This is a genomic window from Nesterenkonia aethiopica, assembly GCF_039534665.1.
Classification (GTDB): Bacteria; Actinomycetota; Actinomycetes; order Actinomycetales; family Micrococcaceae; genus Nesterenkonia; species Nesterenkonia aethiopica.
In genome coordinates this window covers 56,315-112,027 of the sequence record NZ_BAAAVT010000010.1, presented here as the reverse complement: position 1 = coordinate 112,027, position 55,713 = coordinate 56,315, and the positions used below count along the sequence as shown (strand labels likewise).

Genomic DNA, 55,713 nt, shown 5'->3' with positions numbered 1-55,713 from the left:
CGGCACCGATCGGTGGGCATGGCTGCGTCGCCCGGCGATGCAGCGGACCCTGACCTGGTCCCGCCATGAGCTGGACAAACGGGGAGTGCTGCTGATCTTCGTGGGTCGCTTCATCCCGGGCGCGCGGGTGGCGATCAATTTCGTGGCCGGGTCCACTCGGTACTCCAAGCGACGGTTCCTGCTGATCGACGCGGTCGCCTCCCTCGTCTGGGCGAGTTGGCTCATCGTGCTGGGTGCAGTGGGCACCGAGCTGCTGGGCAGCCAGCTGCTGGCGATGCTGGTGGGCATCGGGGTGGCGGTGCTGCTGGGTCTGCTCTGCGACCGTCTCTTCCGCCTGCTGTCCGTCTGGCTCGATCGCAAGGGTGTGCACATCGACCCGGAGGGCTACCAGGACACCGGTGTCATCGAGGTGGAGCGGCCGATCCGGCTGCGGCGGCACCATCGGGAGCACGACGAGGGCTGACTGTGGCCCCGACATGAGAGAGACAACCAGCCCACGCGCCGCCCCTGCGGAGGTCAGCGTGCCTGTTCGCAGGCCCCGGGCGCTGGAACACAGGATCACCACAGTGTCAGGGCCGGGAGAGATGAAGCTCGCCAGGACGAGGGAGAGGAAGACGGGCCAGTGGACGTCCATCGGCGTTCAGTCTCCGTGCGGTGCGTCGATTCCCGGCCCATCCTATGGCCGATAGGCTGGTGCCATGACTGCGACTTCCTCGCCAGAGACCACCGGTTCCACCGATTCCCTTCTCGAGCAGATCCGCTCGCTGCCCAAGGTCAGCCTCCATGATCACCTCGACGGCGGTCTGCGTCCGGCCACGCTCATCGAGCTCGCCCGCGAGGCCGGCGTCGAGCTGCCCACCGAGGACCCCGAGGCGCTGGCCCGCCGGTTCCGGGAGAACGCCGACTCCGGGTCCCTGGAGCGCTACCTGGAGGCTTTCGGGCTCACCACGGCGGTCATGCAGACTGCGCAGAACCTGCGCCGCGTGGCCCGCGAATACGTGGAGGATCTCGCAGCGGACGGTGTGGTCTACGCCGAGGTCCGCTGGGCCCCGGAGCAGCACCAGCAGCAGGGGCTGAGTCTGGATGAGGCCGTCGAGGCCGTCCAGGCGGGGCTGGAGGAGGGCATGGCCGCCCTCGAGGATGAGGACCGGATCGTGGTGGTCGGCCAGTTGATCTCTGCGATGCGTCAGTCCGACCGTGCCGACGAAGCCGTGGAACTGGCCAAGCGCCACCGTGACCGCGGTGTGGTCGGCTTCGACATCGCTGGGCCCGAGCACGGCTTCCCGCCGTCCCGGTTCGCTCCGGCGTTCACCGCGTTGGCCGAGGCGATGATCCCGGCCACCGTCCACGCCGGGGAGGCCGACGGCGTCGAGTCCATCCGTGACGCGCTCGTCTCCGGGCGCGCCCAGCGTCTGGGCCACGGGGTGCGGATCGCCGAGGACGTCTCGATCTCTGAGGAGCCGGTGACCTCCGACGACGGCGGCGACGCCTACGAGGTCATCCTCGGCGACGTCGCCCGCTGGGTCCGCGACCGGCAGGTGCACCTGGAGGTCAGTCCCACCTCCAACCTGCAGACCGGCGCCATCGCCCCCTTCGCCTCGGACGGGACCGCGACGATCACCGACCACCCGTTCGACATGCTCTACCAGCTGGGCTTCAACGTCGGGGTCAACACGGACAACCGCCTGGTCTCCGGGGTGACCCTCTCCGGCGAGCTGGCTCTGCTGGCCGAAGCCTTCGGGTACGAGCTCGCCGAACTCGCCGACTTCCAGATCAACGCTCTGGAGTCCTCCTTCCTCGGACAGGAGGAGCGGGAGGCGCTCTCGGCGCTGATCCTCGAGGCCTGGCAGTGACCACGGCCCACCAGCCGTCCGCCCAGCCGCCGTCGGACCCCGTGCGGCGGCTGGAGTGGGTGGTGGCCCAGCTGCGCCTCCACTGTCCGTGGACGCAGCGGCTGAGCCATGGCTCCCTCGTGGAGTACCTGGTGGAGGAGGCCTACGAGACGGTCGAGGAGATCGAGGCCGGAGGCGTGGGCGAATCCCTGCGTCAGGAGCTGGGCGACCTGCTCTTCCAGATCGTGCTGCACGCCCAGCTGGCCGCCGAACGCTCCAGCTTCGACCTCGACGGCGTGGCCGAGGCGATCACCGCCAAACTGGTGCGCCGCAGCCCGCATGTCTTCACCTCTGATGGGCAGCTCGACGTCGACGCCCAGGCCTCCCTGGATCAGATCGAACGCGCCTGGACCCGCATCAAAGCAGAGGAGAAGGCCGAGGAGAAGGCTGTCGAGGAGGTGACGGCCGGGCAGAACGGAGCCGACGGTGACGCCGAGCTCGCCGCCGTCGTCGGCTCCCTGCCGGCCCATCTTCCCGCCCTGGCCCGGGCCGCCAAGCTCATCGACCGGCTGGACCGCACCGTCTCGGCCGACCCCGAGGCAGGCGACGACGTCGGCGCCAGACCCGCCTCCTCAGCCCACGATCCGCTCGCCGCGGCTGACGAGGACGCCTTAGGTGAACTACTCTTCTCGGTGGTGGAGAGAGCACGTTCTCGGGGTCAGGACCCCGAACGCGCGCTGCGTCGCCACCTCAGCACGCTGGCGCAAGGGCGCGTCGGCCCCGGACTGTCCAGATAACCGAAAAGGAGCCGACTACCCATGTCACTCATCGCCAGTGTGTACGGCCGCGAGATCCTCGACTCACGCGGAAACCCGACCGTCGAGGTCGACGTGCTTCTCGACGACGGCAGCTTCGGCCAGGCCGCCGTCCCCTCCGGCGCCTCCACCGGAGCTTTCGAAGCCGTGGAGCGCCGTGACGGCGACAAGGGCCGGTACCTGGGCAAGGGCGTCTCCGGCGCCGTGTCCGCGGTCAACGACGTCATCGCCCCCGCCCTGGAGGGCCAGGACGCCACCGAGCAGCGCCTGATCGACCAGATCCTGCTGGACCTCGACGGCACCGACAACAAGAACAGTCTCGGCGCCAACGCGATCCTCGGCGTCTCCCTGGCCGTGGCCAAGGCCGCCGCCGACGCCTCAGACCTGCCCCTGTACAAGTACCTCGGCGGGCCGAACGCCCACCTGCTGCCGGTGCCGATGATGAACATCCTCAACGGCGGCTCCCACGCGGACTCCAACGTGGACATCCAGGAGTTCATGATCGCTCCCATCGGTGCGGCCACCTTCTCCGAGGCGCTGCGCTCCGGCGTCGAGGTCTACCACGCACTGAAGGGCCTGCTGAAGGAGAAGGGCCTGAACACCGGCCTGGGTGACGAGGGCGGCTTCGCCCCGGACCTGCCGTCGAACCGCGACGCGCTGGACCTGATCACCGAGGCCATCAAGCGCGCCGGCTACACCCCGGGCACGGATGTGGCGCTGGCCCTCGACGTCGCCGCCACCGAGTTCTACTCCGAGGGCGCCTACACCTTCGAGGGCGAGCAGAAGACCCCCGAGCAGATGAGCGCCTACTACTCCGAGCTGGTGGACGCCTACCCGCTGGTCTCCATCGAGGACCCGCTGGACGAGGACGACTGGGCCGGTTGGAAGACCCTGACCGAGACCATCGGCGACAAGGTCCAGCTGGTGGGCGACGACCTCTTCGTCACCAACCCGGACCGTCTGGCCAAGGGCATCGACGCTGACACTGCCAACTCGCTGCTGGTGAAGGTCAACCAGATCGGCTCGCTGACCGAGACCCTGGACGCCATCTCCCTGGCGCAGCGCAGCCGCTACACCACGATGGTCTCCCACCGTTCCGGCGAGACCGAGGACACTACGATCGCGGACATCGCCGTGGCCACCAACGCCGGGCAGATCAAGACCGGCGCCCCGGCCCGCTCCGAGCGTGTGGCGAAGTACAACCAGCTGCTGCGCATCGAGGAGGAGCTCGGCGACGCCGCCGCATACGCTGGCGCGAGCGCCTTCCCGCGTTTCCGCAGCTGACTCTGGTCGGCCCATCCTGATCAGCGCGACCTGAGCACCGTCTGAGGGGCCGCACCCGGAGCATCGTTCCGATGCCCCGGGTGCGGCCCCTCTGCGTGTCCGCCGCCGTCGACGAGCCGTCGGCGACTACCCTGGGACTTCGACGGCGCGCAGGGCGTCGCCCCAGCTGAGACACCGGTGGCACACGGAAGGCGGTGACCATGGCCAGGCATGCCAGACGCAGCGACTCCGACGCCGGCCGCAGCGCCCGCGTCGCTTCCGCCGAAGCCCGCCGGCTCGCCGAGCGCGAGCAGGTCTCCGGAGAGATCCGGATGCCGGCCGACCTCGCCGCCCGCCGTGCGCGCCGAGTGAGCCCGCCGAAGCAGCGCCGCCCCTCCGGGGAGCGCACGGCCGTCAGCGCCCGCTCGCTGGTCCCGGAGCGGACCCTCTCCGGCCGGCTGATCGTGATGACCCTGGTCGCCCTGGTGGTGGTCTCCTTCCTGGTGCCCACTGTGCGCACCTATCTCCAGCAGCGTTCCGAGCTGGCCGAGCTGGAGGCAGGAATCGCCGAGGAGCAGCAGCGTCAGGACGCGCTCGAATCCGAGATCAGCCGCTGGGACGACCCCGAGTACGTGCGTCAGCAGGCGCGCGAACGCATCAACCTGGCGATGCCGGGGGAGCGTCAGTACCACGTGATCGGCGACCTCACCGGGGAGGACGACACTCCGGAGAACCAGGAGGACAGCGAGGTCCGTACCGACCTCCCCTGGGCTGAGGCGCTGTGGGATTCTCTGGTCCGGTCTGCCGTAGATTAGTCTCGACGGTGGAGGTCCGTTCCTGCCGAGGACCCGCCCATGAGCACCAGGAGAGCCCGCGAGACGATGAGCCAGCCCCGCAGCGCCACCCCCACCCAGGATGATCTGGACACGCTCAGCCTGCAGCTGGGCAGACCGGTGCGCGACGTCGTCGAGATCCCGGCCCGCTGCCGCTGCGGCAGCCCGCTGGTGGCCGCCACCGCGCCGCGACTCTCCAACGGGATCCCCTTCCCGACGACGTTCTATCTCACGCATCCCACCCTCACCCAGGCCGTGTCCCGGCTGGAGGCTGCCGGCGTGATGGCGGAGATGACGGAGCGCCTGGGCCAGGACGAGGAGCTTGCCGCCGCCCACCGGGCCGCCCATGAGAACTACCTGGCCGAGCGTGAACGCATCCGGCTGGCCGCCGGTGTGGATCCCGTCTGGGAGATCGACGGGATCACCGCCGGGGGCATGCCCGACCGCGTGAAGTGCCTGCATGTGCTCGTCGGCCACGCGCTGGCCGTGGGTCCCGGCATCACCCCGCTGGGCGACGAGACCCTGGACCGCATCGCCGAGGACTGGACGCCGGAGGTCTGCACCTGTGCTGCCGCATGGGACCATGACGCCGAGATCCCGACCCGTGACCTCAGCCGACACGTGCGGCGACTGAAGGAGGAGCAGCAATGAGAGTGGCCGCCATCGACTGCGGGACCAATTCGATCCGCCTGCTGATCGCCGATGTGGAGAGCGCGGGGGAGCCGCGCGGACCCCAGAACGTCCCGGAGGGGCAGGAGCCGTGGGGGACCGAGACCGGTGAGCACAGCGCGGTCGCCCAGATGCATCGTTCGCGGCTCACGGATGTCGTCCGGCAGATGACCGTGGTCCGTCTGGGCGAGGGCGTGGACGAGACCGGAGAGTTCTCCCCGGCCGCGCTGGAGCGCACGTTCGCCGCGGTGGACAGCTACGCAGCCCTGATCCGTCGGCACAAGGTGGAGGCGGTCCGCTTCGTGGCCACCTCCGCGACCCGAGACGTGGCGAACCGCGACGCGTTCATCGCAGGCATCAAGGACCGCCTCGGCGTGGAGCCGGAGGTCATCCGCGGCAGCGAGGAGGCCGGGCTCTCCTTCGTGGGTGCGGCCTCCCTGCTGGACTGGGACCCCGAGCGGAAGGTCCTCGTGGTGGACCTCGGCGGAGGATCCACCGAGTTCGTCCTGGGCACCTCGAAGGGCATGGAGCACGCCATCTCCACGGACATGGGGTGCGTCCGATTCACCGAGCGGCATATGCGCACCGACCCGCCGGCAGAGACCGAGACCTCCATGGCGAGCTTCGAGACGCTCTCCTTCCTGGAGGACGTCAGCCAGGTCATGCCGCTGCACGAGACCGACGTCGTCATCGGCGTCGCCGGCACGGTGACCACGGTGACCGCCCACGCCTTGGACCTCGAGGACTACGATCCGGATCTCATCCACGGCGCCGAGGTGGGGTTGGACCGCATCCACCAGTCGGTGGACCAGCTGGTGCACGCGCCCCGGGACCAGCGGGCCCACATGCCGTTCATGCACCCCGGCCGGGTGGACGTCATCGGCGCCGGTGCGCTGATCTGGGGCACCATCCTGGACTACATCAATAAGGTCACGAAGGGGCGGGTGACTACCGCCGTCGCGTCGGAGCATGACATTCTGGACGGCATCGCCCTGTCGCTCGCCACCGGCGCCGCGCAGGAGGCGACCGGCCGGGGCTGAGCCCTGCCCGCATGAGTACGCATCACGAGCGCCCCCAGCATCACGAGCACCCCAGCAGGGAACGGAACAGAAGGAAGACCATGACTGACGCTGCCCCGGAGACGAGGGACGCGGCCCGGCAGGGCTCGCCCCACGGAGGACGGCGTGGCCGTCACGGGCGGCGTCGTGCGGCCGGGCCGGGAATGCTGGCCGCCGCCGCGCTGCTGCTGGCCCCCGCTGTCACCGTCGGCGGGGTGGTCACGGCTCCTGCCGCCGATGCTGATGCCTGGCGGGACGCGCAGTTCTGGCTCGAGGACTATGGCGTCACCGAGGCCTGGGAGACCGCTCGAGGCGAGGGCGTGACCATCGCGATCCTCGACACCGGCGTCGACGCCGACCACCCCACCTTGGAGGGCGCCGTCGTCGACGGCACCGACGTCTCCGGAGGTGGTGACGGCTCTGGGGGGCCGGTGGAGCAGTTCTCCACCGAACACGGCACCATGGTGGCCTCCCTGGCGGCCGGGCGTGGCTACGAGCCCACCGGAGACGAGCTCGACGAGCTCCCTGAGCCGGAGGACTACGAGGAGTTCACCGACGAGGACTGGGAGCAGTTCTGGGACGACCTCCTCGACGAGCTCGAGGGTGCGGAGAACCGAGGTCTCTCGCAGGGTGCCGGAGTGCTGAGCTCTGACGTCCTTCTGACGGGCGAGGGCCGTGAGCCGCTGGACCTCACCGCCTCGGCGATCCTGCCCGCCTCGACCACCGAGGACGACGAGGACGCTGACGAGGACGACGCCGACGAAGACGAGGACGACGCCGACGAGGACGACGCCGACGATGCTGACGAAGACGCCGAGGACGAAGACGCCGAGGAGGACGCGGCCGGCGTGATCGGCGTCGCCCCCGAGGCGGACGTGCTGAGCGTGTCCATGGCGTTGGAGATGCCGAACTCCTACGGCCCGGACCTGGAGGACCAGGTGGTCGAGGCCGTGGACTGGGCCGTGGACAACGGGGCGGACATCATCAACATGTCCTTCGGCCTGCCTAACGAGCAGGAGTGGCCCGAGTCCTGGGACGAGGCCTTTCTGAAGGCTGCGGAGAACGACGTGCTGGTCGTCGCCGCGGCGGGCAACCGAGTCTCCGGCAGCTGGAGCGTCGGCGCCCCGGCGACGATCCCCGGCGTGCTGACCGTCGCAGGCGTCAACGAGGATCGGGAGATCAGCGAGGACGCCTCCGCCCAGGGCATCGCGGTGGACATCGCCGCCCCTTCGGAACCGCTGGTCGGGGCGGTCCCGGACGGGCTCAACACCCAGTGGATGGGCACCTCCGGCGCGGCGCCGATCGTCGCGGGAGCGGCGGCACTGGTGTGGTCCGCGCATCCTGACCTCTCCGCCGAGGAGGTCAAACACCGGCTGCTGAGCACCGCCGACGGAGTCGGCGACGGCAACGGTGTGGACCCCGAGTTCGGACAGGGCATCCTCAACGTGGCGCAGGCCGTGGCCAGCGATGACGTCCCGGAGTTCGACCCGTCGGCCTACGAGACCCTCGAGGAGTGGATCCGTGTCCATCGCCGCGGAGAGTCCGACAACACTGAGCACGCCGACGTCCCCAGCGACGCCGGCGTCTCACCCGGCCCTGAGGGCGACCCCCGGGACCGGCCTCAGGCCTCCGACGCCAGGGGCACCCAGGACTGGGCGGGACCGGTGGTGGTCGGGGTCGCCGCGCTGCTGGTGATCGCGGTGGTCAGCGTGGCAGCAGTGCACCTGACGTCCCGGCGTCGGCGCTCCTGAGTCGATCTGCCGGGGAACGTTCGGTGAGGGGAACAGGCGTCCGGCGTCATACCCGCGCCCCCCCCACCGTGCCTGGCAGTAGACTGCACTGAAGGAAGGACACGCAGCGTGGCGGTGGTCCGCACCGAAGACCGGTGAGGGGCCGCCGCTGTTGCTGTGTGCAGTTCACGTACCCCTCAGCACCAGCGCTAGGATGGCATCCATGGCAATCTCGCAGAAGCTCTCAGAGAAACCGCGCATTCTGATCGTCGGCGGTGGATATGTCGGCCTCACCGTCGCCCAGAAGCTCCAGAAGAAGGTCAAGGCCGAGGGCGGCGTCGTCACCCTGGTCGACCCGCTTCCCTACATGACCTATCAGCCGTTCCTCCCTGAGGTGGTCGGCGGGCACATCGAGGCTCGGCACGCGATCGTCTCCCACCGCAGCCACCTGCGGGACACGGAGGTCATCACCGGCAAGGTCACGGAGGTGGACCACGCGGAGCGCACCGCCAGCGTGGAGCTGGAGGACGGGGAGAGCGTCGAGATCCCGTACCAGGACATCATCATGGCGGCGGGCGCGACCACTCGCACCTTCCCGATCGAGGGTCTGGCCGAGCAGGGCATCGGTCTGAAGACCATCGAGGAGGCCCTGACGCTGCGCAACCAGATCCTGGAGCGCATCGAGGCCGCCTCCACCATGACCGATGAGAAGGCCAAGTCCCGGGCGCTGACCTTCACCGTGGTCGGCGGCGGCTTCGCCGGCATCGAGTGCATCGCGGAGATGGAGGACATCATCCGCGCCGCCGTCTCGGCCAACCCGCGCCTGAGTCAGTCCGACGTGCGCATCGTGCTCGTCGAGGCCATGGGCCGCATCATGCCGGAGGTCTCCGAGGACCAGGCCGTCGGCGTGGTCGAGCACCTGCGCGGCCGCGGCATCGAGGTGCTGCTGAACACGTCGCTGGGCTCCGCCGTCGACGGCGAGCTGCAGCTGATCAACATGGCGGACAAGTCCGAGGCCGACCGCTTCGAGGCCGACACCCTGGTCTGGACCGCCGGTGTGGCCGCCAATGCCGTGGCGCGCCGCTCCAGCTTCCCGATCGACGAGCGCGGCCGCATCACCGCCTCTGCCACGCTGCAGATCGTCGACGAGGAGGGCAGCCCGATCGAGGGTGCCTGGACCGCCGGCGACGTCGCTGCCGTGCCGGACCTCACCGGCGCCGGGCCGGGCGGCTTCTGCGTCCCCAATGCTCAGCATGCGCTGCGGCAGTCCAAGCAGTTGGTCAAGAACCTCGTGGCCGCCCGCTTCGGGGAGGGGAAGGTCAGCGAGTACAAGCACGACTCCCTCGGCGCTGTGGCCGGACTGGGCCTGTTCAAGGGTGTGGGCAACCCGATGGGCGTCAAGCTCAAGGGCTTCCCGGCCTGGCTGGCCCACCGCGGATACCACGGCATGGCGATCCCCACCGTGGAGCGCAAGGTGCGTGTGGCCAGCAACTGGCTCAACGAGTTCGTCTTCGGTCGGGACATCACCCCGCTGCGCGACCTGGAGACCCCGCGCCGCCAGTTCGAGGAGGCCGCGACCCCGGCTAAGAAGAAGGCCGACGCCTGAGACGTTCGACTCCTGCGACCTGCCGGCCGGGCCCGAGCGCCTGACCGGCAGGGACGGCGGGAACTGCAGAGATGACGACGGCGAGCCTCTGCCGGAGACCTAAGATGGTCTTGGCGGCGGGCTCGCCGTCGTCGTGTCTGCGCCCCCATAGCCCAATCGGCAGAGGCAGCTGACTTAAAATCAGCACAGTCTGGGTTCGAATCCCAGTGGGGGCACCGAAGGTCGCTGAACGCGTGGGCGGTCCTCGACGGAAGCGCCGAACCCTCGACCTGGTACTACGACTGTAGTAACTTCTTGGCATGGTGGGACGTGTCGTCATCGTCGGAGCAGGTATCTCGGGCTTGGCTGTGGGCAGAGCTCTCCTCGCTGCGGGATGGCAGGTGGAGCTCCGCGAGAGGGCGCCTGGTCTGCCCGGGGTCGGCACTGCGTTGGGAATGTGGCCCGAGGCTCTGGCCGCCCTGGACGCCTTGGGAGTGGGCGACCGTGTGCGTCATGCAGGAGTCACGCAGCATGGGGCGGCGTTCCTCCGCCCGGACGGAATCGAGTTCGCCGCCGTCAGAACCCGGGCATCGGCTGTCCTCCTCTCACGCCCAGCTCTGCATCGGTCCCTGTGGGAGGGGAAGCTCGAGGATGCCGTTCGCTGGGGGGAACCGCTGGAGGACCTGGCGGAGCTCACTGAGGCCGACGTGTCCGATGCGGACCTGGTGGTCGGTGCTGACGGCATCAACAGTCGGCTGCGGTCTGTGGTCGCGGGGCAGGAGGTCCGCCCTCGAGAGCTGCGCGTCACCGCATTCAGAGGCACGGTCCCTGGCCCCGTGGAGACTACCTGCGAGACCTGGGGGCCGGGGCGTCTCTTCGGGGTCACCCCGCAGGAGTCCGGCATGGTCAACTGGTTCGCCGCGGTTCGGGATGACCTCCTGGATGAGGGCGCAGGACTCCCCGACGACGAGCTCTTGAGCACGCTGTTCGGAGACTGGCACCCCGGGGTGCGGGATGTCGTGGCGCGCGCCGGATCTGTCGGAATCGACCGGCGCCGGATCTTCGATCTGCCGCCGTTGCGGAGCTGGCACCGCGGCAGGGTCGTCATCCTCGGCGATGCGGCACATGCGATGGCTCCGAACATCGGCCGGGGCGCCTGCGAAGCGATCATCGACGCCGTCGTGCTGGCTGAGGCGCTGAGTGCCTCGACGACGGTCGAGGCAGGGCTGCAGGAGTTCGACAGGCGGCGACGACGAGCGGCACAGCGAGTCGTCCGTGCCTCCCGGCTGCTCAGCCGGGTGGCGACGGCGCGGTGCCTGCCGGAGACCCGGCGCCGGGCTCTGCGAATCGCGGCGGGCCTCGCCTCCTCAATCCCTCGAGAGGGGGAACGCAGTGGGCACCCGTGATCGAGCCATGGAGGCGGCCGTGGAGCTGGTGGGGTCTCACGGGCTGCGGGCGCTGACCCATCGGCGGATCGATGCGGCCGCAGGTCTGCCGCAGGGCTCCACCTCGAACCACTTCAGGACCCGCGCGCAGCTCCTCCAAGGTGTGGTGGAGCACCTGGCGGCCATGGAGCAGAAGGCCTTCGATGCGAAGGAGCGCCCCCAGAGCATCGACGGGCTCGTCGACGCTCTCTGCGCCTTCATCGACCTCGCAACAGGTGCTCAGCGGACCCTGACGGCGGCACGACTCGCCCTCTTCGTCGAGGCTATCCACGATCACCAGGTGCGAGAGGTCCTCGCACGGGGTCGGGAGCACATGGAGGAGTGGGCGGCGGAGACAGTGCAGAGCGTCGGCCTGCCTGAGCCCGTGATCACGGCCCGGCGGGTCATGGGGCAGGTCGAGGGGATCATCCTTCACCGCCTGGCCCTGGGAGGGGAGCGCCTGTCCGCGGAGACGGAGGCCTCCTTGCGGGCCTGCCTGGGCTCCGAAGGCTGAACCTCTGCGCGTCAGTCGGTCGTCGCGCTCGGCGCAGGCCCTGTGGACTCGCGCAGCACCACATGGTTCGGCACCGGTGCATCGGCGGGAGGCTCCTCCCCGCGGACCAGGGCGATGAGCCGTTGCATGGCCAGACGGCCCCGCCCCTCGCGGTCCACCGCCACGGTGGACAACGACGGCGTCGAGTAGCGTCCCAGGTCGATGTCGTCCCAACCGATGATGCTGAGGTCCTCCGGGACCCGCCACTCACGCTCGTGCGCCGCGCGGAGGGCGCCGAGGGCCACGAAGTCGTTGGCCGCGATCACTGCCGTCACGCCGCTGTCGGCCTCCAAGGACTGCAGGGCCTGGTAGCCGGTGTGGGCGGACCAGTCGCCGCCGGTGACGCCGTGGGACTCGAGCCCGCGTTCGGCGAGGGTCTCCTCATAGACCTGGCGGCGGGCGCGGGCGGAAGCCCATTCCTCGGGGCCCTGGATGTGCAGGAAACGTCGATGGCCCTGATCGGCGAGGGTGGCGATGATCTCGCGCAGGGCACTGGCGTCGGCCAAGGTGCCCAGGCCGCGGAGCTTGTCGTCGAACTGCTCGACGATGGTCAGGGCCCCGGACGCGGCGGTCTTCCCCTGCTCCTGCAGCTCCGGCAGTCCGGCCAGGGAGAGCACACCCTCCACCCGTCCGGAGCCCATCAGCTCGCGGGCCCGTCGGCTGCGTTCTTCCGCGGGGCCTTCCACCACGGCGATCTCCATGAAGTACCCGGCCTCGTGGGCCGCCTCGGCGGCGGCGGCGAGCATGGGCGTGGGCATCTGGGTCACCGGAGCGGGCAGCAGGGCGGTGAGGACCCCGGTCTGCCGGGTCCGCATGGACCGTGCGATCATGTTGGGCCGGTAGTCCAGCTCCCTGATGGCGGCCTCGACCCGGGCGATGGTGTCGGCGCGGAAGGGTCCCATGTCGCGCAGATAGCGGGATACCGTCTGGTGGGAGACGCCGGCCCGGCGGGCGACCTCGTGGATCGTCGCGGCGCGGGTGGGCCGCGCCTCGGGTGTGGGCTCTGACGCCACGTGGTCACCTCTTCTGAGCTGGCTGTCCGTCGCGGACCGGACGTGCTGCCGGGCCATGGGGCCATCGCATCACGGATGCGGTCCGCTGCTCCATCCTGCCACCGCCCTGCGGCCGCGGCCAGCGGACTGAGTGCGCGGCACCTGCTCCGCAGGCGTGTGACGTGGACGACATTCTGGTGTTGACAGCCTACCCGCGGACTCCCTAATCTTGTGGTCAACGTCATAAAGTGATCGATCACAGTAGCCGGTGATCGCCACTGTCACGGATCGACGTCACCGTGAGCCATCCCCATCCCGCGAGGAGCACATCCATGACCGCCGCATCCCCCCGCGTCCGCGCCGCCGTCGTCGGCGCCGGAGGCATCGCCACCGTGGCGCACCTGCCCACCTTGAAGGCCCATGAGGACCGCGTGGAGGTGGTGGCCATCGCCGACGTCGACGCCGACCGTCTCGGCGCTGTGGCCGAGGAGTGGGCCATCCCGGGCCGCTACAGCGACGTCGACACCATGCTCGCCGCGGAACGTCCCGACCTGCTGGTGCTGTGCACCCCACCGGTGGCGCACAAAGACGGCGTCATCAAGGGTCTGAAGGCCGGCGCGTGGGTGTGGTGCGAGAAGCCCCCGGTGCTCACCCTGGCCGAATACGACGAGGTGGCGGCCCACGAGGGCGAGAACGGGCCCTTCGCCTCCTACGTCTTCCAGCACCGCTTCGGCTCCGGAGCCCAGCAGCTCAAACAGCAGGTCCGGGACCACACCCTCGGGCGCCCGCTGGTCGCGGTCTGCCACACCCTCTGGTACCGCACCCACGGTTACTACGAGGTGCCGTGGCGCGGGAGATGGGCCACCGAGGGCGGCGGTCCGGCCATGGGACACGGCATCCACCAGATGGACCTGCTCTTTGAGATCCTCGGCGACTGGACCGAGGTCACGGCTGTCGCGGACGCGTTGGACCGAGACGTCGAGACCGAGGACGTCTCCCTGGCCACAGTGCGCTTCGCCAACGGTGCCATGGCCTCCGTGGTGAACTCCGTGCTTTCCCCCCGGGAGGTCTCCTACCTGCGCTTCGACTTCCAGGACGCGACCGTGGAGGTGGAGCATCTCTACGGGTATGACAACAGCTCCTGGACCTGGACCCCGGCGCCCCACCGTGCTGAGGACGGCTCGGCGGCTGGTTGGACGCCGCAGGAGAACGTCCCTTCCTCGCACAAGCAGCAGCTCTCCGAGCTGCTGGATGCGATGGCCGCGGGAGTGCGCCCCCGTGCCTCGGGCGACGACGGACGCCGAGTCCTGGAGTTCATCGCCGCCCTCTACGAATCGTCGGAGACGGGCCGCACCGTCCGGCGGGCGGAGATGAAGCCCGAGGGCACCTACTACACCGGCATGCACGACCCCTCGTTCGTCTACGGCAGCGCGGAGAACACCGCCGCCAGCAAGGAGACCGTCCAGTGACCAGCACCGCCGTGACCACAGGCTTCGACGTCCGCGTCGAGCAGGACGCCATCGCCGTCGACGCCGCGGACACCGAGATCCTGCGCTACGTCATCCACCCGGACTCGCCGAAGGAGGAGGCCCCGAAGCCGTACCTGTTCCCGCTGCGCTTCACCGACGGCGCCGAGGCCGCGGTGCGCCGCCCCTGGGACCACCGCTGGCACACCGGCCTGCAGTTCACCTGGTCCCATGTGGCGGACCAGAACTTCTGGGGCGGCCCCACCTTCGCCGCGGAGACGGGGTACCAGATGCGGGACAACCTCGGCACCATGAAGCACACCGGCTTCGCCGTGGAACCCTCGGCCGGTGAGGACGTCGTCTTCGACGAGACCCTGGAGTGGATCACCTCCCGGGGGGAGCACTGGTTCGACGAGCACCGGATCCAGCGGATCCATTCGCTGGACGTCGACCGCTTCAGCGCCGGCCGAGGCGTGTGGGCCATCGACCTCACCACTGAGCTGACCAACGTCAGCGGGCAGACCCTGCCGATGGGCAGCCCCACGACGGCCGGTCGGCCGAATGCCGGCTACACCGGCTGGTTCTGGCGCGGTCCGCGCTCCTGGACCGGCTGCGACGTCGTGAACTCCGCCGGCGCCGCAGGCGAGGAGAACACGATGGGCGCCCCGGCGGACTGGGTGGCCTTCTCCTCCGAGCATGACGAACTCGACGGCGGCGGCACGGTGATGGCCTTCGCCGGAACCTCCGAGTCCCAGGACGCCGAGCTGCCTCCCATCAAGTGGTTCACCCGCACAGGCATCTTCACGGTCACCAGTCCGTCGCCGGCCTTCGACCAGGAGATCCACCTGCCCGCTGGGGGACGGCTGCGCCTGCACCACCGCTTCGTGTTCATCGCGAAGGTCTGCAGCGGGGAGGAGCTGACGGCGCTGGGGGAGGAGTTCGCACTGTGAGCGGCACCCAGGAGAACCGCGCCCTCCCCTCGCGCTCCCTGCCGCGGTTCCCCGGCGGGACGTCGGTGAGCGACCTGTGCGTCTACGACTGGGACACCCCGGACGGCCTCCACGGCGGGACCCCGCACCTGCACACGGTGTCCACCGAGGCCTATGTGGTCACGGCCGGCCGTGGAGAGGTGCACACCCTCAGTGCAGACGGCGCGGCGCAGGACGCGCTGGAGAAGGGATCCCTGCTGTGGTTCACCCCCGGCACCGTGCACCGGCTGGTCAACCACGCAGGGTTGGAGCTGGCGGTGATCATGCAGAACGCCGGGCTCCCGGAGGCCGGCGACGCAGTGATGACCTTCCCGGACGAGATCCTCGCCGACCCGGATCGCTATCACGAGGCGGTGGCACTGCCGCCCGAGGGAGACGAACAGTCCCGTGCCGCGGCGGCCCGCGCGCGCCGGGACCTGGCGATCGAGGGCCACCGGCAGCTGCTCGCCGCCGTCGAGCAGGACGGCCCCGCGGCCATGAGGCGCCTCCATGAGCGCGCGGCGGCGCTGGTGCGGCCCCGCATCGACCAGTGGCGCGAGATCTGGGCCGCGAACGTGGAGGCTGAGACCGAGCGCACACGAGCCCAGCTGGAGGCGCTCGCCGATGGCGACGCATCCCACCTGCAGGAAGCTTCCGTGATCCGGGGCGAGCCCCGTCCCGCCCCGCGCCTCTTCGGCATGTGTGGCCGGCTCCAGACCTGGAGGGCCCCGGACATCACGGACTGAAGCCCCTCTTCTGGTGCGAAGAGTGGATCCGGTGCGACAACTGAATACGCAGGGGGCTCCGAGGCATCAGGCCACACTGATGGCACGCCTCGGGGCCCTCTGTGCTCTCTCCAGTCCCAGCCCATCGACAGACCTCAGCCGATCGACAGACCTCAGCACATCGGCAACACCCAGCCCATTCCCCGAGATGAGGAGGCCCCATGACAACCACGACGCGTCCATCACTGCCCGACGCTGCGCCGTCCCGTCCCAGCCGTCGGAGCCGGTCCTGGACCCGGCCGCTCGGCGCGCTGCTGGTGGCCGGGCTCGCCGCGACCGCCTGCGGAGACGGCGGCGGCGACGAAGACGTCACCTTGACCTTCACCTGGTGGGGTGGCGACGTACGCCATCAGTACACCCAGGAGGCCATCGAGATCTTCGAGGATGAGCATCCCCACATCAGCATCGAGCCTCGATTCAACGAATGGGACGGCTACTGGGACCAGCTGGCCACTCAGACAGCCGGCGGAGACACCCCGGACATCATCCAGATGGATCTGGTCTATCTGCGCGAGTACATCGAGTCCGGGATCCTCCTGCCGCTGGACCAGGTGGAGACCCGGGAGTTCACCCAGGAGCTGCTGGACACCGGCAGCCTCGACGGCGAGCTCTACGCCATGCCGGTCGGGCAGACCGCCCTGACCTTCGCGACCAACCCCGAACTGATCGAGGAGGCGGGGGAGTCCGTACCGGATGACACCGCGTGGACCTGGGAGGATCTCAAGGAGGTGGGGGCCGCCGTCTCGGAGAACACTGACGGGTACGGTCTCGCCTCGTTCTTCGACTCGGGCGGACTGGAACTCTGGCTGCGTCAGACCTACGGGAGCAGCATGGTGGACGACGACGGCCAGCTCGCGTCGGAGCCGGACCAGGTCGTCCCGTACTTCGAGATGCTCGGCGAGTTCCAGGATGCCGGTGTGCTGCCCTCGGCTGCAGAGATGTCCGAGCAGCACGGCATCGCTCGGGAGCAGACACTCATCGCTACCGGGGACGCGGCTGTGGCGCCGGTCTGGGACGCGATGCTGGTGGCGCTCTCCGGGGGTGAAGGCTCCGAGCTTGAGCCGTTCATGGCGCCCAGCCTCACGGGTGACGCCACCGAGGCAGGCATGTATTACAAGGCCTCCATGTTCTACTCGGTGGCCGCCCGCAGCGAGCATCCCGAGGAGGCGCAGCAGTTCGTGGACTTCCTGGTCAATGACGAGCGCGTCGGCGAACTCCAACAGATCGAGCGGGGGATCCCGGGCAACGGGGCCATCCGTGACCTTGTCCGGGAGGACCTCGGCGAGGTGGAGACAAAGGTGGTCGAGTACTCTGAGAGCCTGGAGGACGTCGTCGCGGACGCCCCGCCGATGCCGCCGGAGGGCTACGGCGCCGTTCAGGACATCATCATGCGGTATCAGGACGAGTTCTTCTTCGGCCGCCTCAGCGCCGAGGAGACCGCCGAACGCCTGCACTCAGAGATCGAGGACGCGCTGCGCTGATCGGGCGGCCGATCCGGAGCAGCTCGCTCAGAAGGCCAGGCCCGTGCTCGACTCGGACCCGCGCAGCACCAGGCGGGTGGGCAGCTCGATGACCTCGGGGACGGTGGTGGGGCGCGCGATGCGCTCCACCGCCAGGGCCGCGGCACGGCGGCCCATCTCGAGGGGGTCGTGGCTGATCACGCTGATCCCCAGCACGTCGGCGGTGTCGAAGTCGTCGAAGCCGACGAGCGCGGGGCGCGTCTCCAGCTCCCGGGCTGCGCGCAGCACCGCGACGCTCATCCTGTTGTTGCCGGCCACCACGGCGCTCGGCGGTTCGGCGGTGTCCAGGGCGGCTCGGGCGACGGTGTCCTCGGCGTCGTCGTCGCTGAGGTGCTCCAGCGCCGCAGCGTCGCCCAGCCCCGCGGTGGCCATCGCCTCCCGGTAACCGGCCAGGCGCTCATGCTGGGTGTGGATGTCTGCCCGGGAGGCCAGGTAGGCGATCCGGCGGTGTCCCGCGTTCAGCAGCGCCTCGGCGGCCTGTCGGGCCCCAGCGCGGTTCTGCAGCAGCACGGCGTCGGCCAGCAGGTTCCGGGCGGGGCGGTCCACGGCGATCACCGGGGTGCCCAGCTGACGCTCGCCGTCCAGATAGGACTGGTCGGCCGCTGAGGGGATCATCAGCAGCGCGGCCACCCGCTGGGAGAGCAGCGCGTCGGCGACCCGCTCCTCACCCTCCTCCGTGTCGTCGCTGGAGCCCATCACCAGGGTCAGTCCGGAGGCTGAGAGTTCATGCTCGATGCCCGCGGCGACCGCATGATAGAAGGGGTTGCTCATCTCACCGATGAGCAGCCCCACGGTGGAGGTGGCGCCTCCTCGGCGCAGGGTCCGGGCCAGCGTGTTGGGGCGGAACCGCAGCCGACGCGCGGCGGCCAGGACCTGCTCGCGCGTCGCGGCGGCGACCTTCTCGGGTTCGCTGTAGACGCGTGAGGCGGTCTTGCGGCTCACTCCGGCCAGGCGGGCGACGTCGTCGAGGGTGGCGCGCTGCGGCAAGGCCATGCGAAGTCTCCTGAAGGCGGGGGCGTCTGTTGCATGACATCGTAGGACATTCAGGGTGCCGGGACGATGCTGTCGGGGTGGAACCGCTGGTCGGCGGCGCTCAGCGTACGCCACGGGCCGCCAACGCCTCCGCCGTCTCCTCGGCATGGCGCAGCGACATCACCAGCAGCGGCATGATGAGCGCCTTCGGGGTGACGCGTCGGCCGCGGGCCCGCAGCGCCTCGCGGATCTGACCGGAGAACGCCAGGATCACGGGCACGGAGCGGATCGTCAGGGACAGGGCCAGGGAGATCCGGGAGGTGTCGACGCCGAGCTTCGCCAGGGGCGCCAGGGCGCGGTCGAAACCCTCCAGGATGTCTGAGGTGCGGGTGGTGAGCGTGAACAGCCCGGCCACCATGATCACCGCGACTACGCGGGAGACGTTGAGCAGGGCGACCTGCGGCTCGAGGAAGATCAGCTGAGGGACGGTGAGGATGAGCAGGATCCAGCGCAGACCCCACAGGCGCCGCAGCAGCCCGGAGACTCCGGTTCCGGCGAGCAGATGTCCGAGGATCACCAGGGCCCACGCACCCAGGATCGCCCACGGGTTCTCCCTCTGCAGGGAGACCCCCAAGGCCAGCAGGAAGACCAGCAGGAACTTGACGCCGACTCCCGTGCGGTGCAGCACCGAGGTGCCCGGCTGATGCAGCGGCATGACCGCGGAGGCTGCGCCTCCGCCCGCAGGTCCCGCCGAGGTTGCCCGGGGTGCGCGGCGTCGCACGGACCCCGATGCCGGCGGTGCGGTCGTCATCGCGCGGGGGCCCCGCGGCGGCGCGCCCAGCTGAAGGGTGCGGGATAGGCCTTCACCAGCCCGTGGGTGATGAGCACGGCGATCGCCGCCTTGGCGAGGTCTCCCGGGAGGAATGCGGCGGTGGCGATGGTCGCCTGGGGGAGCGTGAGGCCCAGCTGGTAGGCCATCACCGGGATGCCGCAGGCATAGATCACCCCGATGCCGCCGAGGGCGGCGCCGAGAGCGGTCCGCCACCAGGCCAGTGGCCAGCGCCATTGGGCCAGCGCCCCGACGGCGAACGCGGCGGGGATCCAGCCCAGCGCGAACCCGGCGGTGGGGCCCGCGTAGACGCCGAGCCCTCCGGAGCCCTGCGCCAGCAGGGGCAGGCCGGCGACGACGAGGGCGTGCAGCAGCACCATGGCCCCCGCCCCTCGCCAGGGGCCCAGGATCGCGCCGGCCAGCATCACCCCGAGGGTCTGCAGGGTGATCGGCACTCCGGCCACCACGGGGATGGCGAAGGGCTGGCCCAGCACCGCGACGAGCGCGGCGAACATGGCCATCTGGGCGATCCCGCGCACGGCGGCGGTGGCCGGGCCGGCGACGAGGGTCTCGGACGGGGGCATCGGGGCTCCAAGAGTGGGGCGTCCTGGTGCCGGCGAGTCGCATCGCCGACGGTTTGAACGCTGTTCAACACGGTCTGCGGCCCCACTGTAGGCCGTGGAGAGCGTCTCTCGCCACTGCGCCCGGGTCAGCTCTGCGCGGACATCGGCGCTGATGCGGTCTCACCAGGGGACATGCGGCGCACATCACGCCGTGTTCCCGGTAGACTGTCTACACGGTGCGTCAGCGTTGCACCCCTGCGACGGCGGGTGAGAGCCCGTCGCCGAGTCGCTCGCTCGCCGAGCGTAGGTGCTGCGCACGCGACAGAGCCACGAGCCCCGATAAGGAGTGCGGCCCACGACATGTCCAACCCGATCTTCAACTCGCAGGCGTTCCCCTCGCAGTTCAAGGAGCGCGAGCGCCGTCGTTTCTACATGAGCGACCAGGGCACCGTGACCGAGCAGCCCCGGGCACAGCACCCCGGAGCCGGTCCAAGCTACGCCCAGCAGCACGGTATGCCCGGTCAGCAGGCGCCGGGTGCCGACCAGCTGCACCAGATGTACGGCCAGCCTTCGCCCACAGGCCAGGACCTCGGCCGGATGACCTATGACGAGGTCATCCGCAAGACCCTGATCAGCTTCGTCGTGGTGCTCGTCGGAGCGGGCATCTCCGTGACTGCCGGGGCGATGAGCTTCGGCCTGGCCAGCGGACTGATGCTGCTCGGCGTCCTCGGCGGCTTCGCCCTCGGGATGGTCAACGCGTTCAAGCGCGAACCGAACCCGGCGCTGATCCTTGCCTACAGCGCCTTCCAGGGACTGTTCCTGGGCGGCATCTCGATGTTCCTGGAGTACCAGTTCCCGGGCATCGTGCTGCAGGCCGTCCTCGGCACCGCCATCGTCTTCGCCTCGGTGCTGGTGCTCTTCCGCTCCGGGAAGGTCCGCGCCACGCCCAAGCTGAACAAGATGTTCATGGTGGCCGGCCTGGCCTACCTGGTGTTCTGCCTGGTCAACTTCGGCCTGATGATGTTCGGCGGCACCAGCTCCATGTTCGGTCTGCGCACCGAGTTCAGCCCGTGGATCGGCCTGGCCATCGGCGCGCTGGCCATCCTGCTGGCCACCTACTCGCTGGTGCTGGACTTCACCAACATCCAGGAGGGCGTGGAGGCCGGCGTGGCATCCAAGTACTCCTGGGCCGCGGCCTTCGGCCTGACCGTGAGCCTGGTCTGGCTCTACATCGAGATCCTGCGCATCATCGCCATCATCCGGTCCATGGCGGAATGACGCCGCAGTTTCGCTCCGGCTGCTGTCTGCGGCCGGCCTGACATCGCGACGGGTCCGCCGCGCACCGCTTCCGGTGCGCTGCGGGCCCGTCGTCGTCTGGGACGTCTCAGTCCCTGAACCTTCACACACTGATCCTTCGAGTCCAGGAGTGCTGTGCCACCATGGAGCGCATGAACGCTGAGGAAGCCCGCGGGGACGGCCGGACGCAGCCGGCCGCCGTGCCGGTGGGCGCCCACGTCGCCGTGGCGGGCGACGCCGCATCTGAGTCCGGCGTGTCTGAGTCCGGCGTGTCCGGGTCCGGTGGGACCACCGCCGTTTCGAGCCGTGCGGGGACTGACCCGGTGACCTCTGGGAAGCTGGAGCATGAGCGCCTGGCCGGGCTCAGCGACGCCGAGCGGATCCAGGAGGACATCCCCTGGGGTGTGCGGATCGCCGCCGCCTGGTCCTGGCGCGTGCTGCTGATCCTGGCGTTCACCGGGGTGCTGCTGTGGCTGCTGAGCTATGTCTCGCTGCTGATCATCCCGCTGTTGGTGGCCGCGCTGCTGGCCACACTGCTGCGCCCGGTCCACAACTTCTTCCGGAAGCTGCGCTTCCCGCGGATTCTGGCCGCGATCACCACGATCCTGCTGCTGATCGCCTTCGTCTTGGGTCTGCTCTTCCAGGTGGGCCAGCAGATCATCACAGGCTTCGCGGAGATGGCCGACCAGGTGCGGGTCGGTGTGATGGAGCTGGTGGCCATGGCCGAGGAGGTCGGCCGTGACCTCGGCATCACGATCTCCGCCGAGGACTTCAACCAGTGGATGGCCGAAGCCACGCAGTGGGTGCAGGACAACTCCGAATCGATCCTCGGCGGGGCCATGTCCATCGGCTCCACGGCCGGGAATCTGATGGTCGGGCTGATCCTCGCGCTGTTCACCCTGATCTTCTTCCTCTCCGACGGCCGCCGCATCTGGGACTTCTCCGTGAACTTCGTCCCGCGGAAGTTCCGCCCCGCCATCCACGGTGCGGGCCGTCGGGGATGGACCGCGCTGGGCACCTATGTGCGCGTCCAGGTCTTCGTGGCCGCCGTCGACGCCGTCGGCATCGGCATCGGTGCTGCCCTTCTCGGAGTGCCCTTCGCATTGCCGGTGGCCGTGCTGGTCTTCCTCGGTTCCTTCATCCCGATCATCGGTGCCGTGGTCACCGGCGCGATCGCCGTGCTGCTGGCACTGGTGGCCAACGGGCTGGTCAACGCGCTGCTGATGCTCGGCGTGGTGCTGCTGGTCCAGCAGATCGAGTCCAATGTGCTGCAGCCCATCGTGATGGGCAAGGCCGTCAAGCTCCACCCGCTGGCCGTGGTGCTGGCCGTGACCGCCGGCACCACGCTGCTCGGCATCGTCGGCGCCCTGTTCGCTGTGCCGGTGCTGGCGTTCATCAACCGTTCGGTGCGCTACATCGTCCGGGAGGAATGGCGGCGTGATGACGAAGCCGTCGCCATGGAGCGAGAGCAGCAGGAGGAGGCCCTGCGCCGGGACGCCGAGCGGCGGGAGATCGAGGCCCAGGAGCAGGAGACGCTGGCCGGGATCAAGCGACGCTTCCTGGAGACCATGCCGGGGCTGGACCCGGACAAGCCGGCCTTCGCCCGTCGTGGTGGTCGCGCAGGCAAGCAGGACGACGCCGCTGGCGAGGAAGCGGAGAGCTCCGCCGCCGGCTCTGCTGAACACGACGCCGAAGCCTCCCGAGGTGACCGAGCCTCGGAGAAGGACTGACCCCGGAGAAGGACTGACACAGGACCACGATGACCCAGATCGACCAGATCGCGCACGAGACCATGACATCCACTCCGGGCCCGCAGGGCTCCTCGGCCTCAGGAGACGCCATCACGGAGCATCAGGCGGAGCACCGGATCCCCGGACGGCACCTGAGCGTGCAGCTGGAGGATGTTCAGGCGGCCCGCGAGCTGCTGGACGGCGTCATCGTGCCGACGGCCATGGAGCACTCCCGTGCTCTGGGGCGCATGATGGACGCCACCGTGCATCTGAAGTGCGAGAACCTGCAGCGTGCCGGCTCCTTCAAGGTCAGGGGCGCGTATGTGCGCATGGCCCGGCTCTCCGCTGAGGAGAAGGAGCGCGGCGTCGTCGCGGCCTCGGCCGGCAACCACGCCCAGGGCGTGGCGCTGGCGGCCAAGAAGCTCGGCATCCGGGCGAAGATCTACATGCCGCGCGGAGTGGCGCTGCCCAAGCTGGCCGCCACGCGTGACCACGGGGCCGAGGTGATCCTGCACGGCTCCAATGTGGACGAGGCTCTCACGGAGGCCCAGAACTACGCCTCCGAGTCGGGTGCGGTGTTCATCCACCCGTTCAACAACACCGACGTGGTGGCCGGCCAGGGCACCATCGGCCTGGAGATCCTGGAGCAGGTCCCCGACGTCGACACCGTCATCATGGGCATCGGCGGCGGCGGACTGCTGGCCGGCAATGCGGTGGCCATCAAGCAGGAGGCGGCGCGACAGGGCCGCGAAGTGCGCATCATCGGGGTGCAGGCGGAGAATGCGGCTGCCTATCCGCCGTCGTTGGCCGCGGACGCGCTGGTGCCCATCAAGGGGGTCCGCACCATCGCGGACGGGATCGCCGTGGGGCGGCCCGGGAACATCCCTTTCGAGATCATCAAGGACCTCGTCGACGACGTCGTCACCGTCAGCGAGGACGCGATCGCCCAGGCGCTGATCTTCCTCATGGAGCGCTCGAAGATGGTGGTGGAGCCGGCCGGCGCAGTCGGCGTCGCCGCGCTGCTGGAAGGGAAGCTCGCCGGACTCGGCATCGAACCGAAGTCCATCGTGGCGCTGCTCTCCGGCGGGAACATCGACCCGATGCTCATGCTCAAGGTCATCCAGCGCGGCCTCTCCGCGGCGAACCGCTTCCTGACGGTGAAGCTGATGCTCAAGGACCGGCCCGGGGAGCTGGCGATGATCTCGCGCATCATCGCCGACACTGACGCGAATGTCACCGGGGTGGACCACACCCGCATCGGCGGGGCCCTGTCCATGGGCGACGTCTCCATCGTGATCAACATGGAGACCAAGGGGGAGGAGCACTCCGCCTTGGTGCTCAACAGTCTCCGCGCCGAAGGCTACGAACCGATCGTGATGAACTGATGCCCGTCTCGATGATGAAGTTCTCCGTCAGCGCCGGCGTGGGTCTCAGCTCCGGCGTCGGTGGCGAGGCCACCGAGGGCGGTGGACCTGACGGGGCCTGGGCGGATCTGATCGGCCTGGCGCTGATCGGTCTGATGTGGGCGCTGAGCCTGGCGGCGCTGGCCGGACTGGCGTGGTGGCTGGGTCGCTGGATGCGTCGCCGTGAGGAGAGACGGAAGAACCCCGCCGCCGAGGGCGACGGGGTGTCGTCTCGTGCTGCGGGGCGCTCTCGACGCCAGCAGCGTCGTCTGCGGCGCAGCGTCCGCCGAGGCCGCCGGCGTCAGAACAACGCCAGCGACCTCGACGGCTGGGTCTGATCAGCCGGTGAACGGCTCGGCGGAGACGATCTCCACCGGGATCTCCTTGCCGTTGGGCGCGGCATAGGACAGTGAGTCGCCGGCCTTGGCGCCGTTGATGGCCGCTCCGATCGGGGAGCTGGCGGAGTAGACGTCCAGATCGGAGTCGCCGGCGATCTCGCGGTTGCCGAACAGGAACCGCATCTCATTGCCGGCGATCTTCGCCGTGACGACCATGCCGGGCACGACGGTCCCGTCGCTGGCGGGGGCGTCACCGACGTAGGCGTTCTCGAGCAGGTCGGTGAGGTAGCGGATGCGCGCCTCGGCCTTGCCCTGCTCCTCCTTGGCCGCGTGGTAGCCGCCGTTCTCCTTCAGGTCGCCCTCTTCGCGGGCGGACTCGATCCGGTCGACGATCTCCTGTCGACCGGGGCCGCTGAGGTGTTCCAACTCAGCCTTGAGGCGGTCATACGCCTCCTGGGTCAGCCACTGGGCGTTCTCATCGGTCTCGTGAGCGTGCGTCGACACTGTAGTTCTCCTCGGGTCTGAGGAGGAACCGGGCGCCGGGCCAGGGGCCCGACACGTCAGACGGCATCGCCCTCCGTGGTGGGGCGGGCCCCTCCGGACAGCGATGCCGTGCGGTTCCTCGTCGTACATGCAGAGACCCCGCCTGAGGACGTGTGCCCCGGGATTGGTGCCCGGCAGCTCCCCGGCGGGGTGGTTCTGCGTTTCCACAATCGTAGTGGTGACGGGCCAGAACCTCAACGGCTCAGGGTCAACGGCACAGTGTCGTCAACGGCACAGGGTCGTCCACGGCACAGGGTCGTCGTCGCTGCGAGGCTGGCAGTGCTGCCCTCACCTCCGGACGCTGAACAGTCTGCGCCCGGGTCCGTAGACCAGTCCCACCACGATCAGCGCGACGGCGATCATCACCACCGCCAGCGCAGCGGCGGCCTGGGGGTCGGACTGCTGCAGCAGGTACACCTCCACCGGGGCGGTCCGGGTGGTCCCGGCCGCGGATCCGGCGAAGGCCAGAGTCGCGCCGAACTCGCCCAGGCAGCGCGCGAAGCACAACACGGTCCCAGCCAGGAGACCGGGGCGGACCAGCGGCAGCACCACCCACCACAGGGTGGCCAGCGGGCCGGCGCCCATGGTCGCGGCCGCTTCCTCATACTCCCGGTCCAGCGACGCCACGGCGGACTCCACGGAGAGCACCATGAAGGGCATCGCCACAAACGCCTGAGCCAGCACCACCGCGAGGGAGGTGAAGGTGATCTGCACGCCAAGGGCATGCAGCGGCTGGCCCACCAGGCCCATACGTCCGAAGGCCGCCAGCAGCGCCACACCGGCCACCACGGGCGGCAGCACCAGCGGCAGCAGCACCAGCGGACGCACCCAGGGCAGCAGGCGCGCCCGACCCCGGGCCATCAGCACCCCCAGGGGGATCCCGCAGACCAGGCACAGCCCGGTGGCCGCCGTCGCGGTCTGGACACTGAGCAGCAGGGCCTCCCGCGTGGTGGGGGAGGCGAGCAGCTCCGGCACGGCCGGCAGGTCGGCTTCGACCAGGAGGGAGAGCACGGGAAGGGTCAGCAGCACGGCGCCGACGACGGCGGGCAGCCACAGCAGGCCGGGGAGAGCGCTCGTGCGTCGCACCATGGAGGGCTCAGTCGAGGCTCGAGGCCTCGGCGGCGGGGGGCGGAAGGAAACCTGCCTCCTCGAACGCGGTGCGCCCGGACTCTCCCACCAGCAGCGTGAACAGCTGCTCGGCGGCCTCCTGCTCCTGAGGCTCGGCGGCGACCGCGGCCCAGATCTGGGTGTCGTTGTGCGGGAAGTCCGGGATCTCGAAGACCTCGACCTCGTCGTCGGCGGCCTCGGCGTCGGTGAGGTAGGCGAAGCCGGCGTCGACCTCGCCCATGCGGACCTTCGTCATCACAGAGGCCACCGAGGTCTCCTCGGTGTCGGCGTGCACGTCCACGCCGAGCTCCTCCTGCATGGTGCGGGCCAGCTCCCCGCAGGGGACGTCCTCGGCGCAGGTCGCGGTGGTCAGCTCTGCGGCGTGGGCGATGAAGTCGTCGAAGCTGTCGATCTCGCCGGGGTTGTCCGCCGGCACCACCAGAGCCAGCCGGTTGGTGGCCAGCGGATAGGCGTCACCGGCGACCGCGCCGTCGTCCACCAGGTCCGCCATGTGGGTGCGCGAGGCCGTGATGACGATGTCGAAGGCGCGTCCCGAGCGGATCTGCGAGACCAGTGTGGAGGTGCCGCCGTACTCGGTGCTCAGGGTCACGCTGGCGCCGCGGGCGCGCAGGTTCTGGTCCACGCGCCGCAGCGCCGGCTCCACCGACGCCGCGGCGAGCACCGTGACCTCGGTGGTCGGAGTGGCAGGAGGTTCGGCTTCGGTGTCATCGTCGGAGCAGGCGGTGAGCGCGAAGGCGGCGATGAAGCACACCAGCAGCGCCAGGGCGATCACTCCGCGCATGCGGTGGAACCAGGAGCCTGGTCGCATCAGTCGAGCTCCCAGCAGGAGTCCACGATGCCGGTGACTCCGCGGTGCTCGGTGCGCAGATCGGTGCGTAAATACTGGCTCCTGTCGGAGGAGTCGCTGCCCTCATGCGGGCCGATGGTGACGGTCTTGGCCCCGACGACGGCGTAGGTGTCGTCGAGGACCTGGACCATGCACTGCACGGTGGCGTCGAAGTCCTTGGTGACCTCATAGTCCACCGAGGCCTCGGTGTCCGAATGAATGATGTACCCGACATCCTTGGAGGTCATCTGCCCCACGGTGTTGCCGACGGTGAAGTACACGGCCACCGCCAGGGCGGCCGCCAGGGCCGCCAAGATGAGCCACGTGCGGGTCCGGGCGGTCAGGGGGCGCTTGGCGGTGCCGTAGCGCTCGGCGAGGCTGGGGGAGGCGGGCGTGTGACTCATCGGGATTATTCTAGTGCGTCGGGGAGTTCTGATGCGTGGAGGGGTGAGGGCTCCCGCGCAGTTTCGGGCGTCCCCGTTCAGTGCTGAGGACCTGCACCCCGACCACCTGTACCCCGACCACCGACACGGAGACCGACTGTGACCCCGACCCCAGACCATCCGGCTGACACCCTCTCTGCCTCGACGCCCGTGATCCGTCGGGACGCGGCGACGGTGAAGCCGCCGCGCGGACTGCGGGACGCCGTCGTCCCACATGCCGAGGCGGCCCATGAGCACGTGCCACGGTCGAAGGGGCTCCGGCTGCTGGCGGTGCACGCCCACCCGGATGACGAGTCCTCCAAGGGCGCGGCGATGATGGCCGCCTATGTGGACGCCGGCGCCGAGGTCGTGGTCGCCACGGCCACCGGAGGGGAGCGGGGGGACCTGCTCAACGAGGCGGCCCGGGAGCTGCAGCAGTGCCACCGGGACCTGACCGGCGTGCGTCGGCAGGAGATGCGTGAGGCCGCTGAGGCGCTGGGCATCGACCACGTGTGGTTGGGCTTCGAGGACTCGGGCCTGCCGGAGGGCGACCCGATGCCCCCGCTGCCGGCGGGGTCCTTCGCGACGCTGCCACTGGAGCAGGCCGCCTACCCGCTGGTCCGGCTCGTCCGCCGTTTCCGCCCCCATGTGATCATCAGCTATGACGAGTCCGGCGGCTACCCGCACCCGGACCACATCATGTCCCACAAGATCTCGGTGGAGGCGTATCACGCCGCCGGAGACGCCCAGCGCTACCCGGATGCGGGCGAGCCATGGGAGCCGCAGAAGCTCTACTATGACCGGGCCTTCAACCCCGGCCGGTTCCGTGCGATCCACGAGGCCCTCGTGGAGGCCGGCTACGAGTCCCCCTACGGGGAGCGGATCGCTCGCTACGACGACGACGGCGGCATACCCTGGCTGACCAAGCACGAGGTGACCACCCAGGTGCCGGTGGGCGACTACCTGGAGCTGCGCGACCGTGCCCTGCGCGCCCACCGCACGCAGGTGGAGCCAGACGGCTTTTTCTTCGCCACGCCCAACGACTTCCTGCGCAAGGTGTGGCCCTACGACGACTATGTGCTCATCGACTCCCGGGTGGAGACGCAGCTGCCCGAGCACGACCTGTTCGCCGGGATCCGCTGACCTGCGCCGTGTGCTTTCGTTTTCTACACGGCGTAGACTTGGCCCTCGGACAAGCGACAGACTTCGGATCAGAGGCGAGAGACTCCCGTGCATCCTTTCCCTGCACTGACGAACTGGTGGCCCGGTGGGGGCGGCGGTGACACGCCTGACCTGCGCCCGGGCCTTGAGGAGTCTGACATCACCCCCGGCATCGAGGGGTTCCTGTTCACCGCGCTGATCGTTGTGCTGCTCATCGTGGTCGTCCGTGATCTGGCCAAGCGCATGCGCCGGATGAAGTACCGCTCCCAGGTGGAGGCGGAGCTGTCCGGGGAGGAGCCCGAGTTCCCCGGGGAGATCGTCCCCGCGGAGATCTCCGAGGCTCAGCAGCGGGCCCGTGACGCCGCGGCCGCCGACCGGTTCGGCACCGCGCAGCCCGCCGAGGACACCCCGGCCGAGGCCGACGACGAGCGTCCGGGCACCGAGACCGCCCGCTGATCCCTAGACTGGCGTCATGACTGACGCCTCATCCTCCCCGGCCCCTGTCACCCTGCCCTACGGAGAATGGCCCTCGACGATCACGGCGGAGCAGCTCGCCGTGGGCGGCAACCGGGTCTCCGCGCCGTCCCTGATGGGACGGCATCTGTGGTGGACCGAGGGGATCGCGGCCGAGGCCGGGCGGCAGGCGATCGTGAGGACGGCGTCGCCGGTGACGGCCTCCTCCGATGGTGCCGCCGAGACAGTGACGGTGCTGCCGGCTCCCTACAATGCCCGGTCCCGGGTCCATGAGTACGGTGGTTCTTCCTGGCTGGCCTTCGACGACGGCGGCGACGCGCCGCTGATCCTGTTCGTGAACTTCGCCGACCAGCGCATCCACCGCTTCCGGGAGGGGGAGGACCCCACCCCGCTGAGCCCGATCGGAGAGATGGTCGCCTCCGCCGGCGGGCCCTCGCTGCGCTGGGCGCAGCCGATCCACGTGCACGGTCCCGACGGCGACGAGGTCTGGTGGATCTGTGAAGACCACACCCGCGGCTCGGGCATCGAACGGTACATCGCCGCTGTCCCGCTGGACGGCTCCGCCGCCGACGACGCCGCCCGGGTGCGGCAGGTGACGCCGTCGTCGCGCTTCGTGGCCCACCCGCGCGTCTCACCCGACGGTGCCCGGATGGCCTGGATCTCCTGGGAGCACCCGCAGATGCCCTGGGACGGCACTCAGCTGCACGTGGGACGGCTGGAGGCCGGCGTCGTCGCCGAGGACACCGTGGCCGACGGCGATACGGAGACCTCCGTGCTGCAGCCCGAATGGCGGGACGCCGAGCGGCTGATCTACCTGTGCGACCGCACGGGATGGTGGAACCCGTGGACTCTCACCGTGGGTGCGGACCCGGAGCCGGTGCTGCCGGCGGGGGAGGCCGCGGCCCAGGAGTTCGCCGGGCCCCTGTGGCAGCTGGGCCAGCGGTGGCTGACGCCGCTGGATGCCGACACCGCCCTGGTGGTCCATGGCACTGCGGTCGACCGCCTGGGCGTCCTGGACATCCCCACCGGGACGGTGACGCAGCTGGACCTGCCGCATACCCTCATCACGGGCGTGGTGCATCGCGAGGACGGGCTGCTGGCCTTCGCCGGGATGTCGCCGCAGCACTTCTCCGGGGTCCACGCCGCCGAGTTGGTGCGTCCTTCCGCGGGAGACGGGGACTGGCGCGTGGACGGTGTGCACACGGTGCGCTCCTCCCGGGACGACGCGCCGGACCCGGGGCTGCTGCCCGTGCCGGAGCCGATCACTGTGACCTCCGAGGAGGGGCAGGACATCCACGCGGTGCTCTATCGTCCGCGGAACACCGGGGCGCAGGCGCCGGAGGGCGAGCGGCCCCCGTTCATCGCCCAGGTCCATGGCGGGCCGACGGGGCAGGCCGCCGTCGGGCTGTCCCTGGCGATCGCCTACTACACCTCCCGCGGCATCGGCGTCGTGGACATCAACTACGGCGGATCCACCGGCTTCGGGCGCGCGTACCGGGAGCGGCTGAAGGGGCAGTGGGGTGTGGTCGATGTCGAGGACACCGCCGCGGTGATGCGCCACCTGGAGAGAGAAGGCATCGCCGACGGGCGGCGGCTCGGCATCGAGGGCGGCAGCGCCGGAGGGTGGACCACGCTGGCCTGCCTGACCCGCACCGACGTGTTCGCCGCCGGGGTCTCCAGCTTCGGAGTGGCCGACGCCGTCGCCCTGGCTCAGGACACCCATGACTTCGAGTCTCGCTACCTGGACGGGCTCATCGGCCGGTACCCGGAGGATGAGCACATCTACGTGGAGCGGGCCCCGCTGAACCATGTGGACTCGCTGTCCTGCCCGGTGCTCCTCCTCCAGGGCGACGAGGACCCGATCGTGCCGCCCAACCAGGCGGAGATGTTCCGTGACGCGCTCGCGGCCAAGGGCATCCCGCACGCCTACCTGCTCTTCGAGGGCGAACAGCACGGGTTCCGGAAGGCGGAGAACATCATCGCCGCCCTGGAGGCCTCCCTGAGCTTCTACGGCCAGGTCTTCGGCTTCGAACCTCCGGGCGTGCCGCGCCTGGAGCTCACCCGCTGAGGGTCGGTCGGGGTCTCCCGTCGAGTGGGGAATATCTCGTGGTGGGAGAGCTGCGTCGCGCGTCGTATCACGAGTTTCTCCCCGACAGATTGCCGCTGCCGGGCCTCACCCTGGCGCACCCCGGGCCCTCAGCGCTCCCCGGACCTGCTGTGCCGCTCGTCTGAATCCATCCCGCAGATCGCTGCGGTCGAACCGCAGCACGAGCCACCCGTCGGCGAAGAACGCATTGTCCCGCACATGATCGGAGCGGTGCTGTTCTGGCGTGTAGTGGGTGGCTCCCTCGTACTGGATGGCGATCCGCCACTCGGGATAGCCCAGGTCCGCACGCGGGGAACCGGGGACCTCGGCGGCGGCCGGCACCTGGAGCTGCGGCTCGGGGAGACCCTCCCGGATGAGGGCCAGTCGGAGAAGGGTCTCCGGGGGAGAGTCTGACCCTTCACGGATCCACCGCAGCGCGGCCCTGGCGCGTCGCAGTCCAGGTGTTCCTGAGGCGACGTCGACGATGTCATGCAGCTGGTCACGTCCGGTGTGAGGCAGGCTGCGGCCTTCGTACCGGAGATACGGAGTGCGCACCAGCTGGTCTCCGAGCACCACCAGCTGCCGGATCGAACAGTCTGCGGCGAGCTCGATCCAGTTCCGGGCCGGTGAGCTCAGCATATGAGCTCCTTCGAGGACGACGTCCTGGTCCCGCACTGCGCACCGGTGTCCGACGACGCCTCGTCTCTGCACCCGCGTGTCGCGGGAGGCATGGCTGCTGAGGTGGACGGCGGTCTCCTGCGCCAGCCGAGGTGGGAGCCACAGGCCTCGCAGTTGGGCGGCCGTCGTATGGGACACCCAGGTTCCGGGAGTGTCTCGGACCAGCGCGGAGGCGGCGATCAGATGGCGGCGATCCGGCGCAGTCTCCTCCACGAGGGTCCGTGTCGCGTAGACCCCCGGCAGCAGCTTCACCACGTCCTGCCGGCGGAGCCTGTCATCGGGGACTCCGAGGGACCGGGCAGTCCTCCGGGTGAAAGCGGAGTGGAGGAGGTCGTCAGGGAGCGGACGTCGTCGGGGCATGCGACGAGTCTGCCGCGACCGGCCTATCACGCGTCGGCGTTTTCCACAGGCTGTGTCAGACGGACCGGGACGGGACGGCCAGGTCTCGCTCGGGTGGGGAATTCCTCGAGGTGCAGAGCCCGCACAGGAGCATGGACCTCGAAGAATTCCCCACCAGCCGAAGGGGCAGGCTCAGCGGGCGAGGTGCGCCGCCCCAGCCCCAGCCTCAGCTTCAGCCTCAGCTCGGTCGACGGCGGCTGCCTCCACCTCGTCCCCGTCCTCCGCGGTGTCGTCGTCGAACGGCACTCCGGTGCGGCGGGCGGAGTAGAGCTCCATGTCGATCAGGCCCTCCCGCTTGGCGACGATCGTGGGCACCAGCGCCTGGCCTGCCACATTGAGGGCGGTGCGGCCCATGTCCACGATCGGCTCGACGGCCAGCAGCAGGCCCACGCCCTCCAGCGGCAGCCCGAGGGTGGACAGGGTCAGGGTGAGCATGACGGTCGCGCCGGTGGTGCCGGCGGTGGCCGCGGAGCCGATCACCGAGACGAACACGATGAGCACGTACTGGGTGATGGTCAGGTCGAGGCCGAAGAACTGGGCCACGAACAGTGCGGCGATGGCCGGGTAGAGGGCCGCGCAGCCGTCCATCTTGCTCACCGCCCCCAGCGGCACGGCGAAGGAGGCGTACGCGCGCGGCACCCCGAGGTTCCGCTCGGTGACCCGCTGCGTCAGCGGCATTGTGCCCACCGAGGAGCGGGAGACGAAGCCCAGCTGCACGGCCGGCCAGACGCCGGTGAAGTACTGCTTCGCCGAGAGGCCGTTGGCCCGCACCAGCACGGGGTAGACCAGGAAGAACACGATGCCCAGGCCCACGTACATGCACAGCACGAACACGCCCAGCGAGGACAGCGCGTCCCAGCCGTAGGTGGCCACGGCCCGGGCGATGAGCGCCAGGGTGCCGATCGGGGCCAGTCGGATGATCCACCACAGCACCTTCTGGATGATCGCCAGGACCGAGGAGGTCACGTCCAGGAAGGGCTGGGCCTTCCTGCCCAGCAGCATGGCGGCGATGCCGATGGCGATGGAGATGACCAACACCTGCAGCACGTTGAAGGTCAGCCCGGTGCTGATGGTGCCGTCGTCGGCCAGGGAGGAGTTCGCGGTGAGCCCCATGAAGTTGGCCGGCACGAGGGACTCGAGGAACCCGATCCAGGAGCCCTGGCGTCCGGGCTCCGCGGCGGCGTCGGCGGTGACGCCGGTGTGCTGGCCGGGCTGGCCGATCACGCCGATCGCGATCCCGATGAGCACCGAGATGAACGCGGTGATGGCGAACCACAGCAGCGTCTGGCCGGCGAGCCGTGCGGCGTTGGTGACCTCGCGCAGCTGGGCGATGGAGGTCACCACGGCGGTGAACACCAGCGGCACGACGGCGGCGGTCAGCAGGGACACGTAGATGCCGCCGACCTCGGTGACGGTGGCCGTCAGCCAGTTCGGGCCCTCCTCGGTGCCGCCCATGCCGCGGGCGAGGAACCCGACGGCCAGCCCCAGGATGAGGGCGGCCAGGATCTGATTGCCGAAGGACGTCATCCAGGCGGGCAGCCGCCTGGCCGGTGGCGAGTCGGACGTCGTCTCTGCGGACTGCGCAGGTGCAGACATGGGGGTGCTCCGTTCCAAGGTCGTTCCGGACTCCGGGTCCGGGGTGGTCTCACGTCAGGCGGCAGGCGTCTGCCGCGGCACGGAGGGAGGAACGGGGCGCTTGTCCGCACTATTCCGCGTATGTCGCCAGGTTACGGAGGCGTGGTGGCGGTCACGGGGACCGCTGAGGACCTCGGGGCGGACCGACGACGGCGGCGGCGCCTCAGCCCAGGCCGGCCTCGGCGAGGAGCCGGCGCCGCCAGGCCTCGGTGGCGGCGATCTCGTTGAAGGTGAACAGGTGGAATCCGGCGATGTGCGCGCGGCTCTCCGGCAGGCCGCGCACCAGGCCCCGCACGAGGCCGTCGGGGCTGTAGCCGGCGGGGGAGAAGAACCTCCACAGCATGGTGCGCTGCTTCTTCAGGAAATTCGCGGACTGCCCCAGGCCCAGGGAGGCGGAGATCCTCATGAGCTTCTGCCGACTGACGGGCCCGGGCATCCCCGCGTAGACCGGCAGCTCCACGCCGTCGGTCCGCAGCTGGGCGCCCCAGCGGAGGAAGGCGTCGGCGTCGAAGCAGATCTGGGTGAGGATCCTGTGGGCATAGGGGGCCTTGTCCCGCATGGCCTGACGCACCTGCTCGTCGGACAGGCCGGCGTGCCCCTCGGGGTATCCGCCGATGCCGAGGTCCTCGAACAGGTGCATGCGGTCGTGGAGGGCTCGCAGGACGTCCAGGGCTTCGGTGAACACACCGGCGGGCTGTCCGGCGTCGCCGGCGATGACGAACAGCCTGTCCACCCCGCCGGCCTCGAGGCGGGTGAGGATCTGGTCGAGCTCCTCGGGGCCGGTGATGAGCCGGGCCGCCAGATGCGGGGCCACGGTGTAGCCGGCCTGCCGCAGGGCGATCGACGTGGCGATGGTGGGTTCCAAACCCTTGCCGCCGGTGGCGGTGACGGTCAGCGGCACCTCGGTGGGCACATGGGCGCGGACCGTTCCCACGGTGGAGGGGAAGGGCATCACCTCGTAGCTGACGCCGGCGGCGAGCCGGGCGAGCACGGCGCGTTCGTCGTCGTTCCGGGTGAGGGGTCGCGCCATCGTCATCTCCTCGTGCGGGTCGGGCCTGGGGACCAGTATGGGGCCCGCGCCAGGTGGGCCGCCATCGACGCGGCCGCAGGCGCTGCGGGAGACTGGCGTCATGGGACATCGTCTGGCTCAGAGCCCTTCTCTGTACCTGCGTCAGCATGCCGAGAATCCGGTGGACTGGCACCCGTGGGGGCCGGATCCCTTCGAGGAGGCCCGGCGTCGGGATGTGCCGGTGTTCCTCTCCATCGGCTATGCCGCCTGCCACTGGTGCCACGTGATGGCGGGGGAGTCCTTCGCGGACGAGGAGACCGCGGCGGTGCTGAACTCCCGTTTCGTGGCGGTGAAGGTGGACCGGGAGGAGCATCCGGACGTCGATGACGCCTATATGGCCGCCACCCAGACGCTGACCGGCCAGGGCGGGTGGCCGATGAGCGTGTTCACCCTGCCCGACGGGCGGGTCTTCCACGCCGGCACCTACTTCCCGCCGCTGCGGCGCGGCCGTGTGCCGGCCTTCCGGGAGGTGCTCGACGCCGTCCACGCGGCGTGGACGCAGCGACGTCAGGAGGTGGAGGACTCGGCGGAGAAGATCGCCCAGGCGCTCGGTGCGCAGCGGCGACAGCAGTCGCAGATCGCGCTCAGCCCGGTCCTGGGCGACGAGGACGCCGACGGCGGCACCGCGGCGAGCCTTGAGAGCGCCTCCGACGAGTGGGTCGAGGATGCCCTGGCGACGCTGGCCGGTGAGGAGGACACCGTCCACGGCGGTTTCGGCGCCGCGCCGAAGTTCCCGCCCTCACCGCTGCTGGGGTTCCTGCTGGAGGAGTCCTTCTGGCGTTCTCGCCTCACGCACGAGCAGGACGAGATCGCCGGAGAGCTGGCGGTGCGCACCCTGGAGGCGATGGGTCGCTCCGCCCTGTTCGATCAGCTCGACGGCGGCTTCGCCCGGTATGCCACCGACCGTGCCTGGATGGTGCCGCACTTCGAGAAGATCCTGGCGGACAACGCCCAGCTGCTGGGGCATCTGGCACGGCTGAGCGTGCACCCGGCCGCCTCCGCGGCGCAGCGGCGCCGTGCCGAGCATCGGGCGCGGGACACCATCGGGTGGCTGCGTCGCCGCATGGTCACTGCCGAAGGCCTGCTGACATCGTCACTGGACGCGGACACGGTGGATGAGCAGGGCCGTCACGTCGAAGGCGGCACCTACCTGTTCAGCGATGCCGAGATCGTCGACGCCGCCCGTACCGCCGGGCTGGGCATGGACCAGGCTCGCCGGCTGGCCACGCTGAGCCGCGGCGCCCCGCCGGAGGGTGGCCACGTGGACGTCACCACCGGCCGCACCCTGCACTTCTCCGCCCCACTGAGCGCGGAGGACCAGCAGGACTGGGAGGCGGTGGCCGCCGAGCTGCTGCGGCGCCGGGATTCCCGACCCCAGCCGAGTCGGGACGAGAAAGTGGTGGCCTCCTGGAACGCGACGGCGGTCCGCTCCCTGGCCGAGGCCGCGATGCTGTGGGGCGAGGATGAGCCGCTGCACCTCGCCGAGGAGCTGGCCGAGTCGCTGTGGGGCCTGCATGTCCAGCACGGGGACAGCGGCGTCTCCGGCGTCGCCCGGGTCTCCTACGGGGGTCGCACCGACGGCCGCCCGGGCACGGTGGCGGATCATGCCGAGGTGGCCTCAGCCTGCTTCGCCCTGAGCTCCGCCACGGGCCGGCGGTCCTGGCTGGACCGCGGCGTCGCGGTGCTGCGGGCCACCTTGGCCTCCTTCACCCGCCAGGGGGAGCAGGGCTGGGAGGTGCTGGAGAACCTCGACGACGACGGACTGCTCACCGCCGCCCAGGCGGGCCCCAGCCTGGCCGGACCGTTGGACGGCCCCGAGCCGAGTGCGGTGGCCTGCCTGGCGGGCGCGCTGCAGACCGCCGAGGCCCTGGAGGTGCCGCTGGAGCTGCGGGCCACGGACCTGCTGCACCATGTGCGGCTGGTGGCGGCGAAGGCGCCGACGGTGGCGGGGGCGAGCCTGGTGGTGGCGCGCCGGGCCGCGCGGCGCTCGCCGGCGCTGCGGATGCTGGCCGCCGACGTCGACGACGCCCGGCAGGTGCGCCGGACGGCCGCGCTGGCGGGGATCCCGGTGGAGCCGGTGGAGCTGCCTGCGGATGCGCCTGCCGGAGGGCTTCAGCTCATCGTGTGTCTCAATGCGCCCTCGGCGATGGTGTGTCTTCCGCCGGTGGGGACCGTGGAAGAGGCGTTGGAGGCGATCAGCCCAGCAGGGCGAACATGATGGCGATGTAGTGGCAGATGAACCCGATGAGCGTGCAGGCGTGGAAGAGCTCGTGGAAGCCGAACCACTGCACGGAGATGTTGGGGCGCTTCAGCGCGTAGAACACGGCCCCGGTGATGTAGGCGGCGCCGCCGGCGCAGATGAGGATCGCGGCTACGAGGTCGGCGGCGAAGAAGTCTCCCAGGAAGACGAGCGCGGCGAGCCCGAGGATCACGTAGACGGGGGTGTAGAGCCAGCGCGGCGCCGACGTCCAGAACAGTCGGAAGGCCACGCCGCCCAGTGCTCCGACCCACACGCCGATCATCAGGATGAGGTCCTTCGGGGCAGGCAACAGCGCCAGGGTCAGGGGCGTGTATGTCCCGGCGATGATGAGCATGATGTTGGTGTGGTCCAGGCGTTTGAGCAGCAGCTTCGTGCGCGGCGACCAGCGGCCCAGGTGGTAGGTGGCGCTGACGGCGAAGAGCAGCAGCCCGGTGATCGCGTAGACCACGGAGGCGGCGCGCAGCGTCCCGGTGGGGGCCAGGGCGATGAGCACGATCCCGGCGGCCAGGGCGAGCGGGACCATGCCGGCGTGGAGCCAGCCGCGCATCTTCGGCTTCAGCGGCATCTCGGAGTCGAACAGGCGATCGACCGGTGCGACTCCGCCGCTGGGCTGCGCGCTGCCGGAGCCGTGTGCGCCGGCGGGCCGGTGGTGGTCGTCGACGCGCGCTCGGCGGGCGTCGAGGTCAGACTGCGGTGCCATGGAACCAGTCTAGTGACCCCAAGTGACCTATGGGTAACTTTGTGTCGAAAGGCTCATCTCGGCGCGCGAGCGGCGAACCGTCCGGACAGCACGACCACCACCACGACGACGGCGGGCACGATCCAGCCGGTCCATCCCGTGATGGTGGCGTGCAGGGGGTCGAAGGTCGCATCCGCGGCGATGAAGATCACGTAGGTGGAGGCAGCCGCGTTGAGGGCACTGTGGGCCAGGGCCGCGGGCCAGACCGAGCCGCTGCGCAGGCGCAGCCAGCCGAAGACGCCGCCCATCACTGTGCACAGGCCCACCATCGCCGCCAGCGCCAACCAGCCTGGGGTCCCCGGATAGTTGTAGCCCAGCAGGATCAGCGGGGCATGCCACAGCCCCCAGATCACTCCAGAGATCCCGATGGCGCCCCAGGGCCCGAAGCGCATCAGGCGGGGCAGCATCCAACCGCGCCACCCGACCTCTTCGCCCAGGGCGGGCAGCAGATTGATGATCAGGGCGGCGATGAGCACATTGACCACCTGAAGGGCCGCGAGCGTCTCGATCGGCAGCGGGAGCTCCTCGACCCCTACTTGCGCCAGCTGCTCCTCGGTGATCTGCGCGAAGCCGCTGAGCCCGGTGAAGTCGGCGGGGAAGACGCCGGCGAGGTGGCCGATCGGCAGGGCGGCCAGGCACAGGAGAATCGGCACCGTCAGCCCCAGGGCCAGGTGACCCACGAGCCTGCCTGCCGGGCGCAGCGGCACCAGGCCCAGTGCCCGGGCCTTGTGCTGCGGCTTCTCCACCAGGAAGACCACCGCGAGAGCCGCCACTGTCGGGGTGAACATCATGGCCACCGCGACCAGTGTGAACCACGGGGAGGACAGCCCGTCACCGAGCCACAGCGGCAGTGCGACCAGCCAGGCCAGCCCGTAGGCGGCGGCGAGGAAGATCGGCATCGGCATCCTCGTCACGTCGCGCTGAGTCTCAGGGATCTGCATGTGACTCCTCGTCGAGGCCCTCATGCATCAGGATGTGCTTGGCCGCACGGTCGGCCCGGAGCACCAAGCCTGCCATGACCGCCCCGAAGGCGGCGATGCAGGCTCCGGTGTACCACCCCTCCACGCCCGCCGGGAGCGGGCGTCCTGTGCTGTACAGCACGACGCCCACGGTCAGCGAGGCGGCGCTCGTGCCCACCGTGGCCCAGCTCCAGGGGAGCGCCGCCGCATGGGCGGTCTCCCAGGCCTTCTCTGATGCGGTCGTGGCCCAGGTGCGGATCCCGATGAGGTCGTTGCGTGGCCCGGAGCGGCCGGTGAAGCAGACGACGACGATCAGCAGCGAGCAGTGGAGGAGAGCAGCGGGGGCGATGAGTGCTGTTCCGTCCATAGGGCGATGCTACCGGGTGGGCTCCTGCGGTGACCTGGGATGACGTGGGCGGATGGGCATCGGCGCCCTGCCGATCAGTGCTCCGCCTCCACGGGGACGTCCACCGCCCGCCACGGCTGGGACCACGGGCGTTCGGCATGCTCGCTGCGCCCGGGGACATCGACGACCACCTCATCCTGGCCGGTCGTCGGCCACAGCACGGTGGCCACCGCCCAGGCGCCGACCTCGGCGTCGGCATCGTGGCCGAATCCCCGATCGCCGGCGATCACCCGCCAGGGGTCGCCGTGCTCGATGATGAACCCGTCCCTGTCGGAGCCTTCGACGTGCTCCGTGCTGCCGAGCTCCAGCGGGAACTGCCGCTCGTCCCCGACAAGAAGCGTCAGCGCGTCCACCTGATGTCCTGGGCTGTAGGGGTTGTCGTGCCCCTCGTGCATGCCCAGGTCCCCGAAGCTCAGTGCCCAGGCCAGCGGGCCGGCGTGCTCCTCGCCGTCGAAGGGTTCGGTCACCTCCACCCGCACACGGCCGACCAGCAGGTCGCCGGCGGGGCGGACCTCTTCCACGGTGACCTCCACCGCACCCCCGTGGGGGCCGCTGACAGTGATCGGCTCATCCGCGGTGCCCACCGGTCCGTCGGTGGGCGGGAGTTCGGTGACGTCGTCGTCGCCGCTCGTGTCGCCGTCGTCGGACTCCTCGGACGGGGAGTCGGCCGCGAGGCCAGGGGTGTAGTGCAGCTCCACCCGCCGATTGAGGGCCCGACCCTGATCCGAGTCGTTGCTGGCCACCGGTTCGTGGAAGGCTCGGCCGTCGGTGCTGACGGTGAAGTCCTCCAGGTCGGTCAGCTCGCCGAGCCGCTGGTGCACCGCCTCGGCCCGATCCTCGGAGAGCTGCTGATTGTGCTCCAAGGAGCGTACGTCGTCGGTGTGACCGATGATCTCGAGCTCCCCGCCGTCAGCACGCTCGAGCTCTTCGGCGGTGGCCTGCAGGGCGGCGTCCGCGTCGTCGGTGAGCGTGTGCTCGTCGATGTCGAAGAGGATGTCGGAGTCCAGAGTGATCGTGGCCTCGTGGTCGGACTCGCGGATCTGGACGTCGCCGTCGGCGAGCTCCCGGTGGACCTGCAGGTCCCAGGTGGTCTCGTGGACCTCCACCAGCTCGCTCAGCGCATCCTGCACCGGAAGGTAGTCGGAGGTGTCCACCTCCTCGGCGTCGACGATCCCGACGTCTTCGATCAGCCCCAGGTAGGGCAGCAGCACAGCCGTGGCGTCGGTGCCGGGGTCGCGGTGGACCCCTGCCCAGCGGACCGGCCCGTCTCCGGCCCGAGCGCTGGCCTGTTCGACGTCCGCCAGGTGTTCCTCGGAGGTGCCGTCGGTCGCGTAGGCGGGGAAGGACAGCGTCATCGCCTCGGTGTCCACCACGCGCACCTCGTGAGGGTGCATGCCGTAGCGCTCCAGGTGGTACTCGCCGTCGGGGGACGTCGCCTCATAGGTGATGAGTCCGTTGAGCAGTCCGTCCTCGTCCTCGCCGGTGGGGACACGGACGAAGGGGTGGACCACGACCCGCAGATCGACCTCCTCCATGGCGTCGAAGTTCCACACGGTCTGCTCCACCACCACCGGCTCCGTGAGGTCCGGCTCCTCGTCCTCCTCGTCGGCGTCGTCAGGATCCTCGTTCGGTTCCTCGTTCGGCTCCTCGGTCGGCTCCTCGGTCGGCTCCGCTGGCGGCGGGGTGCTCTCGGGGCCGCAGCCCAGGGCCAGCAGGACGACGCCGACGACGGCGGCATGCCGCAGCGATCCGCCGCGGGACCGGGCAGACCTGGGCAGCGGTTTCTCACGGTCACGGGGGTGGTCACTGCGCTGTGCCATGGGGATCAGCTGCTTCCGTCTGGTCGTCAGTCGTGAGTTCACTATCGCAAATACTCCACGGGGTGTCAACGGATCAGCCGTACTGGGCGGTACCGTGGTGGAGCACGAGACGGCGCTGACCGATGGAGGCCGCATGGGGCTGAGGAATCTGGCCTACAGCATGTACGAGTCACGGCTCAGCCGCGCCCTGCCCAGGGACAGGATGCCTCAGCACATCGGAGTGGTGGTGGACGGCAATCGCCGCTGGGCCAAGCTGGCCGGCACGCCGACCGCCGACGGGCATCTCGCCGGGGCCAACAAGATCGTGGAGTTCATCGACTGGTGCGCCGATCTGGGGATCCCGACGGTGACTCTGTACATGCTCTCCACCGACAACATGAACCGTTCCGCCGACGAGCTCGACCAACTCATGGAGATCATCGGCGACACGCTGGACCGTCTCGCCGAGAGTCGCCCCGGCGGCCGTCCGGTCAGGGTCCACCCGGTGGGGGCTCTGGAGATGCTGCCCGAGCCGCTGGCCGCCCGGCTGCGTCAGCTGGGCGAGCGCAACGCCGCGGCAGCGGAGCCGGTGTCGGAGGCCTCCGGAGGCAGGGGCGACGACACCGATACCGGCACCGGCACTGAGGCCGAGACTGTCACGACCCGCACCGGCAGCATCCGACGCATCGTGCGGCGGAGCCGGGAGCAGGCCCCGGTGGTGCATGTCAACGTCGCCGTCGGGTACGGGGGCCGACAGGAGATCGTAGACGCAGTCAAGGAACTCCTGCGTGATGCGGAGACCGCCGGGCGCGGACTTGCCGAGGTGGCCGAGGAGCTGACTCCGGGATCCATCTCTCAATGGCTCTACACCCGGGGGCAGCCCGACCCGGATCTGATCATCCGCACCTCCGGGGAGCAGCGGCTCAGCGGATTCCTGATGTGGCAGTCCGCCTACTCCGAGTTCTACTTCTGCGAGGCGCTGTGGCCGGACTTCCGCCGCGTGGACTTCGTCCGTGCCCTGCGCGACTATGCCCAGCGGCAGCGCCGGTTCGGCAGCTGAGGGGCAGGCCCGTGACGCACCTGTCGCGCAGCGTTCACCGAATCGTCATGTGACACTCCGCACAGCTGACGCGCTCAGGCTCCGCCCAGCCCCTAGTCTGGGGACTGTCAGGTATCTGACCGGGGAGGCCCACACATATGCCGAGTGGCAGCAGGGGTCGGTCCGGCCCCTGGTGGGGGCCGAGCCGCAACCAACGTCCGACCATCGATGCGGGAACACCTGAGGTTCCGTCGACGTGGACGTCCACGCTCCTGGTGAGCGCCGTGGACGACCGCACGGCGGGGCCTCTTCTCGTTTCCGGACTGGAGTAACCGTGGCCGTCACCACTGAAGTCCCAGCACCTGCCGAGCACTCGGCCGACTCTGTCGCCCAGGAGGTCGCCCAGAAGTCCTATGTGCTCGACACCTCGGTCCTGATCTCGGACCCGAAGGCGATCCTGCGGTTCGCCGAGCATGAGGTGATCATCCCCGTCGTCGTGATCTCCGAGCTGGAGAGCAAACGTCATGACTCCGATCTGGGCTACTACGCCCGGTCCGCTCTGCGGCTCCTGGACGACCTGCGCGTCGCCCACGGGGCGCTGAACCAGGCGATTCCGCTCAACGAGGAGGGCGGGCACCTGATCGTGGAGCTCAACCACATCTCCCTGGACGTCCTGCCCCATGGGTTCCGCGGCACGGACAACGATTCCCGCATCCTCGCGGTGGCGAAGAGCTTCGCCGATGAGGGCCGGGACGTCACCGTGGTCTCCAAGGACCTGCCGATGCGGGTCAAGGCCTCGGCCATGGGGCTCGAGGCCGATGAGTATCGGAACGAATGGGTGACCGACTCGGGATGGACCGGGCTGGCGGAGATCGCCGCCACCGAGCAGCAGGTCTCCGAGCTCTACGCCGGAGAGCGGATCGACCTCGAAGAGGCCTCCGACCTCCCGGCGAACACCGGGCTGATCATCTCCTCCGGCAGCGGCTCGGCGCTGGGCCGTGTCAAGGCCTCGGCCGGTGAGCCGTTGGCGGACGAGCCGCGGGCCACGCATGTGGAGGTCGTCCGCGGGGACCAGGAGGTCTTCGGCCTCCACGGCCGTTCTGCCGAGCAGCGGTTGGCCATCGACTTGCTCATGGACCCGGAGGTCGGGATTGTCTCGATGGGGGGTCGCGCGGGGACGGGGAAGTCCGCGCTGGCCCTGTGCGCCGGATTGGAGGCGGTTCTGGAGCGCCGCGAGCACAGGAAGATCATCGTGTTCCGGCCGCTCTACGCCGTCGGCGGCCAGGAGCTGGGCTACCTGCCCGGCACCGAGGCGGAGAAGATGAACCCCTGGGGCCAGGCCGTCTACGACACCCTCGGAGCGCTGGTCAGTGAGAACGTCCTCGAGGAGGTGACCCACCGGGGCATGCTGGAGGTGCTGCCACTGACCCACATCCGGGGGCGATCACTCCATGATGCCTGGGTGATCGTGGACGAGGCCCAGTCGCTGGAGAAGAACGTGCTGCTCACCGTGATGAGCCGCATGGGCCAGAACTCCAAGATCGTGCTCACCCACGACGTCGCCCAGCGCGACAACCTGCGGGTGGGCCGGCACGACGGCGTCGCCGCCGTCGTCGAGCTGCTGAAGGGCAACCCGCTGTTCGGCCACGTCACCCTCACTCGGTCGGAGCGCTCACGGATCGCCGCGCTGGTCACCGAGGTGCTGGAGACTCCCTGAGAGGCGAACCTTCCCTCATCCGGATCAGGCCCGGGCCGCACGGTCGGCTCGGGCCTGCTTCGTGAAGAAGAACGCCACGACGACGCCGGCGACCGCCCCGGCCAGGTGTCCTTCCCAGGACACCCCCTGGCCTGAGGTGATCGGGAGCATGCCCAGTATCAGGGAGATGCCCTGGAAGAACAGCACGAACAGGGCGCAGACGACGGCGAGCACTCGGCGGGTCATCAGCCCATAGGCCACCAGGAACGCGGCGAACCCGTAGACGACCCCGGAGGCGCCCACCTGCAGCGGTGTGATGCAGGCGTCGAAGCCGTCGGGGTGGTTGCAGATCCAGTTGCTGGCCGGACGTCCGATCAGCCAGAGCAGGGAGCCGGAGATCAGCCAGATGCTGGTCATCACCAGCAGGAAGCGCCGCACCAGCAGGGCGATGAGGCCGCCCAGCAGCAGCCAGGACATCGTGTTGCCCATGACATGTCCGAAGCCGCTGTGCAGCAGGGGAGTGAAGAGGATGCCGGAGAGCCCGTCCAGGGTCCGGGGCCGCAGCCCGAAACTGCGATTGAACCAGTCGCCGGCCGCGATGCTGATCAGCCAGACCGCCCACATCGCCAGCACCGGGACCACCACGGGCGCGAAGGTGCGCACCAGGTGTCGCCGGGCGTCCTGCCACAGGGTGCCCCAGGAGTCGCGGCCCTGCGGTTCGCCCGCCGGTCCCCTCGACGTGGAGATGTCCCTCATGCTGCCTCGCTCCTTGAGCTCGCTGCCGGTCTCGTCACCGTCCTGACCTGGTCTCCATTGTAGGAGGGCGCTCACGCGTCGAACGCTGTCCTGGGTTCAGGCTGTCCCACGGAGGCCACCAGCTCGGCGGCGAGGTCCCGCAGCTTGACGTTCCGATTGTTGGAAGCTTTCTGCAGGATCGTGAACGCTTCTTCCTGGCTGCACCGGTTCTGGGTCATGATTACCCCCACCGCCACGTCGATGACGGTCCTGGACTCCATCGCCCGGCGTCGATCGGCGGCCTCCTCGGCCTCTCGGGCGATCCTGACCGCCACCGACAGGGCGCGCGAGGCCAGCGCGGCGTGGTCACGGGCGCGCTCGACGTCTGCGTCTCCGAATCCGGACGGCTCCGGCGTGTAGAAGTTCATGGCCGCGGCCCCGGCCCCCTGCAAGGTGAGCGGCACGGCGAGGATGCTGCGGAGGCCCGTCTGACGCACAGCCTCCATGTAGGCGGGCCAGCGGGTCTCGTAGCGGACGTCCGGGACCCGGATGAGGGTCTCAGTACGCTGAGCGTCGAGGCAGGGCCCTTCGTCGAAACCCGCCTGGGTCTCATCGAGCGTCTTCGCGTGAGGGCTGCTCCACCCCACCACCACATTGCGACGATCCCGCTTCAACAGGACTCCGCATTCGGTGGCTCCCGGGACACCGACTTCGACGGCGGACAGGCGCGCCAGGTCGTGGAGGAATCCGGACATATCGTCGTTCTCGGCCAGCAGGTCGTAGAGCCTCTCCGCCGGGGAGGCGGGGCGGTCGTCCGGTGTCATCGCAGGTCCTCTCGGCGTGGGGGTCCTTCCCGCGGGCGTCGGCGCAGATCCGCCCAATATAGGCCACGATGCGGCCAGCGGGAGCGCCTGACGGCCGGATACCCCTCGGCGGCCGACAGACCCTTCCAAAGAATGCATTCCCTATGATTCAGTGGTAGTCGGGTCTAGCAGCAGGCCCGCCTTCTGCACCGTCCGAGGAGTGGATGATGCACAGCCCTCTTGACATCGATGTCGCTCCCGACAGCCTGCGCGGGGCCCTGAGGATCAGGGTCCGTGGAGCATTGACGGCGCGGACCGCGCCGCGGCTGATCACCTTCCTGGAGCGCCGTGCCCACCTGCCCGACAGTCCCGAGCTGGTCGTGAGCCTCTGCGGTCTCGACGAGGTCGACCCCGACGCCCGGAACCAGGTCATGGACCATGTGGCCGAGCACAACGCACGCGCTGACGTGCCCACGATCAGCCTGGACCTTCCGCTGCCCGACGACGCTCCCGCGCAGTGGGACGAGTCCTCGCCTGCGACGGAGCCGACCGGACGCCAGGGCACCACCGTGCGGGAGGTCATGGTGCCGATCGGTGCGACGATCTCCTGCACCCAGACGCTGCGGGAGGCCGCCGACCGGATGCCCGAGCAGGGATGCCTGGTGGTCCTGGGGCTTTCGCACCAGCCGCAGGGGGTCATCCCTCGCGACCACCTGCACCGGCTGAGGCAGTCCGACGATCCGCAGTGGCGGCACAAGCTCTGCGCCTCCGCGGAGGAGGCCTTCGTCGGGGAGGTCTCGGTGGACTCGGCCCCGCCTCCTGACGGCGTCGCCGGACCGCTGGTGGTGCTCGACGGGGACGAGCCCGTCGGCGTCGTGTACGTCGAGACGGCCTGGCAGAGAGACCCGCTGGTCTGAGCGGCTCGGCCGTCCACAGGTCGGCGGTGACCGGTTCCACCGGCGAAGGGATCCTCCGTAGGCTGGAGAGGTGATCCTCTTCATCGGCGACCTTATGACCTCGGGGTCTGGTGCGGAATTCCTCGCCGGGGCGCTGCTGCTCCTGGGAGGCGCGATCTTCGAGGTGTGCGCGGTGGCGCTGAGCTTCATCGACCTGACCGAGCACCGCCTCCCGAACCGCATCCTCTACCCGTGGGCGGGGGTGACCACCGGGATCCTGGTCTTGGTGGCCCTGCTGCTCGGTGATCTTCCCGGGCTGCTGCGCGGCGTGGCGGCAGGGCTGCTCTGGGGGTTCGTGTTCCTCCTGGTCCGACTCGTCCACCCGCCGTCCATCGGCATGGGGGACGTCAAGCTCGCAGTCGTGCTGGGCCTCTACACGGGCTTCCTCGGCTGGGTGACCGTCGCCGCCGCCGTCGTGCTCTCCTTCGTCCTGGCCGGGGTGGTGGCCATCATCCTGCTGATCACCCGCCAGGCCGATCGGCGGACCAGGATCGCCTTCGGCCCGTTCCTGATCATCGGCACGGCGCTGGCGCTGATCGGCAGCTGAGCGGCTACGCTGTCAGCCGATGGCACCCACACCTGATTTCATCCGTGACCTGCGCACCCACATCGGCAGCGCTGATCTGTGGATCCCTGCCGTCCGGGGCGTGGTCGTGCGCCGGCACGACGCCGGCGCCGCGCTGCAGGAGCCGGAGGTGCTGCTGGTGAAGCGCAGTGACAACGGCGCGTGGACCGTCACCTCCGGGATCCTGGAGCCCGGCGAGCAGCCCGGCGAGGGCGCGGTCCGGGAGATCGAGGAGGAGACGGCGGTCGTCGCCCGTCCGGTGCGGGTGGCCGGGGTCTTCGCCACGCACCTGGTGCAGTACGGCAACGGCGACCGCTGCCGCTACCTGGACACCGTCCTGGAGATGGAGCCGGTCTCGGGCGATCCGCGGGTCAACGACGACGAGTCGGTGGAGGTCGGCTGGTACCCGGTCTCCGCCCTGCCGGAACCGCTGGCCGAGGATCAGCGGATGGTCATCGGGTGGGCGCTCGACGACGGCGCCCCGGCCCGGCTCCTCACCGGCTGAGCTCAGCGAAGACCTTCCCTGGGTTCAGGATCCCGGCGGGGTCGAAGAGCTCCTTGATCTGCCGCTGCAGGGCGAACTGGTCGGCGCCGAGCTCGTCGACGAGCCACCGGCGCTTCAGCAGCCCCACACCATGCTCCCCGGTCAGGGTGCCGCCCATGGCCAGCGCCATCTCGAAGATCCGTCCGGCGGCCTCCCAGATCCGCTCCGGCACACGGTGGCCCTCGAAGGAGAACGTGGGGTGCAGGTTGCCGTCGCCGGCGTGGGCGGCGGTGGGGATGAGCACCCCGCAGTCCTGCTCGATGCGACGGATCTCGGCGAAGGCGTCCGCCATGCGGTCCAGCGGCACGGCCACGTCCTCGATCAGCGGAGTGCCGCGGGCCTCCAGGGCCGGGAACATCTGCCGGCGCAGCCCGAAGAGACGCTGCGCCTCTGCCTGGTCCCGGGCCACCTGGACACGGCCCCCATGGGACTGCAGGATCGCCGCGCAGGCCTGCAGCTCGGCCGCGGCGGACTCGCCGTCGCACTGCAGCAGCAGGAACGCCTGGCCGCCCTGCGAGGGGTCCTCACCGGTGAAGGAGGTCAGGGCGTCCAGGCAGGGCCGATCCAACAGCTCCATGGCGGCCGGAATGTGACCCGCGTGGACCAGTGCCGAGGAGGCGGCCGCGGCGTCGACGATGCTGCTGAAGGTCGCCGTCAGGGTCGGGGTCTCCCCGCTCACCGCCGGACGCAGCCTCAGCGTGGCCTCCACGATGATCCCCAGCGTCCCCTCCGATCCGATCATCAGGGCGGTGAGGTCGTAGCCCGTGACGCCTTTGACGGTGCGGCGGCCGACGTCGAGCCGGCGCCCGTCGGCCAGCACCACGGTCAGCCCCAGCACGGACTCCCGGGTCACCCCGTATTTGGCGCACAGGAGCCCACCGGCGTTCATCGCGATGTTGCCGCCCACCGTGGAGATGTCCTTGCTGGCCGGGTCCGGGGACCACCACAGGCCATGCTCGGCCAGCTGTGCGTCGAGCCGCCCGTTGATCACCCCGGCCTGCACGACCGCCAGCCGGTTCTGCGGAGAGACCTCCAGGACCCGGTCCATCCGCTCCAGGCTCAGCACGATCTCCCCGTCTCCGGCGGTGGCGCCGCCGGCCAGCCCAGTGCCCGCCCCGCGGGCGACCACGGGCGTGCCGTGGGCGCTCGCGGTGCGGCACACGTGCTGCACGTCCTCGACGCTCTCGGCGAGGACCGCCGCCACCGGAAGACCCTCGCCCACATGACCGGACCGATCCGTGGACAGCGCCCGCAGGGCCGCCGGATCGGTGGTGACCCGTCCGGGCAGTGCGGCCTCGAGCTCGGCGACGACGGCTGCGGACATGACAGGGCCTCCTGGAGGGGCGAGTGGGGATCGGCGCGGTGGGGATCAGCCCGGCTGGGTCATGGACTTCACGTCGAGGGCCTCGTCCAGCTGCGCCTCGGTGAGCTCGCCGCGCTCCAGGTAGCCCAGCTCCACCACGGCCTCCCGGACCGTCACCTTGTTCTTGACCGCATGCTTGGCGATCTCGGCGGCGGCCTCGTAGCCGATGTGCTTGTTCAGCGGGGTGACCACCGAGGGGGAGGCGCCGGCGAGGAACGCACAGCGATCCTCGTTGGCGGTGAGCCCGGAGATCATCTTGTCCGCCATCACGTAGGAGGTGTTCTTCAGCAGGCGGATCGACTCCAGCAGGTTCGCCGCCATCACCGGGATGCCGACGTTGAGCTCGAAGGCCCCGTTGGTGGAGGACAGTGCCACGGTGGTGTCGTTGCCGATCACCTGGGCGCACACCTGGATGGCGGACTCACAGATGACCGGGTTCACCTTGCCCGGCATGATCGAGGATCCCGGCTGCAGGTCCGGGATGGCGATCTCGCCGAGCCCGGTGTTGGGGCCCGAACCCATCCAGCGCAGGTCGTTGTTGATCTTGATCAGCGAGTAGGCGATGTTGCGCAGCTGACCGGAGGCCTCCACGAGCCCGTCCCGGTTCGCCTGCGCCTCGAAGTGGTCGCGAGCCTCGGTCAGGGGCAGGCCGGTGTCCTCGGCCAGGTGGGCGATGGCCTTCTCCGCGAAGCCCAGGGGGGTGTTGATGCCGGTGCCTACGGCGGTGCCGCCCAACGGGACCTCGGCCACGCGCGGCAGGGAGGACTCGATGCGCTCGATGCCGTAGCGGACCTGCGCCGCGTAGCCGGCGAACTCCTGGCCCAGGGTCACCGGGGTGGCATCCATCAGGTGGGTGCGGCCGGACTTCACGACGTCGGCGAACTCGGCGGCTTTGGCCTCCAGGGCCTCGGCCAGGTAGGCCAGGGCGGGCTTGAGGTCGTTGATCAGCGCACCGGTGGCGGCAACGTGCACCGAGGTGGGGAAGACGTCGTTGGAGGACTGCGAGGCGTTGACGTGGTCGTTGGGGTGGACCTCCTTGTCCGAGCCCTTCTCCTGCAGCGCCTGGTTGGCCAGGGTGGCCAGCACCTCGTTGGTGTTCATGTTGGAGGAGGTGCCGGAGCCGGTCTGGAACACGTCCACTGGGAAGTGCTCGTCCAGCTCGCCGGAGGCCACCTTCTCGGCGGCGCCGGCGATGGCCTCGGCGAGCTCGCCGTCAAGCACGCCCAGCTCCTGGTTGGCCAGGGCTGCGGCCTTCTTCACCCGGGCCAGCGCCTCGATGTGGGCGCGCTCCAGGGTGCGTCCGGAGATGGGGAAGTTCTCCACGGCGCGCTGGGTCTGGGCCCGGTACAGCGCGTGGGCAGGCACCTTCACCTCACCCATGGTGTCTCGCTCGATGCGGTATTCGGTCTCAGCAGCAGAGTTCTGGGTCATGGGCCCATTCTATGGACGCCGGTGAGGCTCCGCGTCGAGCCGTCGCACTGTGAAGCGCGTCGTGTGATGTGCTCAGACTTCGCCGGTGGTGCTGACCAGGTCCGCGCGTCCCTCCGCCAGCCGGTAGGTCACACCGATCACCGCGGTGCGTCCGTCCTGGACGGCCTCGTAGATGGCGCGGGAGTGCTCGGTGATCCGTGAGACCGTCTGCTTCACGTGCTCCTCCACGGTCTCGTTGACCGTGGTCAGTCCCTGGCGCTGGGCGGCCAGCACGGAGGGCGTGATGCGCTCCACCAGGCTGCGCACGAATCCGGTGGGGGTGGTGGCCGAGGCTGCGGACTCCATGGCGGCGGTGACGGCACCGCAGGAGTCATGGCCGAGCACCACGATCAGCGGCACCTCCAGCACGTCCACGCTGTACTCCAGGGACCCCAGGACGGCGTCGTCGATCACCTGGCCGGCGGTGCGGACCACGAACACGTCGCCCAGTCCGACGTCGAAGATGATCTCTGCGGCCAGCCGGGAGTCCGAGCAGCCGAAGATCACGGCCATCGGGTGCTGCCCGTCGGTCAGCGAGCTGCGGCGGGCCGCGTTCTGGTTGGGGTGGGCGACCTCCCCGGAGACGAACCGGGCGTTGCCGGCCTGCAGGCGCTCCCAGACCTCAGCGGGGCTGGGGGCGGGGGAAGGACTGATGGCGTCGGTCATCGTACTCCTCGGGGGTGGTGGAGATGCTGGGCGGGCAGGTGCTCTCAGCCTAGGGCAGGGCGGATCACGGGGCTGTGTCGGAGTCCTCATCGGTGTCGGCGCCGGGGCTGGGGTCGGCGTCGTCCCGCGGGTCTTCGCCCAGGGACGCCACCACGGCCTCCAGGGCGAGGTCGAACTCCTCCTCGGAGGCGTCTCCGCCGATGACCACGGTGGTGCCGTCGACGTCGTTCTCCTCCTCGGTGAGGACATAGTAGGTGCGGTCACGGTCGCCGTCACGGACCTCGAACTCCAGGCCGTCCACCGTGTGCGTGCCGGCGGGGGAGGCCTGCCGGGTCTCTTCGGCGATCCAGGTGGGGTTGCCCTGGGCGGTCTGGGCGAAGCCGATGAAGTCGACCGCGTCGGTGGTGTAGCCGACCTCCCAGACGGGCACACCGTGCTCCGGCCTGGTCTCCCAGCGGGCGTAGTTCGCGGACCATCCCTCCGGCACCTCGGGGGCCAGGGGTGCGAAGGTGGCGACGTCGGCCACGTAGGCGGCCTCCTGGTGGACGTCCTCGTCCCGCTGGTAGGGCTCCACGTCCGGCTCAGGGTTCATCATGTAGAACGCGGCGACCGCTCCGACCGTCACGGCCATGGTGATGATCATCGCGGTCATCGGCTGCGAGATCCGCTTCGACTGGGCGGGGGTCAGCTGGGGCTTGGGCGGGGCCTGGTCCTGTTCGCGTTCTGTCACCCGCCCATTGTCCCAAAGTTCTGCCGGTGCTCCGTCCACCTGACCGTCAATGACGGGCGGGAAGCTCCTCGGCCAGCACGGCATAGCCGACGCCGTCCTGCCAGCCGAGGTCCCGGTGCAGCGACTCCCGGACCGTGGAGGTCTCGCGGCGCATGCCCAGGGCCTCCATGAGCCGCCAGGAGCCGGTGTTCTCGGCGAAGCAGCCGGCCTGCATCCTGCGGACACCCAGGTCAGCGACCAGCTCCATGAGAGCCCGTACCGCCTCCCGGGCATATCCATGGGCCTGGTGCTGCGGAGCGAGGGTCCAGTCCAGCTCGACCTGCGTGCCCCGGGCCTGATCGGCCGCCTCCTGCTGGGCCCAGCCGTCCTGCAGCCGCGCGCCCACATCGCCGAGCAGCGCGCCATCCGTCCGCAGTCGCACGGTGAACTTGGAGCCCTGGGGCAGCCACCGGTCGCAGAGCTGCTCCGGGGCCTCGTACCGGCGGGACATCCAGTGGGTGGTCTCCGGCAGGCGCCAGTACTCCCAGACCTCGTCGAGGTCGGCGGCCGTGAACGGGCTCAGGGTCAGCCGCTCGGTGAGCACCGGGAACGCCGTGCCTCGGGCCGCGCAGAGCTCGTGGAAGGTGCGCTGAGAGGTCGTGTCCGCGGTCATAGGTGTCAGCCTAGCGCCGTACAGTGGTGCTGATGAGTCAGGATCAGCCCGACGACGCAGCACCCGCACCTGTGGGCAGGACCGGCCTGCAGTGGGGCACCTATCTGCGCAACACGCTGCTCGTCCTGGTGCTGCTGCTGATGCTCTGGCTGGCCTTCAACGTGCGGCTGCCGTCCGTGGACGAGCTGCGTGCGGACATGGAGAGCCTCGGCTGGGCGGCCTGGATCGTGTTCGTGCTGCTGTACGCGATCGTGGCCATGACTCCCATCCCGGTGACGATCATGGCGGTCACCGGCGGGCTGCTGTTCGGCATCGTGGAGGGCAGCGCCCTCTCGATCATCGGCGTGTTCATCGGCTGCTGGGGCGCCTACTGGCTGGCCCGGGCGCTCGGACGCGCCACCGTGGTGAAGATGCTGGGCACCCACGCCGACACCGTGGAGCGGCATCTGGCCGACGCCGGGTTCCAAGCGGTGGCCACGCTGCGGCTCATGCCCGGCCTGCCGTACTGGCCGGTCAACTACGGCTCCGGCGCGTTCGGAGTCTCTCAGCGGGACTTCCTGGTGGCGGGGCTGATCTCCACCGTCCCGGGGCAGGTGTCCCTGGTCGCCGTCGGCTCGTTCATCTCCGAGCCGGGCGTGGTCCCGGCCGCGGTGGTGCTGTGCGCCTGGGCGGTGGTGGTCACCATGACCATCTGGGCGCTGCGCGCCTGGAAGGGCACCTCATCGCGCCCGCTGCCGGGTGACCGGTTCCGTCGACGCAGCTGAGGCCGCCTCGGCCCGGCACACGACCTGCTCGGCGTGGCGGATCAGCGGCAGGTCCACCATCGCCCCGCGGAACCGGAAGGCACCGCCGTGGTGGGGCACCTGCGCCAGGAGGGCGCGGGCGTGCTCCAGCTCCTCGGCCGTGGGCGCGTAGGCCTGCCGGATCAGCGGCACCTGGGACGGGTGGATGCAGGCCTTGGCCGCCCAGCCGCTGGCCACCGCGTCAGCGGCCTCCTCCGCCAGGCCCGTGACGTCGTCGATGTCCGCATAGATCGCGTCGATCCCGGCGGCGCCGTGGGTGGCGGCGGCGAGCAGCACCTGGGCGCGGGCCTGCCGGGCCACGTCCCGGTAGCGGCCGTCGGCGCGCCGGGAGGAGCTGCCTCCGAGGGAGGCGATGAGGTCTTCGGCGCCCCACATCACCGCCACCACCTGCGGGTGGGAGGCGATCTGCTCGGCCCGGGTGGCGCCTGCGGCGGTCTCGCACAGCGGGATCAGTCCGACCCCGGGCAGCGCCTCAGCGGCTGCGGCCACGTCCTGCGCGGACTCGGTCTTGGCGAGCATCACCAGCTCCACCGGGCTGCCGGCCAGCAGGGCGACGTCGGCGTGGAAGTCTTCGGTGCCGGCAGGGCTGATCCGCACCACCGTCCGGGCCCGCAGGTCCGCGCCCCCCGGGCCGGCCAGCGTATCCAGGTGCGCACGCAGGTGATCGCGAGCCGCGGGCTTGTCCGGCTCAGCGACGGCGTCCTCCAGGTCGAGGATCACCGCATCGGCCCGCTCGGCGGCCTTGGCGTAGCGTTCGGGACGATCGGCCGGGCAGAACAGCAGGGTGGGCCCGGCGGTGAACGCCCGACCGCTGACCTCACGACGGCGGCTCATGCGGATCCTCCTGAGGTGCCTTCTGCTGTGCCGGACCGGTGGGCCTCCTCGGAGACCCAGAGCATCACGGAGCGGACGCATTCGGCCACCAGGGTGCCCTCCTGGTTGCGGCCTCGATGCCGGATCCGGGCGATGCCCTGCCCGGGACGGGAGCCGGAGGGGCGCGTGTCCAGGATCTCCGACTCCGAGTACAGGGTGTCGCCGTGGAACAGCGGATGCGGGAACGAGACGGCCTCGAAGCCGAGGTTCGCCACGATGGTGCCCTGCGTCAGCTGCGCCACCGACGCGCCGACCAGCGTGGACAGGGTGAACATCGAGTTCACCAGGGGCCGGCCGAAGGGCTGCTGGGCGGCCCAGTGGGCGTCCAGATGCAGGGACTGGGTGTTCATGGTCAGGGTGGTGAACCCGACGTTGTCCGCTTCGGTGACGGTGCGTCCCGGTGCGTGCCGGTACACCGCCCCGACCTCGATCTCGTCCAGGTAGAGCCCTCGCTGCTGGATGATTCGCTGCTCGCTCATGCGTCCAGCCCCAGGCTCCGGGCGATCAGCATCAGCTGCACCTCGGTGGTGCCCTCCCCGATCTCCAGGATCTTGGAGTCCCGGTAGTGCCGGGCGACGACGGACTCGTTGATGAACCCGTAGCCGCCGAACACCTGAGTGGCGTCGCGGGCGTTGTCCATGGCGGCCTCCCCGGCGATGAGCTTGGCGATGGCGGCCTCAGTCTTGAAGGGACGGCCCTCCAGCATGCGGGCCGCGGCGTCGTAGTAGGCCAGCCGGGCCGAGTGCGCCCGGGCCTGCATGCGGGCGATCTTGAAGGAGATCGCCTGGTTGGTACCGATCGCGGCGCCGAAAGTCTCCCGTTCCTTGGCGTAGCGCGCCGCCTCGTCCACACAGCCCTGGGCCGCGCCGGTGGCCAGGGCGGCGATCGCGATCCGGCCTTCATCCAGGATCCCCAGGAAGTTCGCGTAGCCGCGGCCGCGCTCGCCGAGCAGGTTCTCCTGCGGCACGCGGACCCCGGACAGGGTCAGCGGATGCGTGTCCGAGGCGTTCCAACCGACTTTGTCATAGGCGGGCTCTGCGGTGAACCCGGGAGTGTCGGTGGGCACCAGGATCGTGGAGATCTCCTTCTTGGTCCGGCCGTCGGGCAGCTGCTGCTCCCCGGTGACGGCGGTGACGGTGACCAGGGAGGTGATCGTGGTGCCGGAGTTGGTGATGAACTCCTTGGTGCCGTCGATGACCCACTCGTCGCCGTCGAGGACCGCCCGGGTGCGGGTGCCTCCGGCGTCGGAGCCCGCCTCGGACTCGGTGAGCCCGAACCCGGCCAGCCGTCGACCGCTGGTCAGCTCCGGCAGCCAGCGCTGCTTCTGCGCCTCGGTGCCGAACCGGTGGATGGGCATGGCCCCCAGAGAGACGCCGGCCTCCAGGGTGATCGCCACCGACTGGTCCACCTTCGCCAGCTCCTCCAGCGCGAGGCACAGCGCGAAGTAGTCGCCGCCCTGACCGCCGTGCTCCTCGGGGAACGGCAGTCCGAACAGCCCCATCTCACCCATCTGGGCGATCACCTCGTAGGGGAAGGAATGGTCGGCGTCGTGCGCCGCAGAGACGGGGGCGACCACCTCCTGGGTGAAGTCGTGGACGGCCTCCTTCAGG

53 protein-coding genes, 1 tRNA gene and 1 pseudogene (2 of these 55 only partly in view) are annotated in these 55,713 nt (G+C 70.0%); 30 read left to right on the top strand and 25 right to left on the bottom strand.

Annotation, left to right across the window (positions count from 1 at the left end; all coding sequences use genetic code 11):
- The 12 genes from ABD658_RS09210 to ABD658_RS09155 all read left to right on the top strand — a co-directional run.
- Positions 1 to 463 carry the 3' portion of a DedA family protein gene (locus ABD658_RS09210; RefSeq protein ID WP_344683783.1) on the top strand. Its footprint begins 260 nt before the window's first position, so the window shows 463 of its 723 coding nt (coding positions 261-723); the start codon falls outside the window, past its left edge; the stop codon is at positions 461 to 463.
- Positions 464 to 698: 235 nt separating this feature from the next.
- Positions 699 to 1,853: an adenosine deaminase gene (locus ABD658_RS09205; RefSeq protein ID WP_344683784.1), complete on the top strand. Its 1,155-nt coding sequence runs from the start codon at positions 699 to 701 to the stop codon at positions 1,851 to 1,853.
- Positions 1,850 to 2,629: a MazG nucleotide pyrophosphohydrolase domain-containing protein gene (locus ABD658_RS09200; RefSeq protein ID WP_344683786.1), complete on the top strand. Its 780-nt coding sequence runs from the start codon at positions 1,850 to 1,852 to the stop codon at positions 2,627 to 2,629. Before ABD658_RS09205 ends, ABD658_RS09200 begins: the two co-directional genes overlap by 4 nt.
- Before the next feature lie 21 nt (positions 2,630 to 2,650).
- Complete coding sequence (gene eno / locus ABD658_RS09195; protein ID WP_344683788.1) at positions 2,651 to 3,931, top strand: phosphopyruvate hydratase; 1,281 nt, start codon at positions 2,651 to 2,653, stop codon at positions 3,929 to 3,931.
- A gap of 200 nt (positions 3,932 to 4,131) precedes the next feature.
- Positions 4,132 to 4,725 (top strand): FtsB family cell division protein, encoded by a 594-nt coding sequence (locus ABD658_RS09190; protein ID WP_344683790.1) that lies wholly within the window; start codon positions 4,132 to 4,134, stop codon positions 4,723 to 4,725.
- Between the two features lie 39 nt (positions 4,726 to 4,764).
- On the top strand, positions 4,765 to 5,394 hold the full coding sequence (locus ABD658_RS09185) for a DUF501 domain-containing protein (protein WP_344683792.1): 630 nt from the start codon (positions 4,765 to 4,767) through the stop codon (positions 5,392 to 5,394).
- The gene (locus tag ABD658_RS09180; protein ID WP_344683794.1) at positions 5,391 to 6,452 is read left to right on the top strand and encodes a Ppx/GppA phosphatase family protein; all 1,062 of its coding nucleotides are present in this window, start codon (positions 5,391 to 5,393) and stop codon (positions 6,450 to 6,452) included. The genes ABD658_RS09185 and ABD658_RS09180 overlap by 4 nt, the downstream gene beginning before the upstream one ends.
- An 80-nt stretch (positions 6,453 to 6,532) precedes the next feature.
- Positions 6,533 to 8,221, top strand: coding sequence for a S8 family peptidase (locus tag ABD658_RS09175; RefSeq protein ID WP_344683797.1), 1,689 nt, complete (start codon positions 6,533 to 6,535; stop codon positions 8,219 to 8,221).
- 202 nt (positions 8,222 to 8,423) lie between these two features.
- Entirely contained in the window at positions 8,424 to 9,806 is a 1,383-nt protein-coding gene (locus ABD658_RS09170; protein ID WP_311026013.1) for an NAD(P)/FAD-dependent oxidoreductase, read from the top strand.
- A 141-nt stretch (positions 9,807 to 9,947) separates the two neighbouring features.
- Positions 9,948 to 10,021 (top strand) — tRNA-Leu (locus ABD658_RS09165).
- Between the two features lie 84 nt (positions 10,022 to 10,105).
- On the top strand, positions 10,106 to 11,191 hold the full coding sequence (locus ABD658_RS09160; RefSeq protein ID WP_344683799.1) for an FAD-dependent monooxygenase: 1,086 nt from the start codon (positions 10,106 to 10,108) through the stop codon (positions 11,189 to 11,191).
- Positions 11,178 to 11,723, top strand: coding sequence for a TetR/AcrR family transcriptional regulator (locus tag ABD658_RS09155; protein WP_344683801.1), 546 nt, complete (start codon positions 11,178 to 11,180; stop codon positions 11,721 to 11,723). Before ABD658_RS09160 ends, ABD658_RS09155 begins: the two co-directional genes overlap by 14 nt.
- Positions 11,724 to 11,734: 11 nt before the next feature.
- Here ABD658_RS09155 and ABD658_RS09150 read toward each other — a convergent pair whose 3' ends face one another.
- Entirely contained in the window at positions 11,735 to 12,775 is a 1,041-nt protein-coding gene (locus tag ABD658_RS09150; RefSeq protein ID WP_344683803.1) for a LacI family DNA-binding transcriptional regulator, read from the bottom strand.
- Between the two features lie 311 nt (positions 12,776 to 13,086).
- Here ABD658_RS09150 and ABD658_RS09145 point away from each other — a divergent pair, with 311 nt between their 5' ends.
- The 4 genes from ABD658_RS09145 (at position 13,087) to ABD658_RS09130 (ending at position 17,454) form a co-directional block, all read left to right on the top strand.
- A complete protein-coding gene (locus ABD658_RS09145) occupies positions 13,087 to 14,223 on the top strand; it encodes a Gfo/Idh/MocA family protein (RefSeq protein ID WP_344683805.1) in 1,137 nt (378 codons plus the stop codon).
- The gene (locus tag ABD658_RS09140) at positions 14,220 to 15,170 is read left to right on the top strand and encodes a DUF6807 domain-containing protein (protein WP_344683807.1); all 951 of its coding nucleotides are present in this window, start codon (positions 14,220 to 14,222) and stop codon (positions 15,168 to 15,170) included. The genes ABD658_RS09145 and ABD658_RS09140 overlap by 4 nt, the downstream gene beginning before the upstream one ends.
- Positions 15,167 to 15,934 (top strand): cupin domain-containing protein, encoded by a 768-nt coding sequence (locus tag ABD658_RS09135; RefSeq protein ID WP_344683809.1) that lies wholly within the window; start codon positions 15,167 to 15,169, stop codon positions 15,932 to 15,934. Before ABD658_RS09140 ends, ABD658_RS09135 begins: the two co-directional genes overlap by 4 nt.
- Positions 15,935 to 16,134: 200 nt before the next feature.
- A complete protein-coding gene (locus tag ABD658_RS09130; RefSeq protein WP_344683811.1) occupies positions 16,135 to 17,454 on the top strand; it encodes an ABC transporter substrate-binding protein in 1,320 nt (439 codons plus the stop codon).
- 27 nt (positions 17,455 to 17,481) lie between these two features.
- Here the strand turns inward: ABD658_RS09130 and ABD658_RS09125 are convergent, their stop codons facing one another.
- The 3 genes from ABD658_RS09125 to ABD658_RS09115 all read right to left on the bottom strand — a co-directional run bounded on the left by ABD658_RS09125 (position 17,482) and on the right by ABD658_RS09115 (position 19,878).
- Positions 17,482 to 18,486, bottom strand: coding sequence for a LacI family DNA-binding transcriptional regulator (locus tag ABD658_RS09125; RefSeq protein ID WP_344683813.1), 1,005 nt, complete (start codon positions 18,484 to 18,486; stop codon positions 17,482 to 17,484).
- A 100-nt stretch (positions 18,487 to 18,586) separates the two neighbouring features.
- Entirely contained in the window at positions 18,587 to 19,180 is a 594-nt protein-coding gene (locus ABD658_RS09120; protein ID WP_344683815.1) for an energy-coupling factor transporter transmembrane component T family protein, read from the bottom strand.
- Positions 19,181 to 19,272: 92 nt separating this feature from the next.
- Positions 19,273 to 19,878: a biotin transporter BioY gene (locus ABD658_RS09115; protein WP_344683817.1), complete on the bottom strand. Its 606-nt coding sequence runs from the start codon at positions 19,876 to 19,878 to the stop codon at positions 19,273 to 19,275.
- 339 nt (positions 19,879 to 20,217) lie between these two features.
- Between ABD658_RS09115 and ABD658_RS09110 the strand changes: the two genes are divergently transcribed.
- The 4 genes from ABD658_RS09110 to ABD658_RS09095 all read left to right on the top strand — a co-directional run bounded on the left by ABD658_RS09110 (position 20,218) and on the right by ABD658_RS09095 (position 24,624).
- Complete coding sequence (locus ABD658_RS09110) at positions 20,218 to 21,135, top strand: Bax inhibitor-1/YccA family protein (protein ID WP_311026023.1); 918 nt, start codon at positions 20,218 to 20,220, stop codon at positions 21,133 to 21,135.
- A 170-nt stretch (positions 21,136 to 21,305) separates the two neighbouring features.
- Positions 21,306 to 22,883 carry an AI-2E family transporter gene (locus tag ABD658_RS09105; protein ID WP_344683820.1) on the top strand — a complete coding sequence of 526 codons (1,578 nt, stop codon included), beginning with the start codon at positions 21,306 to 21,308 and terminating at the stop codon, positions 22,881 to 22,883.
- A gap of 29 nt (positions 22,884 to 22,912) precedes the next feature.
- Positions 22,913 to 24,268, top strand: coding sequence for a threonine ammonia-lyase (gene ilvA, locus ABD658_RS09100; protein WP_344683822.1), 1,356 nt, complete (start codon positions 22,913 to 22,915; stop codon positions 24,266 to 24,268).
- The gene (locus ABD658_RS09095) at positions 24,268 to 24,624 is read left to right on the top strand and encodes a hypothetical protein (protein ID WP_344683824.1); all 357 of its coding nucleotides are present in this window, start codon (positions 24,268 to 24,270) and stop codon (positions 24,622 to 24,624) included. Before ilvA ends, ABD658_RS09095 begins: the two co-directional genes overlap by 1 nt.
- On the opposite strand, the gene greA is transcribed toward ABD658_RS09095, so the two are convergent.
- The 4 genes from greA to ABD658_RS09075 form a co-directional block, all read right to left on the bottom strand.
- Positions 24,625 to 25,128, bottom strand: a complete 504-nt coding sequence (gene greA / locus ABD658_RS09090) for a transcription elongation factor GreA (protein ID WP_344683826.1) — start codon at positions 25,126 to 25,128, stop codon at positions 24,625 to 24,627.
- Positions 25,129 to 25,455: 327 nt separating this feature from the next.
- On the bottom strand, positions 25,456 to 26,256 hold the full coding sequence (locus ABD658_RS09085) for an ABC transporter permease (RefSeq protein WP_070160019.1): 801 nt from the start codon (positions 26,254 to 26,256) through the stop codon (positions 25,456 to 25,458).
- A 7-nt stretch (positions 26,257 to 26,263) separates the two neighbouring features.
- Entirely contained in the window at positions 26,264 to 27,103 is an 840-nt protein-coding gene (modA, locus tag ABD658_RS09080) for a molybdate ABC transporter substrate-binding protein (protein ID WP_344683830.1), read from the bottom strand.
- Positions 27,103 to 27,525, bottom strand: coding sequence for a DUF4307 domain-containing protein (locus tag ABD658_RS09075; protein ID WP_344683832.1), 423 nt, complete (start codon positions 27,523 to 27,525; stop codon positions 27,103 to 27,105). Before ABD658_RS09075 ends, modA begins: the two co-directional genes overlap by 1 nt.
- Positions 27,526 to 27,801: 276 nt before the next feature.
- Here ABD658_RS09075 and mca point away from each other — a divergent pair, with 276 nt between their 5' ends.
- The 3 genes from mca (at position 27,802) to ABD658_RS09060 (ending at position 31,246) form a co-directional block, all read left to right on the top strand.
- Positions 27,802 to 28,686 (top strand): mycothiol conjugate amidase Mca, encoded by an 885-nt coding sequence (gene mca / locus ABD658_RS09070; RefSeq protein WP_344744358.1) that lies wholly within the window; start codon positions 27,802 to 27,804, stop codon positions 28,684 to 28,686.
- A gap of 87 nt (positions 28,687 to 28,773) precedes the next feature.
- A complete protein-coding gene (locus ABD658_RS09065; RefSeq protein ID WP_070160025.1) occupies positions 28,774 to 29,160 on the top strand; it encodes a hypothetical protein in 387 nt (128 codons plus the stop codon).
- 16 nt (positions 29,161 to 29,176) lie between these two features.
- On the top strand, positions 29,177 to 31,246 hold the full coding sequence (locus tag ABD658_RS09060; protein ID WP_344683835.1) for a S9 family peptidase: 2,070 nt from the start codon (positions 29,177 to 29,179) through the stop codon (positions 31,244 to 31,246).
- Between the two features lie 105 nt (positions 31,247 to 31,351).
- Here the strand turns inward: ABD658_RS09060 and ABD658_RS09055 are convergent, their stop codons facing one another.
- From ABD658_RS09055 to ABD658_RS09045, 3 genes are all read right to left on the bottom strand, one after another.
- A complete protein-coding gene (locus ABD658_RS09055; protein WP_344683837.1) occupies positions 31,352 to 32,302 on the bottom strand; it encodes an endonuclease domain-containing protein in 951 nt (316 codons plus the stop codon).
- Between the two features lie 171 nt (positions 32,303 to 32,473).
- On the bottom strand, positions 32,474 to 33,937 hold the full coding sequence (locus ABD658_RS09050; protein WP_344683839.1) for a dicarboxylate/amino acid:cation symporter: 1,464 nt from the start codon (positions 33,935 to 33,937) through the stop codon (positions 32,474 to 32,476).
- 202 nt (positions 33,938 to 34,139) lie between these two features.
- Entirely contained in the window at positions 34,140 to 35,006 is an 867-nt protein-coding gene (locus ABD658_RS09045; RefSeq protein ID WP_344683841.1) for a methylenetetrahydrofolate reductase, read from the bottom strand.
- A gap of 100 nt (positions 35,007 to 35,106) precedes the next feature.
- Here ABD658_RS09045 and ABD658_RS09040 point away from each other — a divergent pair, with 100 nt between their 5' ends.
- Positions 35,107 to 37,263, top strand: a complete 2,157-nt coding sequence (locus ABD658_RS09040) for a thioredoxin domain-containing protein (RefSeq protein ID WP_344683843.1) — start codon at positions 35,107 to 35,109, stop codon at positions 37,261 to 37,263.
- Here the strand turns inward: ABD658_RS09040 and trhA are convergent.
- The 4 genes from trhA to ABD658_RS09020 all read right to left on the bottom strand — a co-directional run bounded on the left by trhA (position 37,241) and on the right by ABD658_RS09020 (position 41,229).
- The gene (trhA, locus tag ABD658_RS09035) at positions 37,241 to 37,870 is read right to left on the bottom strand and encodes a PAQR family membrane homeostasis protein TrhA (protein ID WP_311026075.1); all 630 of its coding nucleotides are present in this window, start codon (positions 37,868 to 37,870) and stop codon (positions 37,241 to 37,243) included. The genes ABD658_RS09040 and trhA overlap by 23 nt on opposite strands.
- Before the next feature lie 188 nt (positions 37,871 to 38,058).
- Positions 38,059 to 38,985 carry a CPBP family intramembrane glutamic endopeptidase gene (locus ABD658_RS09030; RefSeq protein ID WP_344683847.1) on the bottom strand — a complete coding sequence of 309 codons (927 nt, stop codon included), beginning with the start codon at positions 38,983 to 38,985 and terminating at the stop codon, positions 38,059 to 38,061.
- On the bottom strand, positions 38,972 to 39,370 hold the full coding sequence (locus ABD658_RS09025; protein WP_344683849.1) for an SdpI family protein: 399 nt from the start codon (positions 39,368 to 39,370) through the stop codon (positions 38,972 to 38,974). The genes ABD658_RS09030 and ABD658_RS09025 overlap by 14 nt, the downstream gene beginning before the upstream one ends.
- A 74-nt stretch (positions 39,371 to 39,444) precedes the next feature.
- A complete protein-coding gene (locus ABD658_RS09020; protein WP_344683851.1) occupies positions 39,445 to 41,229 on the bottom strand; it encodes an OmpA family protein in 1,785 nt (594 codons plus the stop codon).
- A gap of 202 nt (positions 41,230 to 41,431) precedes the next feature.
- On the opposite strand from ABD658_RS09020, the pseudogene uppS reads away from it, so the two are divergent.
- Both uppS and phoH2 read left to right on the top strand, forming a co-directional pair.
- Positions 41,432 to 42,268: pseudogene (uppS, locus tag ABD658_RS09015) on the top strand (polyprenyl diphosphate synthase); the annotation flags it as partial.
- Positions 42,269 to 42,662: 394 nt separating this feature from the next.
- The gene (gene phoH2 / locus ABD658_RS09010) at positions 42,663 to 43,964 is read left to right on the top strand and encodes an RNA 5'-3' helicase PhoH2 (RefSeq protein ID WP_344683892.1); all 1,302 of its coding nucleotides are present in this window, start codon (positions 42,663 to 42,665) and stop codon (positions 43,962 to 43,964) included.
- A 24-nt stretch (positions 43,965 to 43,988) separates the two neighbouring features.
- Here phoH2 and ABD658_RS09005 read toward each other — a convergent pair whose 3' ends face one another.
- Entirely contained in the window at positions 43,989 to 44,699 is a 711-nt protein-coding gene (locus tag ABD658_RS09005) for a rhomboid family intramembrane serine protease (protein ID WP_344683855.1), read from the bottom strand.
- A 71-nt stretch (positions 44,700 to 44,770) separates the two neighbouring features.
- Entirely contained in the window at positions 44,771 to 45,502 is a 732-nt protein-coding gene (locus ABD658_RS09000; protein ID WP_344683857.1) for a GAF and ANTAR domain-containing protein, read from the bottom strand.
- 203 nt (positions 45,503 to 45,705) lie between these two features.
- Here ABD658_RS09000 and ABD658_RS08995 point away from each other — a divergent pair, with 203 nt between their 5' ends.
- From ABD658_RS08995 to ABD658_RS08985, 3 genes are all read left to right on the top strand, one after another.
- Positions 45,706 to 46,398: a hypothetical protein gene (locus tag ABD658_RS08995; RefSeq protein ID WP_344683859.1), complete on the top strand. Its 693-nt coding sequence runs from the start codon at positions 45,706 to 45,708 to the stop codon at positions 46,396 to 46,398.
- Between the two features lie 70 nt (positions 46,399 to 46,468).
- Positions 46,469 to 46,984, top strand: coding sequence for a prepilin peptidase (locus ABD658_RS08990; protein WP_344683861.1), 516 nt, complete (start codon positions 46,469 to 46,471; stop codon positions 46,982 to 46,984).
- Between the two features lie 19 nt (positions 46,985 to 47,003).
- Complete coding sequence (locus tag ABD658_RS08985; protein WP_344683863.1) at positions 47,004 to 47,507, top strand: NUDIX hydrolase; 504 nt, start codon at positions 47,004 to 47,006, stop codon at positions 47,505 to 47,507.
- Here the strand turns inward: ABD658_RS08985 and ABD658_RS08980 are convergent.
- The 5 genes from ABD658_RS08980 to ABD658_RS08960 all read right to left on the bottom strand — a co-directional run bounded on the left by ABD658_RS08980 (position 47,497) and on the right by ABD658_RS08960 (position 52,427).
- Positions 47,497 to 48,870: an FAD-binding oxidoreductase gene (locus tag ABD658_RS08980; RefSeq protein WP_344683865.1), complete on the bottom strand. Its 1,374-nt coding sequence runs from the start codon at positions 48,868 to 48,870 to the stop codon at positions 47,497 to 47,499. The genes ABD658_RS08985 and ABD658_RS08980 overlap by 11 nt on opposite strands.
- Before the next feature lie 45 nt (positions 48,871 to 48,915).
- Positions 48,916 to 50,340 (bottom strand): class II fumarate hydratase, encoded by a 1,425-nt coding sequence (locus tag ABD658_RS08975; protein WP_311026041.1) that lies wholly within the window; start codon positions 50,338 to 50,340, stop codon positions 48,916 to 48,918.
- A 72-nt stretch (positions 50,341 to 50,412) separates the two neighbouring features.
- Entirely contained in the window at positions 50,413 to 51,045 is a 633-nt protein-coding gene (locus ABD658_RS08970; RefSeq protein ID WP_344683868.1) for a carbonic anhydrase, read from the bottom strand.
- Between the two features lie 64 nt (positions 51,046 to 51,109).
- On the bottom strand, positions 51,110 to 51,775 hold the full coding sequence (locus ABD658_RS08965) for a DUF4245 domain-containing protein (protein ID WP_344683870.1): 666 nt from the start codon (positions 51,773 to 51,775) through the stop codon (positions 51,110 to 51,112).
- A 46-nt stretch (positions 51,776 to 51,821) separates the two neighbouring features.
- Positions 51,822 to 52,427: a GNAT family N-acetyltransferase gene (locus ABD658_RS08960; RefSeq protein ID WP_344683872.1), complete on the bottom strand. Its 606-nt coding sequence runs from the start codon at positions 52,425 to 52,427 to the stop codon at positions 51,822 to 51,824.
- A 32-nt stretch (positions 52,428 to 52,459) separates the two neighbouring features.
- Here ABD658_RS08960 and ABD658_RS08955 point away from each other — a divergent pair, with 32 nt between their 5' ends.
- The gene (locus ABD658_RS08955) at positions 52,460 to 53,191 is read left to right on the top strand and encodes a TVP38/TMEM64 family protein (RefSeq protein ID WP_344683874.1); all 732 of its coding nucleotides are present in this window, start codon (positions 52,460 to 52,462) and stop codon (positions 53,189 to 53,191) included.
- On the opposite strand, the gene ABD658_RS08950 is transcribed toward ABD658_RS08955, so the two are convergent.
- The 3 genes in view from ABD658_RS08950 to ABD658_RS08940 are tightly spaced (each overlapping or abutting the next) and all read right to left on the bottom strand, a layout consistent with a single transcriptional unit that may run on beyond the window.
- The gene (locus ABD658_RS08950) at positions 53,147 to 54,064 is read right to left on the bottom strand and encodes an HpcH/HpaI aldolase/citrate lyase family protein (protein WP_344683876.1); all 918 of its coding nucleotides are present in this window, start codon (positions 54,062 to 54,064) and stop codon (positions 53,147 to 53,149) included. The genes ABD658_RS08955 and ABD658_RS08950 overlap by 45 nt on opposite strands.
- Entirely contained in the window at positions 54,061 to 54,582 is a 522-nt protein-coding gene (locus ABD658_RS08945) for a MaoC family dehydratase (RefSeq protein ID WP_344683878.1), read from the bottom strand. Before ABD658_RS08945 ends, ABD658_RS08950 begins: the two co-directional genes overlap by 4 nt.
- Positions 54,579 to 55,713 carry the 3' portion of an acyl-CoA dehydrogenase family protein gene (locus ABD658_RS08940; protein ID WP_344683893.1) on the bottom strand. 32 nt of this gene lie beyond the right edge of the window, so only the last 1,135 of its 1,167 coding nucleotides appear in the window; its start codon lies beyond the right edge, outside the window; its stop codon occupies positions 54,579 to 54,581. The genes ABD658_RS08945 and ABD658_RS08940 overlap by 4 nt, the downstream gene beginning before the upstream one ends.

Excerpts from the sequence above, each read along its gene's own strand:
- ABD658_RS09205 (WP_344683784.1), top strand. The coding sequence starts at position 699 with ATGACTGCGACTTCCTCGCCAGAGACCACCGGTTCCACCGATTCCCTT.
- eno (WP_344683788.1), top strand. The coding sequence starts at position 2,651 with ATGTCACTCATCGCCAGTGTGTACGGCCGCGAGATCCTCGACTCACGC.
- ABD658_RS09190 (WP_344683790.1), top strand. The coding sequence starts at position 4,132 with ATGGCCAGGCATGCCAGACGCAGCGACTCCGACGCCGGCCGCAGCGCC.
- ABD658_RS09185 (WP_344683792.1), top strand. The coding sequence starts at position 4,765 with ATGAGCACCAGGAGAGCCCGCGAGACGATGAGCCAGCCCCGCAGCGCC.
- ABD658_RS09180 (WP_344683794.1), top strand. The coding sequence starts at position 5,391 with ATGAGAGTGGCCGCCATCGACTGCGGGACCAATTCGATCCGCCTGCTG.
- ABD658_RS09175 (WP_344683797.1), top strand. The coding sequence starts at position 6,533 with ATGACTGACGCTGCCCCGGAGACGAGGGACGCGGCCCGGCAGGGCTCG.
- ABD658_RS09170 (WP_311026013.1), top strand. The coding sequence starts at position 8,424 with ATGGCAATCTCGCAGAAGCTCTCAGAGAAACCGCGCATTCTGATCGTC.
- ABD658_RS09160 (WP_344683799.1), top strand. The coding sequence starts at position 10,106 with ATGGTGGGACGTGTCGTCATCGTCGGAGCAGGTATCTCGGGCTTGGCT.
- ABD658_RS09145 (WP_344683805.1), top strand. The coding sequence starts at position 13,087 with ATGACCGCCGCATCCCCCCGCGTCCGCGCCGCCGTCGTCGGCGCCGGA.
- ABD658_RS09130 (WP_344683811.1), top strand. The coding sequence starts at position 16,135 with ATGACAACCACGACGCGTCCATCACTGCCCGACGCTGCGCCGTCCCGT.
- ABD658_RS09125 (WP_344683813.1), bottom strand. The coding sequence starts at position 18,486 with ATGGCCTTGCCGCAGCGCGCCACCCTCGACGACGTCGCCCGCCTGGCC.
- ABD658_RS09120 (WP_344683815.1), bottom strand. The coding sequence starts at position 19,180 with ATGCCGCTGCATCAGCCGGGCACCTCGGTGCTGCACCGCACGGGAGTC.
- ABD658_RS09115 (WP_344683817.1), bottom strand. The coding sequence starts at position 19,878 with ATGCCCCCGTCCGAGACCCTCGTCGCCGGCCCGGCCACCGCCGCCGTG.
- ABD658_RS09110 (WP_311026023.1), top strand. The coding sequence starts at position 20,218 with ATGTCCAACCCGATCTTCAACTCGCAGGCGTTCCCCTCGCAGTTCAAG.
- ABD658_RS09105 (WP_344683820.1), top strand. The coding sequence starts at position 21,306 with ATGAACGCTGAGGAAGCCCGCGGGGACGGCCGGACGCAGCCGGCCGCC.
- ilvA (WP_344683822.1), top strand. The coding sequence starts at position 22,913 with ATGACCCAGATCGACCAGATCGCGCACGAGACCATGACATCCACTCCG.
- ABD658_RS09095 (WP_344683824.1), top strand. The coding sequence starts at position 24,268 with ATGCCCGTCTCGATGATGAAGTTCTCCGTCAGCGCCGGCGTGGGTCTC.
- ABD658_RS09085 (WP_070160019.1), bottom strand. The coding sequence starts at position 26,256 with ATGGTGCGACGCACGAGCGCTCTCCCCGGCCTGCTGTGGCTGCCCGCC.
- modA (WP_344683830.1), bottom strand. The coding sequence starts at position 27,103 with ATGCGACCAGGCTCCTGGTTCCACCGCATGCGCGGAGTGATCGCCCTG.
- ABD658_RS09075 (WP_344683832.1), bottom strand. The coding sequence starts at position 27,525 with ATGAGTCACACGCCCGCCTCCCCCAGCCTCGCCGAGCGCTACGGCACC.
- ABD658_RS09060 (WP_344683835.1), top strand. The coding sequence starts at position 29,177 with ATGACTGACGCCTCATCCTCCCCGGCCCCTGTCACCCTGCCCTACGGA.
- ABD658_RS09055 (WP_344683837.1), bottom strand. The coding sequence starts at position 32,302 with ATGCCCCGACGACGTCCGCTCCCTGACGACCTCCTCCACTCCGCTTTC.
- ABD658_RS09050 (WP_344683839.1), bottom strand. The coding sequence starts at position 33,937 with ATGTCTGCACCTGCGCAGTCCGCAGAGACGACGTCCGACTCGCCACCG.
- ABD658_RS09045 (WP_344683841.1), bottom strand. The coding sequence starts at position 35,006 with ATGGCGCGACCCCTCACCCGGAACGACGACGAACGCGCCGTGCTCGCC.
- ABD658_RS09040 (WP_344683843.1), top strand. The coding sequence starts at position 35,107 with ATGGGACATCGTCTGGCTCAGAGCCCTTCTCTGTACCTGCGTCAGCAT.
- trhA (WP_311026075.1), bottom strand. The coding sequence starts at position 37,870 with ATGCCGCTGAAGCCGAAGATGCGCGGCTGGCTCCACGCCGGCATGGTC.
- ABD658_RS09030 (WP_344683847.1), bottom strand. The coding sequence starts at position 38,985 with ATGCAGATCCCTGAGACTCAGCGCGACGTGACGAGGATGCCGATGCCG.
- ABD658_RS09025 (WP_344683849.1), bottom strand. The coding sequence starts at position 39,370 with ATGGACGGAACAGCACTCATCGCCCCCGCTGCTCTCCTCCACTGCTCG.
- ABD658_RS09020 (WP_344683851.1), bottom strand. The coding sequence starts at position 41,229 with ATGGCACAGCGCAGTGACCACCCCCGTGACCGTGAGAAACCGCTGCCC.
- ABD658_RS09005 (WP_344683855.1), bottom strand. The coding sequence starts at position 44,699 with ATGAGGGACATCTCCACGTCGAGGGGACCGGCGGGCGAACCGCAGGGC.
- ABD658_RS09000 (WP_344683857.1), bottom strand. The coding sequence starts at position 45,502 with ATGACACCGGACGACCGCCCCGCCTCCCCGGCGGAGAGGCTCTACGAC.
- ABD658_RS08995 (WP_344683859.1), top strand. The coding sequence starts at position 45,706 with ATGATGCACAGCCCTCTTGACATCGATGTCGCTCCCGACAGCCTGCGC.
- ABD658_RS08985 (WP_344683863.1), top strand. The coding sequence starts at position 47,004 with ATGGCACCCACACCTGATTTCATCCGTGACCTGCGCACCCACATCGGC.
- ABD658_RS08980 (WP_344683865.1), bottom strand. The coding sequence starts at position 48,870 with ATGTCCGCAGCCGTCGTCGCCGAGCTCGAGGCCGCACTGCCCGGACGG.
- ABD658_RS08975 (WP_311026041.1), bottom strand. The coding sequence starts at position 50,340 with ATGACCCAGAACTCTGCTGCTGAGACCGAATACCGCATCGAGCGAGAC.
- ABD658_RS08970 (WP_344683868.1), bottom strand. The coding sequence starts at position 51,045 with ATGACCGACGCCATCAGTCCTTCCCCCGCCCCCAGCCCCGCTGAGGTC.
- ABD658_RS08960 (WP_344683872.1), bottom strand. The coding sequence starts at position 52,427 with ATGACCGCGGACACGACCTCTCAGCGCACCTTCCACGAGCTCTGCGCG.
- ABD658_RS08955 (WP_344683874.1), top strand. The coding sequence starts at position 52,460 with ATGAGTCAGGATCAGCCCGACGACGCAGCACCCGCACCTGTGGGCAGG.
- ABD658_RS08950 (WP_344683876.1), bottom strand. The coding sequence starts at position 54,064 with ATGAGCCGCCGTCGTGAGGTCAGCGGTCGGGCGTTCACCGCCGGGCCC.
- ABD658_RS08945 (WP_344683878.1), bottom strand. The coding sequence starts at position 54,582 with ATGAGCGAGCAGCGAATCATCCAGCAGCGAGGGCTCTACCTGGACGAG.